We start from the raw sequence: 57,671 nt of genomic DNA, 5'->3' as shown, positions 1-57,671 counted from the left end.
GCGATACGACCCGTAGGGCCGCGGTGCTGGGCAAACCGATCGCGCACTCCCTCTCCCCGGTGATCCACACCGCCGGTTACGCCGCCGCCGGTCTGACCGGGTGGTCGTACACGCGGATCGAGTGCGCGGCGGCGGAGCTGCCGGATCTGGTCGCCGGCCTGGGCCCGGAGTGGGCCGGGTTGTCGGTGACCATGCCGGGAAAGGAGGCGGCGCTCGCCGTGGCCGCGCAGGCCTCGCCGGTCGCCGCCGCCGTCGGCGCGGCCAACACGTTGGTACGCCGTCCGGACGGCTCCTGGTATGCCGACAACACCGACGTCGCCGGCATGGTGCAGGTGCTCACCGCCGCTGGGGTGAGCGCGGGTGCCGCCGTCACGGTGCTCGGCGCCGGTGGCACGGCCCGCGCCGCGCTGGCCGCCGCCGCCCAGTTGGGCTGCCCGTCGGTGACGGTGGTCGCCCGCCGACCGGAGGCGATCGACGAGCTGCGGCCGGTGGCCGATGCCCTGGGCGTCGCGCTGACCCCCGCAGGCTGGGCTGACGCGCCCCGGTGCCTCTCCTCCGCTGACCTGGTCGTCTCCACAGTGCCGAAGGGGGTCGCCGACCCGTTGGCCGGCGAGGTGGCGTGGCGGCCGGGGAGGGTGCTCTTCGACGCGATCTACGACCCGTGGCCGACGCCGCTGGCCGCTGCCGCCGCCGCGGCCGGCCTTCGACTGGTGTCCGGTCTGGACCTTCTGTTGGCGCAGGCGGTCGGTCAGTTCGAGCAGTTCACCGGCGTGGTCGCCCCCGTCGGGGCGATGCGGAAAGCGCTGGGGGAGGCGACGTCAGCCGACTTTCTTAGCTGACGGTTAAGACGCGCTTACGGGAAACTGTCGTCCCGGCGACAAGTCCTGGTCATCGATACGCTGCTCACCGTTACGGACGCAGACACAGGGAGTTTCCTTGACCAGGCACGGACTGCACCGCATCACCCGGATCCGCTCCGGACCCCGGCGCAAGGCCATCGCCATCGGCGTGGTCGGCGGATCGGTGGTGGCAGGCATCGTGGCGACCATGATGCCGCTGCTGGCCAGCGACGACCTGTCGATCCGGGCGGTGGCGGACACCACCGCGACGGCGGTGACGCAGGACGGGGACAACGCCGCCAAGACGACGCTGGCCACCTGCCCGACGCGCTGCGACGGCAACCCGCGTGGTGGCCGGGAGGCGGTCATCGAGTTCGCGGTGACCACAGTGCCGGCCACCGCGGTCAACGTCCGGGCGACGCTGCGGGTGCACACCTGGCAGCAGTTCGCCGCCACGGTGACGGCGCATGCCTCGCCGCTGAGCGCCCGCGAGGCCCGGCCGGGTCTGGCAGCGACCGGTGACACGCTGGACAGCGTGACCGGTGTGTCCAAGGGCTTCAACGAGTGGGACGTCTCGAAGCTGGTCACCGGCAACGGTACCTGGACGGTCTCGCTGGCCCAGACGGGCCTGGAGAGCCGGATCTACTGGGCGTCGGTCGAGAACCGCAGTCCGGATCTGCGCCCGAGCCTGCTGATCAGCTACGACCTCGGATCCCGGCCGTCGCCGGTGACGACCACCCGGCCCGCGCCGCCGCCGGCACCGAGCGCCTCGCCGACCACCGCCTCGCCGAAGCCCTCGCCGACCGTCGCCCCGAGCCGGACGGCGACCCCGAGCGCGAGCGGCACCCTTCCCTCCGGCCAGTGCGGGTCCGTGTCGGCCAAGCTCGTTCCCTCCTGCGGCGCGTGGTGGGGCATGTACTCGCCCGCCGGATCCGCCGGAGGCTGGGACCACGGCAAGGCCGTCACCGACGTGGAGGCGCAGGTCGGCCGCAAGTTCGACATCGTGCACCGCTACCACGACTTCTCCAACGCCGGCAGCAACGGCGCCTTCCCGGACGCGTACGAGCAGCAGCAGATGCGCGAGGGTCGGCTGATGTTCTTCGCCTGGGAGTCCCGCAACTTCTCGGCTGGCACCACGCTGAAGTGGTCCGACGTCTACAACGGCAAGCAGGACGAGACCATCGACGCGGTCGCCGGCCGTATCCGCGCCGCCAAGGTGCCGGTCTTCATGGGCTTCGACCACGAGCCCGAGGACGAGCCGAACAAGGGCAGCGACGCCGACTTCGTCCGCGCCTGGCGCTACGTCCACGAGCGGTTCGCCCGGGCCGGCGCGACCAACGCGGTCTGGGTCTGGACGATGATGGGCTGGTCGGGCCACTACTCCCGGTACGCCGGCCTGTACCCCGGTGACCAGTACGTCGACTGGGTGGCCTACGACCCGTACAACTTCCACGTCTGCAACGGCAGCACCGTGTGGAAGAGCCCGAGCACGACGGTGAGCGGTTTCTACCGCTGGTTGGACGACAACGGTATCGGCGCTGGCAAGCCCCGGATGCTCGCCGAGTTCGGCACCAACTTCGACGCCGCCGACCCAGGCGCCAAGCAGCGCTGGTTCCAGGAGTTCCCGGCGGCGCTGAAGGCGCACCCCAAGATCAAGGCCGCCATCTACTTCAACTCGGCCGGCATGACCAGCCGGACGTCGACCTGCGACATGACGATGAACCACAATGCCGCGGCAGTGGCCGGCTTCGCGAAGGCCGGTCAGGACCCGTACCTGCGGCAGCCCACCGGGGGGAGCCGCTGACGACCATGACGCGCTGACGGGACGCCGTTCGCCGGGGTCGGGCATCCGACCTCCGGCGTTCTGTCGGCTTGCAGATTCATGCACCGCCCAATCGGCGGATTTTGTTTACCAGGCTGGACGAGGCACGCTACCTCGGGTTCTCATCCATCTTGGAGGCGAAGCGTGCCCAAACTCTCGCACTTGTGGCGTTCTGCAGGACGACGTCGTGCTCGGGCGGGGGTGGTCGCGTTGGCGATCGTCGCCGCAGTTCTGGGCGTGCCCACGCCCACGTCGGCTGCGGTGGTTCCGGTCCCGGAGACGGCAACCCTGGTGTCGGCGAACCCCGCCGACGTGACTCCGCACGCGCGAGACGGTGAGACCCGTGCCTTCGCGCAGGTGGGCAACACCGTCTTCGTCGGCGGCAGCTTCACCCAGCTCCGGCAGACCGCCGGCTCCGCGTGGGTCACCCAGCGCTACCTCTTCGCGTACGACCGGACCACCGGCACCATGTCCACCACGTTCCTTCCGGTGCTCGACGGCGCGGTCAACACGCTCGTCGCCGGCCCGGGCGGCACGCTGATCGTCGGCGGCACCTTCAAGAACGTCAACGGCGTCTCGCGCAAGAACCTGGTCGCGCTCAACCCGTCGACCGGCGCGATCATCGACAGCTGGGTCGGGCGCTCCGACGGCGGCACGGTCCGTGACCTGGTGCTGCACGGCAACTGGTTGTACGTGGCCGGCGCGTTCAACTGGCTCAACGGCACCGCGCACGCCGGTCTCGGCCGGCTCAACGCGACCACCGGCGCGATCGACCCGAGCTTCGTCATCGACGCCACCGTCGGGCGGCACAGCACCACGTCGTACGTCTGGACCATCGACGTCACCCCGGACGGCAACACGCTGGCCGTCGGCGGCAACTTCACGCTCGTCAACGGCCTGGCGCGCAACCAGATGGCGCTGGTGGACGTCTCCGCGACGCCCACGCTGATCGACTGGAGCACCGACAAGTTCATCGCGCCGTGCGCGGCGCCGGCGACCTTCGTGCACTACGTGCAGGACGTGAAGTTCGGCGCCGACGGCAGCTGGTTCGTGGTCGGCACCAACGGCGGCAGCGGCTGGCCGGCCGCGTACTGCGACGCCCTGGTCCGCTTCGAGACCGCCGCGCGGGGCAGCGGTCAGCTCGCCACCTGGGCCGACTACACCGGCAACGACACCATCACCTCGGTCGAGGTCGCGGACAACGTGATCTACCTGGGTGGGCACTTCCGCTGGCTCAACAACCCGAACGCCAGCGACAACGCGGGCGCGGGCGCTGTCGACCGGCTCGGCATCGCCGCCGTCACCCCGGCGACCGGTATGCCGGTGAACTGGAACCCTCGCCGCAGCGGCGGCGCCTCGATGCCCTCGGGCACCAGCACGTGGGGTTCGTCGGTGCCGGTGCTCTGGCGAGGCTCGGACGGCCTGTACTTCGGGCACAACTCCGATGGCATGGGCGAGGAATACCACGGCCGCCTCGGCATGTTCCCGCTCGCCGGAGGTCGTACCTTCACCCCGAAGAACCCGCCCGCCGCCACCACCGGCAACCTCTACCTGAACACCGCTCCGGGCACCGTGGCGAAGGTGCCGTTCGACGGTGTCGCCCTGGGCACCCCGGCCACGGTCAGCCAGCCCGCGTACACGGCGGCCGGCGCGACCTGGCGGGTGGACGACCGGATCTACTGGTCGCACACGGTGGCCGGCACGCCGACCGGCAGCCGGATCGACGTGTCGCTGTTCAACGGCGGGGCGATCGGCTCTCCGTGGGAGGCGTCCGGCTACAACGACTGGTACAACCCGGCGTTGCTGACCGGCGCCTTCTTCCTCGACGGTCGGCTCTACTACACCCGTACCGGTGCCAACGGTCTCTACTACCGCTACTTCGAGATCGACGGCAACTACCTCGGTGCCACCGAGTTCACCCTGCCGACCACTGGCGTGACCTGGTCGACGGTGCGTGGCATGGCCTGGGTGGGTGGCCGGATCGTCTACGGTGCCACTGACGGCGCTCTGCGCAGCGTGCCGTTCGACCCGACGGCCGGGCCGAGCGCGGCGGTCGATGGTGCCACGGCGACTGTGATCAGCACGGCGACGCCCGAGTTGTCCTGGTCTACCCCATCGACATTCTTCTCCGTACAGTAACGGTCAACCGTTCGTAACGGAGCATCGGTAGATTGTTCACGTTGGGCCGGTGGCGGTGGTTCATCCGCCGCCGGCCCCGCGATGTGGGGGAGGGTCGTTGCTCGGCGCCGCTGGCATCCGTACGAGACGCGCGGTGCGTCTGCTCTTCGCGGTCAAACGCGGCTGGTACCGGCTCCGCTATCGGCGACTGACACTCGGCCGGGACGTGGAGATCCGTGGTCGGATCCGGCTGCGCCGCGGCGTGCGGGTGACCATCGGTGACCGCACCCGGTTGAACAAACTCGTCCGCTTCGCGGGCCCCGGCGAGGTGCGCGTCGGCGCCGACTGTCTGCTCAACGCGACCTGGATCGGCACCTGGACGTCGGTGACAGTGGGGGACCGGTGCCTCCTGTCGGACTGCGAGCTGCTCGACAACGACTTCCACAACCTGCCGCCCGCGCAGCGGCACGCGCCGCCCGGCCCCGCCACCCGCGCCCCGATCGTCCTCGAGGACAACGTGTGGGTCGGCGCGCACGCCCTGGTCATGAAGGGCGTGCGCATCGGCCGGGACAGCGTCGTGGGCGCGGCCACTGTGGTCCGGACGGACGTCGCACCCGGCGTCGTGGTCGTCGGCAATCCTCAACAGACGGTGAAGAAGTTCCATGACTGATGCAGCTCCCGGCACCTGGTCCACCGACGCCCCGTCCTCCGGGACCTCCGGCGCGGTGACACTGACCGACCTGCTGCGGGTGCCGATGCACCGGCTGCGGTTGGTGGCGGCGGTGGCGATGGTCGGTCTGCTCGCCGCGCTCGGCTACGTGCTGCTGGTGCCTGCGGCGATGAGCGCGAGCGCCGTGGTGGCGGTCCGGCCGGTGGTGACCGACGCGTTCACCCCCAGCGGCGCGGGCGCCGACCGCGCGGTCAACATGAACGTGGAGAGCGGCATCGCCACCGGCACCGAGGTGGTGCAGCGGCTCGCCGACTCCGCCGGCGGCGACCCGCGCGACATCCGCAACGCGCTCGAGGTCGAGGTGCCCACCGGTGGGCAGATCCTGCGCTTCACCTACCAGACGGGCGAAGCGCAGCGGGCGGTGCAGAGCGCCAACATGGCCGCCCAGGCCTACCTGGACGTGCGACGCACGATGTACGAGCAGCAGCGCGCCGAGATGCTGCGTTCCTACGACGAGAGCATCACCAAGGTCGTCGCCCAGCAGACCGCGCTGCAGAAGCGGGCGAACACCGCCAAGGACACCGCCGCCGGGGATGCGCTGGTGGCCGAGCTGGCCGGGATCAACAACCAGCTCACGCAACTCAACGCCGCCCGTACCGAGATCGCCGCGGTGGACGTCAACCCCGGGTGGGTCACCCAGACCGCCGAGAAGGCGCTGGTCACCTCCGCCGGGCACCGACTGCTCTATCTGGTCGCCGGGCTGCTCGGTGGGGCGCTGATCGGCATCGTGCTGGCGTACGCCTGGGAGTCGACCGACCGGCGGGTCCGTTCGGTGGCCGACGGGCGGGACGCCACCGGCCTGCCGCTGCTCGGCACTGTGCGCCGCCCGGCGTTGCGGGGCAGCGCCCGGGCGGTCGACGCCGACATCCGGTACGTGGCGATGGCCGTCGCCGAGCGGGTCCGTCAGCCCGCCCGGGTGGCGCTGCTCACCGCCCGGGAGGACGCCACCGCGCTCACCGCGGGGCTCGCGGTGGCGCTCGCCGCCGACGGTCGTGAGGTCTTCGTCGCCGACGACAGCGGGCGCACCGAGCGGCTGCGCGCCACAGTGCTCGCCGACCGGGGGCGGCTGCCCATCGACCCGTCCCGGCCGCTGGTGCCCAAGCCCCGCCCGGCCGGCAGCACCACGGTCGCCGCTGGCGCCACGGACGGCACGGCCGCCCGCCGACCCTCGCCGCACCCGCCCGGCGCCCGCCCGTCCACCGACCCGGACGCCACGCTGACACTGCCCCGGGTGTCGTCCGGCCGCCCGGACAACGGCCGGGTCGTCGACCCGGAGGAGGTGGCCGTGGGCGTGGGCAGCGTCCGGTTCGGCACCTGGCGGCAGGGTGCGGACCACGGCCTGGTGCTGTTCAACGCCCCGCCTGCGGAGTCCGACGAGCGCGGCGTCGCGGTGGCCCGGCAGGGCAGCGCGGTGGTGGTCGTCGAGCGGGACCGCACCCGGCAGAGCGACCTGCGCCGCCTCGTGGAGCGACTGCGCGCGGCCGGCGTCACCCCGCTGGGCTTCGTGCTCACGCGCAACGGCCGGGCCTGACGGTGTCGGTCACCCGCGCCCCGGCGACCGAACCGCCGCCCGGAGGCGCTCCGGCCGCCGTCGCCCCGGTGCCACGGCCCGCGCCGCCCCGACTGCCGCTCTGGCCGCTGTCGCTGATGTTCGGCCTGGTGCCGCTCTGGTGGCTGCTCGGCGCGTTCTACCTCGGCTGGCCCCTGCTGGGTGCACTGTTGTTCGCGTTGCTGCTCACCCGGGGGCGGGTGCCGCTGCCGCCGGCGGTGGGCATCTGGCTGCTGTTCCTGGCCATCGTGGTGGTCAGTGCCACCCAGCTCACGTCGCCCGCCTCGCTGCTGACGTTCGCGCTTCGGCTGGCCTTCTACCTGACCGCGCTGGTGGTCGGGGTCTACGTCTACGCCGCCGCGCGGGAACGCGCCAGCCTGATGGCGGTGCTCACCCCGCTCTGCGCGTTCTGGTTCGGGCTGGTGGCGCTGGGCTGGCTCGGGGTGCTGGTGCCCCGGTTGGCGATGACCACCCCGATGGAGGTGCTGCTGCCTTCAGGGGTGGCCGGCACCCCGTTCATCCAGGACATGGTGCACCTGACCACTGCGGAATACAGCGCCCGGTCGCTGAACCCGATCTACCGACCGGCCGCGCCCTTCGCGTACACGAACAACTACGGCAGCGCGTACGCCATGACCCTGCCGTGCATGGTCGCGTACGCGATGCTGCGTCGGCGGGGGGTGCTGCGCTGGGCGTTGCTGGCGTCGCTGCCGTTGTCGCTCGCGCCGGCGTTTCTCACCCTCAACCGGGCGATGTTCCTGAGCCTCGGCGCCGGGCTGGCGGTGCTCGGGGTGCGGGCCAGCCTGCGCGGCAACATCCGGGTCGCCGCCTCCATCGTCGGGGTGGTGGTGATCGGCGCGTTGGCCACGCTGTTCATTCCGATCACCGACCTGATCAGCCAACGGGTCGACTCCAGCGACACCAACACCGACCGGCTCTCGCTCTACACCGAGGTGATCCGCCGGGTGCAGGAGTCGCCGTGGTTGGGCTACGGCGCGCCGGTGAACGTCGACACCGTCTCCGCGGCCGCGCCGATCGGCACCCAGGGTCAGCTGTGGATGGTGCTGTTCAGCCACGGCGTGCCCGCGCTCATCTGTTTCCTGGCCTGGTTCGTCGCCGCCGCGGTGATCTGCGCGCGGGCGACCTCGGCGGCCGGGCAGTGGTTGGCGGTGGTGCCGGTGGTCTGCCTGGTCCAAGTCCCGTTCTACGGCATGGCCAATCAGAACCTGGCGGTCGCGTTCTTCGCTGTCGCCTTCGCGATGGCGCTCAGCGAACGCGAACGGCTGACCGGGTTGGCCGTACCGCGACCGCCCGCCACGCGGGACCCGGTGGTGCTCGCATGACCGCCGCCACCCGACCTCCGGTCGGCCCGACGCAAGTCGGCCCGGACGAGCCGGTGGCTCCGGCCGCCGCCGTGGCGGCAGACGCGGGTTCGGCCGAGACCCGCCGCAGCGCCCGCAGCGGCGTGGCCGGGCTGCTCGGCGCGGCCACCAGCGGCCTGTTCGGCTTCGTGCTGGCCGTGGTGATCACCCGGGGGTACGGCACGGCCGGCGCGGGCGCGTTCTTCGCCGCGATCGGGGTGGTCACCGTGGCCACCGCAGTGTGCACGCTCGGCGCGGAGACTGGCCTGATGTGGGCGCTGCCCCGCCGTACGGCCGGGGTGCGCGGGGACGCGGCGCGGCTGCTCCCGGTGGCGCTGATCCCGCCGCTGCTGGCCGGGCTCCTGGTCGCCGGCGTCGGCGTGCTGGTCGCCGACGCGCTCGCTCCCCGGCTGCTGGGCGGTTCCGGTGCGAGCGGCGACGCGCTGCTCACCGTCACGTTCGCCGCGGTGCCGGTGGTGGTCGCCATGACCCTGTTGCTGGCGGCGCTGCGCTGCGTGCGACCCATCCGGGCGTACGTGGGAGTGCAGTTCCTCCTGCTGCCGGTGGCCCGCCCGGTGCTGGTCGGCGCCGCCGCGCTCGCCGGTGGCGGCCTGCTCGCCGGCATGACCGGCTGGTTGGTGCCGGCGGCGTTGGCGCTGCTGGCCTGCCTCACCCTGGTCGCCGGCCCGCTCGGGTTGGGCCGGGGCGCGACGCTGCGCCCGGTTCGCTCCGACTGGTCGACGTTCTGGCGCTTCGCGCTGCCCCGGGCCGCCTCGGCGGCCATCGACGCGGGCAGCATGTGGGTGGGTGTGCTGCTCACCTCGGTGCTGGCCGGCCCGGCGGACGCGGGCGTGTTCGGCGCGGTCGGCCGGTACGTGCTGGCCGGCCAACTGGCCATGCAGGGCCTGCGGGTGGCGGTGTCGCCGCAGTTGTCCCGGCTGCTCGGGCGTGGCGAGCGGGCGGCGGCGGCGGCCGTGCACCGGCAGTTGACCATCTGGGGTCTGGTGCTGTCCTGGCCGGTGTACCTGCTGCTGGCGGTGTTCGCGCTGGCCTTCCTCCAGCTGTTCGGGCCGGAGTTCACCGCTGGCGTGCCGGCGATGACGGTGCTCGCGCTGGCGATGCTGGTCAACACCGGGGTGGGCAACGTGCAGAGCCTGCTGCTGATGGGTGGGCGCAGCGGGCTGCACCTGGTGGCCACGGTCGCCGGGTTGACGGTGACCGTCTCGCTGGGCCTCTGGCTGATCCCCAGCCACGGCGCCACTGGCGCGGCGGTGGCCTGGGCCGCGGGCATCGCCACCGAGAACCTCACCGCCGCCGGGTTCGCCCGGTCGGTGGTTCGGGAACCGCTGTTCGACGCCGCGATGGTGCGCGCCGCGGCGGTCACGGTCGCCGGTGTGGGATTGGCGGCCGGCGCCGGCGTGCTGGCGGGCGGTCGCGGCCTGCCCGGCCTGTTGGTGGCGCTGGCGGTGCTGCTGGCCGGCTGCGTCGGCATGTTGACGTTGCCCCGGGTGCGCGCCGGCATCCGGGGGACCATGAGGCAGATCCGTGCAGGGGACAACGCGGCCACGGCCGCCGAGCCCACTCCGGCATCGACGAGAGGCAGGTGAGGTCCGTCGTGGCGTCCATCCGTGACCGGGTCAAGCAGTTGGTCCCGACCCAGGTGACCACCCGGGTGAAGGAGTCGCTGGTCGACTACGGGGTACGCACCAGTGATCGCCGGCCGCTGCCGGACTTCCTGATCATCGGCACCAAGCGGGGTGGCACCACCTCCCTGTGGAACTACCTCATCCAGCACCCACTGGTGCCGCGCCTCTTTCCCGCGTGGAACACCAAGTCGGCGCACTACTTCGAGGAGCACTGGGCTCGCGGCGAGTCCTGGTACCGCTCGCACTTCCCGACCGAGCGGCAGCGGGACGCGCTGGCCAAGCGGCACGGCGGGCCGGTCCGGGTCGGTGAGGCAGCCCCGCTGTACATGTTCCACCCCCTCGCCGCGCAGCGGGTCGCCGCGCTGATGCCGACGGTGAGGCTGATCGTCCTGCTGCGGGACCCGGTGGAGCGGGCGTACTCGCACTGGAAGGAACGCCGCACCCACGGCATCGAGCCGTTGGACTTCCCCGACGCGCTGGCCGCCGAGCCGGAGCGCACGGCGGGGGAGCGGGAGCGGCTGATCGCCGAGCCGGAGTCGTTCAGCGAGGCGTACGACTGGTACACGTACCGGGCCCGGGGGCGCTACCTGGAACACCTGGAGCCGTGGTTGGAACGCTTCGACAGGCAGCAGATCCTCTTCCTGCCCAGCGAGGACCTCTACCGCGACTCCCGCGCGACCTATCGGCGCACGCTCGACTTCCTCGGGCTGCCGGCGTACGACCTGCCCAACTTCAAGGTCTACAACGACCGGCGCTCGTCGCCGTTGGAGCCGGCGGTGCGCGCGGAGCTGACCGACTACTACCGGCCGTACAACGACGCGTTGCGTCAGCGGCTCGGGCTGGACCTCGACTGGTCGGACCGTCCAGCGTGACGACGAGGGTGGGCCCGACCACGGACCCGCGCTCGCGGGTGGACGGTCTGGGCTGGGTGAGCCGCGCGGTCTTCCCGGACGACCGGGTCGGCCTGACCGTGGGCGGTGCCCTGCCGGCCGGTCACCAGGCGGTGGCCCGGTACGCGGTCGTGCCGTCGGTCGCCCGGGCGAGGTTCCTGGTGCCGCTGGGCTCATCCCGGGCCGGAGCGGCGTCGCTGCTGGCGTACAACGCCCTCCGGCCACCGAAGGTGCGCGCACTACGGGCGGTGCTGGGCGGCCTGGCCCGGTTCGGTCAGGTGGGCCTCGCGCCCTTTCCGACGCTGACCGTCTCGGTGCCCGCCGGAGCGTCGGCGGCCGAGCTGCTGCTGACCGAGCGGCTCGCCGCGGATCTGGGCGGCGCGCCGCTGCTGGCCGCCTGCGGGGTGCGGCCACCCGACCCGAACGCCAAGCCGACCCTGCAACTCTTCACCGCCGATGGTCGTCCGCGCGGGTACGCGAAGATCGGTTGGAACGACGCGACGCGCGCGCTGGTCACCGCGGAGGCGGCGGCGCTGCGGGCGTTGCGCGCGGTGACCGGCGTGCCGGATCACCCGACGCCGCCGGGGCTGCTCACCGAGACGGCGTGGGCGGGTCAGGTGGTCGCGGTGATCGAGCCGCTGCCACCAGGCGTACGCGGTGTGCCGGTCGACGACCCGCCACGGATCGCGGCGCTGCTCGCGGTCGCCCGACGCGGCGGCCCGGCGGGTACGCCCCGACCACTGGCCGGCTCCACCTTCCTGACCCGGTTGGCCGGGCTGGCCGACCGGGCCGCCGCTGCCGAGCCGGCCGGTGCGCGGGCGGTAGCCGCGGTTTCCGCGCTGGGCCGCCGGCATGGCGACACCCGTGTCGAGTTCGGCCACTGGCATGGTGACTGGGTGCCATGGAACCTGGGCTGGCATGCCGGCCAGTTGGTCGCCTGGGACTGGGAGCACAGCGGTCCGGACGTGCCGGTCGGGTTCGACCTGGCGCACGACGCGTTCCAACGGGCGCTGGTGCTGCGGGGAGAGTCGGCCGACGCGGCGGCATCGGCCGTCGACGGGCACCTGGGCCGGCACGGCGACCGACTCGGCCTCGACGCGGCGCAGCGTCGGCTGGTCGCGGACGCGTACCTGGTGGAGATGTGGTTGCGCACCTGGCGGCTGGCCGACGCGGGCGCCGGCTGGAACGCCGCGCTGCATCCCGCACTGCTGGACGTCATAGAGAAAAGACATAGCGGCTGATCCGGGGAATCGCGGCGTCGAGGATGCGGCGCAGAGTGACGACAAAATCGCAGGTGGTGATGACGGTCGATGGGTCCTCGGGCGATCGGTGCGCCGGACAGCCCGATGTGGAGATCGACATCTCGTCCGGTCGCGCTATTCAAGGACCGGGGAACGTGTGATCTGCTTCTGCGTGGCGTGAACTGAAATTCCAAGCGAACTTGTGGGGAGTCGCGTGGACACGAAGAACGATGACGGTACGGCGCCGGTGCTGCTGCTGGTCGGATCCAGCGGCGGACACCTGGCCCAACTACTCGCCCTGCGGCCCTGGTACGAACAGTGGCAGCGCTGCTGGGTCACCTTTGACACCCCGGAGGCGCTGTCCCTGCTCAACGGTGAGGATCTGGTGCCCGCGCACCACCCGACCACCCGCAACGTGCCGAACCTGCTGCGCAACGCGCTGCTGGCCTGGCGGGTCCTGCGGGCCCGGCGGGTCGCCGCGGTGGTCACCACCGGTGCCGGCGTGGCGGTGCCGTTCGTGGTGCTGGCCCGGCTGCGGCGCATCCCGACCGTCTACATCGAGGTGTACGACCGGATCGACACCCCGACGCTGACCGCCCGGCTCTGCCGCCCGTTCCTGTCCGCGATGCTCGTGCAGTGGGACGAGCAGCGCCGGCAGTACCCCGAGGCGACCGTCGTCGGGACGCTGCTGTGACCGGGGAGACGGGCACCGCCCGGCGTCCGCAGCCGCAGCCGACAGTGGAGTCGTCCCGCCTGCCGCGTCAGCGCGACAGCGCGTCGACGGCCCAGCTCAAACTGCTGGTGGCGGTCGGCACCGACAAGCACCCCTTCGACCGGCTCGTCGACTGGCTGGCGCAGTGGCACGCGCAGGTCACCGCCCCGGTCGGGCTGACCGTGCAGCACGGGCACACGAACGCGCCGTCGCTGCCCGGCGCGGTGCCGTTCCTCGGCCACGACGAGCTGCAGCAGGCGATGGCCCACGCCGACCTGGTGGTCTGCCACGGCGGCCCGGCGACCATCCTGGAGGCCCGCCGGCACGGCCACCTGCCCATCGTGGTTCCCCGGGACCCGACGCGCGGTGAGCACGTCGACGACCACCAGCTCCTCTTCGCCCGCCGCCTCGGCGCGGCCGGCCTGGTGGCGCTCTGCGAGACCCGGGAGGCACTGCACGACGCGTTGACGACCGGGCTGGCCGACCCTTCCCGGTACGCGGTGGCCGCCGACCCCGACGCACACGAGGCGCGACGGGCGGCGGTGGCCCGGGTCGGGCGGATCGTCGACGACCTGGTTGCCGGTTCGACCCCGCGCCCATCCCGGTGGCGGGTCCGGTCCCGGCCACGTCCGGGCACGAAGGAGACCCGATGACCCAGCAGCCCAGCGTCAGCGTCGTGGTGCCCACCCGGGACCGTCCCGAGCTGCTGCGGGCAGCGGTGCGCGCGATCCTGGCCCAGGAATACCAGGGCCCGATCGAGGCCGTGGTGGTGTTCGACCAGTCCGCGTCGGACGAGTCGCTGACCGAGCTGGCGACCGGCCCGGACCGCGCGGTGCGGGTGATCCACAACTCCCGTACGCCCGGGTTGGCCGGTGCGCGCAACAGCGGGACCGTCGCGTCCAGCGGTGAGCTGGTCGCGTTCTGCGACGACGACGACGAGTGGCTGCCCGGCAAGCTGGCCGCCCAGGTCGACGCGCTGGCCGCCCACCCGGAATCCGAGTTCGTCTGCTGCGGCATCCGCGTCAGCTACGACGGGCACACCGTCGACCGGGTGCTCGACAAGGACCGGATCACCCTGGACGACCTGCTGCGCGACCGGATGACGGAGCTGCACCCGTCGACCTTCCTGATCCGCGCCAGCGCGCTGCGCGACGGTTTCGGTCTGGTCGACGAGGAGATCCCGGGCAGCTACGCGGAGGACTACGAGTTCCTGCTCCGGGCCGCGCGCAGCGCGCCGCTGATCAACCTGCGTACGCCGTCGGTGCTGGTCCGCTGGCACAAGCGCTCGTACTTCGCGCAGCGGTGGGACACCATCTCCGAGGCGTTGCAGTGGTTGCTGGAGCGCTACCCGGAGTTCGCCACCCAACCGGCCGGTGCGGCCCGCGTCGCCGGGCAGATCGCGTTCGCGCAGGCCGCCTCCGGTGACCGCCGGGGCGCGTTGCGCTGGGCGCGACGCACCCTGCGCAGCAATCCGCGCGAGCCGCGCGCCTACCTGGCCCTCGCCGTCGCCGGTCGGGTGGTCCGGGCCGACGCGGTGCTGCGCACCCTGCACAAGCGCGGTCGGGGGATCTGAGCCGCCGCCGGCACCCGCTCACCGACCGGGTGCCGGCGTCCGCAGGGCGGGACGCGCCGGGCAGCACGGCGGGGCGGCCACCGGCCGTGACAGACTGACCGACGTGTTGCGCTGGCTGACTGCAGGTGAATCGCACGGTCCCGCCCTCGTCGCGATGATGGAGGGGGTGCCGGCCGGCATCGAGGTGACCACAACCGTGATCGCCGACGAGCTGGCCCGCCGGCGGCTGGGCTACGGCCGTGGCGCCCGGATGTCGTTCGAACGCGACGAGGTCGAGCTGCTCGGCGGCCTGCGGCACGGCGTCACCCTGGGCAGCCCGGTGGCCATCCGGGTCGGCAACTCCGAGTGGCCGAAGTGGCAGACCGTGATGGCCGCCGACCCGGTCGACCCCGACGAGCTGGCCCGGCAGGCCCGCAACGCCCCGCTGACCCGCCCCCGGCCGGGCCACGCCGACCTGGCCGGCATGCAGAAGTACGGCCACACCGACGCCCGGCCGATCCTGGAACGCGCCAGCGCCCGGGAGACCGCCGCCCGGGTCGCCGTCGGCGCGGTCGCGAAGGCCCTGATCCGTCAGGCGCTCGGCATCGAGATCGTCTCGCACGTCGTCGAGCTGGGTCCGGTGGCCGCGAAGCCCGGTCTGCGCCCCACTCCGTCCGACGCCGCCCGCATCGACGCCGACCCGCTGCGCTGCCTCGACGCGGAGGCCAGCGCCCTGATGGTCGCCGAGGTCGATGCCGCGAAGAAGGCCGCCGACACCCTCGGTGGCGTGGTCGAGGTCCTGGCGTACGGGGTGCCACCGGGGTTGGGCAGCCACGTGCAGTGGGACCGCAAGCTCGACGCCCGACTGGCCACCGCGCTGATGTCCATCCAGGCGATCAAGGGCGTGGAGATCGGTGACGGCTGGCAGCAGGCCCGGTCCCGTGGCTCGCAGGCGCACGACGAGATCATTCCGTCGGCCACCGGCGTCCGCCGGGTAACCGACCGGGCCGGCGGGCTGGAGGGCGGCATCACCACCGGTGAGCCGCTGCGGGTCCGCGCCGCGATGAAGCCGATCTCGTCGCTCAACAGGGCGCTGGCCACCGTGGACGTCACGACCGGCGAGCCGGCCACCGCGATCAACCAGCGGTCCGACGTGTGCGCGGTGCCCGCCGCGGCGGTCGTCGCCGAGGCGATGGTGGCGCTGGTGCTTGCCGAGGCGGCCACCGAGAAGTTCGGTGGCGACTCGATCGCCGAGATCCGCCGCAACCTGGCCGGATACCTCGACGCGTTGGTCATCCGCTGATGGCCCCGCTCGTCGTGCTGGTCGGCGCGCCCGGCTGCGGCAAGACCACCGTCGGGCGGGCGCTCGCCGACGCCCTCGGGGTGGAGTTCCGCGACACCGACACCGACATCGAGCAGATGGCCGGTAAGCCGATCCCGGAGATCTTCATCGACGAGGGTGAGGCGCACTTCCGTACCCTGGAGCGGGCCGCGGTGGCCGCGGCGCTGGCTGCCGGCACGGGCGTGCTCGCCCTCGGCGGCGGCGCGGTGCTGGCCGAGGAGACCCGGGCCGCCCTGGTGGGGCACCGGGTGGTGCACCTCTCGGTCGAGTTGCCCGACGCGGTGAAGCGGGTCGGGCTCGGCACCGGCCGGCCGCTGTTGGCGCTCAATCCGCGGGCCACGCTCAAGCACCTGATGGACCAGCGCCGGCCGCTCTACGCCGAGGTCGCCACCGCGACGGTGACCACCGACGGGCGGGCCCCGGCGGCGATCGTCGACGAGATCACCGCCCTGCTGCCCCGCTGACGTCGGCCCGGCCGGTGAGCTACCGGCCGGGCGACGGGTGCCCTTCCCGAGGCAGCGCTCAGCCTCGGGCCGCGGCGTCGAGCACGTCGGCCAGGGCCTTCGGCTCGCTGAGCATCGGCCAGTGCCCGGTGGGCAGCGCGAACAGCTTGCCACCGGCCAACCCGGTGAAGTACGGGTGCCCCTCGCTGATCATCTGCTCCACCACCGCCAGCGGAAACGTGCAGGCGACCAGTGCGGTCGGCACCGGACGCCCGCCGGTGCGCCGCACCGGGTCGGTGGCGGCCCGTAGCGGCTGCGGGGTGGCCCGGGCGCGGAGCAGGGCCAGCGTCGGCTCGTCCAGGCCGGCCAGGTTGGTCGGGTCGGCGGCCGGATCCCAGGCCGGCGGCGGCAGCAGGTGCCCGTCGCCGATCGCGGCCCGCAGGTGCTGCTGCTCCTCCGGGGGCACTGTGTCGAACTGCGCGGTGCCGTCGGGCAGCGGACCACTCTCCACGTAGACCACCCGGGCGATGCGGTCCGGGATGCGGTCCGCCGCCTGGGCGACCGGCATGCCGCCGCCGGAGTGCCCGACCAGCAGCACGTCGCGCAGATCCTCGACCTCGATCAGCCGGACGATGTCGCGGGTGTGCGTCTCCAGACTCACCTCCGGCCCGGCCAGGTGGTCGCGCTCGGCCAACCCGGTCAGCGTCATCGGGTGCACGTCGTGACCCTGCGCGCGCAGGGTCGCGGTCACCTCCCGCCACGCCCAGGCCCCCAACCAGAAGCCCGGCACCAGTACGAACGTCGCCATCTGTCGCTCCTTCTCTCGGTTACCGACAGACCGTACGATCGAATCCGGACAGGATCCGCCCGGTTTGGAGGAGTGGCCCGTGTCACATCCCGCCGGTCGGGTGCTGGCTCTGCTGGAGTTGCTCCAGGCCCGGCACCGCGCGACCGCCACCGAGTTGGCCGCACGGCTCGGCGTCGACGAGCGGACCGTGCGCCGGTACGCGGCCACCCTGGTCGAGTTGGGCATCCCGGTCACCGCCGACCGGGGCCGCCACGGCGGCTACCGGCTGCACCCGGGCTACAAGCTGCCACCGCTGATGCTCACCGACGACGAGGCGGTGGCGGTGCTGCTCGGCCTGGTCGTCGCCGAGCGGGTCGGGCTGGCCACCGAGCAGCCCGCCACGGCCACGGCACTCGCGAAGATCCGCCGGGTGCTGCCGGCGGCCCTCGCCGACCGACTCGCGGCCGTGCAGGAGCACCTCGGTTTCACCCTGCGACGCCCCGAACCGGAGCTGCGGCCGGCGTCGGGCACCCTGCTCGCCCTGGCCTCGGCCGCCCGGCACCGGCAGCGGGTGGCACTGGACTACCGCTCCTGGCGCGGTGAGCAGTCGCACCGGGAGCTCGACCCGTACGGTCTGGTCTTCCACTCCGGCCGGTGGTACGTCACCGGCCACGACCACCGGCGCGGCGAGGTCCGCACGTTCCGGTTGGACCGCATCGGCACCGTGACGCCGGGCGGGGCGACGTTCACCGTCCCGGAGGGCTTCGACCCGGTGGCGCGGGTGACCCGGTCACTGGCCGGTGTGCCGTACACACACGAGGTCGAGGTGCTGCTGGAGACCGACCTGGTCACCGCCCGTCGCCGCATCCCGCCCAGCGTGGCCGAGCTGACCGCCGCCACCGACGGGGTGCTGCTGCGGGCCCGCGCGGAGAGCCTGCCGGGTATGGCCGCGCTGCTCGCCGGCCTGGGCTGCCCGTTCACGGTGCGACACCCGGACGCGCTGCGCGCCGAGGTGGCCGAGCACGCCCGACTGCTCGCCGATTGGGCGGCCCGGCCAGCAGGTGGGCAGCCGCCCGCACCACGTCGTCCGCTCGACTAGGCTGCCGGCGATGGACGAGGTGACCCGGATTCCGGTCGGCGGCGAGCGGCCGTACGACGTGTTGGTGGGGCGTGACCTGCTGGGCGCGCTGCCCGGCCTGCTGCCCGGCGCGAGCCGTGCGGCGGTGCTGCACGCGCCCCCGCTCAAGGCCCTGGCGGACGCGCTCGGCGAGCGGCTGCGCGCCGCCGGCATCGAGCCGCTGCCGATCGAGGTGCCCGACGCCGAGTCGGGCAAGCAGATCGACGTGGCCGCCGGCTGCTGGGACCGGCTCGGGGCCGCCGGCTTCACCCGTACCGACGCTGTCGTCGGGGTGGGCGGCGGCGCGGTGACCGACCTGGCCGGGTTCGTCGCGGCCTGCTGGTTGCGCGGGGTGCGCTGGGTTCCGGTGGCGACCTCGCTGCTGGGCATGGTCGACGCCGCCGTCGGCGGCAAGACGGGCATCAACACGGCCGCCGGCAAGAACCTGGTGGGCGCGTTCCACCCGCCGGTCGGTGTGCTGGCCGACCTGGCCACCCTGGACAGTCTGCCCGCTGTCGACCTGGCCGCCGGGCTCGCCGAGGTGGTCAAGTGCGGGTTCATCGCCGACCCGGCGATCCTGGACCTCGTCGAGCGCGACCCGGAGGCGGCCACCGACGCACGCGGCCCGGTGACGCGGGAGCTGATCGAGCGGGCGATCCGGGTCAAGGCCGACGTGGTCGCCGGTGACCTGCGCGAGTCGGGCGTGCGGGAGGTGCTCAACTACGGTCACACCCTCGCCCACGCGATCGAGCAGAACGAGGGCTACCGCTGGCGGCACGGTCACGCCGTCGCCGTCGGTCTGGTATACGCCGCCGCGCTGGCCCGGCTCGCCGGCCGGCTCGACGCCCCGACCGCCGACCGGCACCGGGTCACCCTGACCGCGCTCGGTCTGCCGGTTAGCTACCCGGCCGACGCCTGGCCGCAGCTGCTGGCCGCGATGCGGGTCGACAAGAAGGCCCGGGGCAGTCGGCTGCGCTTCGTGGTGCTGGACGGGCTGGCCCGCCCGGCGATGCTGGAGGGCCCGGACGACGCGCTGCTGGAGGCCGCCTACCGGGAGGTGGCAACGCCGTGAAGGTCTACGTCCTGAACGGGCCGAACCTGGGCCGGTTGGGCACCCGCGAGCCCGAGGTGTACGGCGCGACCACCTACGCCGACCTGGTGGCGCTCTGCGAGCGCACCGGTGAGCAACTGGGGTTGGACGTGACGGTCCGGCAGACCGACGCCGAGCACGAACTGCTCGGCTGGCTGCACGCCGCCGCCGACCTGGCTGCCGCGGTGGTGCTCAACCCGGCCGCCTGGTCGCACTACTCGTACGCGGTGCGCGACGCGTGCGCGATGCTGCGGGGGCCGTTGGTGGAGGTGCACCTGTCCAACATCCACGCCCGTGAGGGGTTCCGGCACCATTCGGTGGTGTCCGCGGTGGCGACCGGGGTGATCTGCGGTCTCGGTATCGACGGTTATCGTCTCGCACTGCACCACCTGGCCACCCGAGCCGCCTGACCGGCGGCTTCCCGCCCGCCGCACCCGACCTTTCACCGTCTTTCTCGCCGGTCTGTGGCAAATCACCGATTGTGATCGCCAACTCTCGTCGGCGAGCGTCACTCCGCGTCCCCCGCCCGGCGCTAGGGCACCTGCCTGCTCGCTCCCTTTGCTCTGCACCTGCGGATGCGACAGGGCGGTGAGCTGCGAATATGTGAGCTGCGTTGCCGTAGGGGCGACAGCCTGCCGGTACGGTGCGTGACTGTCGCATATAGGCATGCAAAGCAAAGGGGGTCGACCAGGGGAGGGGCGCCTTCTTTGGAAAGTCACTATGCGTTATCTCCGTGGGTGTCGATGCCCAAGGGGTGGCCCGCGCCGAAGTAGGGCGGTCAGCGAGTCTCGGCGCAGCTAGTAGACTCGTAAGGTCTGTCCGCCAATTGATGATCAAGGCAGGAAATGGCCTCCACCAACGACCTCAAAAACGGCCTGGTTCTCAACCTGGACGGCGAGCTCTGGGCCGTCGTCGAGTTCCAGCACGTCAAGCCCGGTAAGGGTGGTGCCTTCGTGCGCACCACGCTGAAGAACGTGCTGTCCGGGAAGGTGGTCGACAAGACCTTCAACGCGGGCACCAAGGTCGAAACCGCGACCGTTGACAAGCGCACGATGCAATATCTCTACGCCGACGGCGAAGACTTCGTCTTCATGGATCTGGAGACCTTCGACCAGATCACCGTGCCCGGTGGCACCGTCGGTGAGGCAGCCAACTACCTGCTGCCCGAGGCGGAGGCGACCGTCGCCCAGCACGAGGGGGTGCCGCTCTACATCGAGCTGCCCACCAGTGTCGTGCTGGAGGTCACCTACACCGAGCCGGGCCTGCAGGGCGACCGTTCGACCGGTGGCACCAAGCCGGCGACCGTGGAGACCGGTGCCACAGTGCCGGTTCCGCTGTTCATCACCACCGGTGAGAAGATCAAGGTCGACACCCGCGACGGCCGTTACCTCGGCCGCGCCTGATGGCTGAGGGTTCCAAGCAGCAGATGCCGGCGCGCCGCAAGGCGCGCAAGCGGGCGCTGGATGTCCTCTACGAGTCCGACCTACGAGACAAGCCTCCGGTGGAGGTGCTCGCCGGCTACGTGCAGCGGATCGAGCAGCCCCGACCGGAGCACCTGGGCTACGCGGTGGGCCTGGTCGAGGGTGTCGCCGAGCACCTTGACCGGATCGACGAGCTCATCGCCAGTTACGCCGAGGGATGGACGCTGGAGCGGATGCCGGTCGTCGACCGGAATCTGGCCCGGATCGCCGTCTACGAGCTGCTCTACGTCGACGAGATCGACGACGCGGTGGCGATCAGCGAGGCCGTTGAGCTGGCCCGCCAGATGTCCACCGACGATTCGCCGCGCTTTCTCAACGGGGTGCTCGGCCGGATCGCCGAGTACGCCACCCGCTGAGCGTCGGACCGACGAACGCCGCAACGCGAAAGGGCCCGTGCCATCCGGCACGGGCCCTTTCGGTGGAGCCGCAGATCAGGTGAAGCGACAGCTCAGGAGGCGAAGAACGCCCGGGGGTCGGCCACCAGCACACCGTGCTCGGTGAGCCGCTCGATCAGGCCCGACGGTGAGGCGTCGTACACGATCGCGAGTGCCCGCAGGTCGTCGGCTCGGATGGAGAGCACCCGGCCGTTGTAGTCGCCGCGCTGCTGCTGGATGGCGCGGGCGTAGCGCGCGACGTAGGCCAGGTCCTCGGAGGCCTCGTCGTAGAGCCGCTCCAGGTCCAGGACGATCTTGCTGGTGGGCTCGTGACGGACACCACTGCCGTCAGGCAGCAGCTCCGAGACGGGGACACGGTAGAACTCGGCCAGCTCGGCCAGACGGGACACCGTCACGGCCCGGTCGCCACGCTCGTACGAGCCGACCACCACGGCCTTCCACCGCCCGTTCGACTTCTCCTCCACACCCTGCAGGGAAAGACCCTGCTGCTGGCGGATGGAGCGCAGGCGGGCGCCCAGAGACTTGGCGTATTCAGAGGGCATTCGGACACTCCCAGTGCTGCTCGGGGTTCTCCCGTCGATCGCTACGGAGCGTGACGGTACGGGGAATGGGACACGTGGTCAAGTGGTCGTGACCCTACCGTTGGGGAGCGTCTGGGAAGTTATCCCCTTTTCATGGTCCTGATCCGGTGGTCAGTGGCCGCCGTCCATCGGCCCGGTGACCACTGGTAACGTGGCGTGAAGCCCCGGCTCAGGAGTGCTCTGCGGTCCGGCCGGAGGTGCCCGACATCCTTTAACGACCCGTCCAGTGAGGCGGGGAAGGAGGTCCGCCGTGGCATACCCACCGGCTGCCCGCTCGTCACCACCGCGACAACCCTCGGTGAAGGTGATCCTCGCCAGCGCCGACGTGCAACGCGTGGTCGACCGCATCGCCCACCAGATCCTGGAGAAGACCCAGGGCGCCGCCAACACGGTGCTTCTTGGGATTCCCACCAGAGGAACCCCCCTCGCTCGGCGGCTCGCCGACCGGATCAGCACCTTCGAGGACGTCGCCGTTCCGGTCGGTGTGCTCGACATCACCCTCTACCGCGACGACCTGCGCCGGCACGCCACCCGCGCGATCGGCCCGACCGAGCTGCCGCCCGGCGGTATCGACGGCAAGCGGGTCATCCTCGTCGACGACGTGTTGTTCTCCGGCCGTACCGTCCGGGCCGCGCTCGACGCGCTCAACGACGTGGGCCGACCAGCGTCCGTGCAGCTCGCCGTCCTGGTCGATCGCGGCCACCGGGAGCTGCCGATCCGCGCCGACTACGTCGGCAAGAACATCCCGACCTCGCTCGCCGAGAGCGTGAAGGTGACGCTCGCCGAGACCGACGGGACGGACGAGGTCAAGCTCTACGGGGGACCCACCTCATGATCAAGCATCTGCTCTCCGGCGCCGACCTGGACGCCGCGACCGCCACCGAGATCCTGGACACCGCCGCCGAGATGGCCACCGTCGCCGGCCGGGAGATCAAGAAACTGCCCGCGCTGCGCGGCCGGACCGTGGTGAACCTCTTCTACGAGGACTCCACCCGCACCCGGATCTCCTTCGAGGCGGCGGCGAAGCGGCTCAGCGCCGACGTGATCAACTTTTCCGCGAAGGGGTCCAGCGTCACCAAGGGTGAGAGCCTGAAGGACACCGCGCTGACCCTGCAGGCCATGGGCGCCGACGCCGTGGTCGTCCGGCACCCGGCCTCCGGCGCGCCGCACCGACTGGCCAACTGGGTCGACGGGTCGGTCGTCAACGCCGGCGACGGCACCCACGAGCACCCCACCCAGGCACTGCTGGACGCATACACCATGCGGTCCCGGCTGGGCCGGTTGGCCGGCCTGTCGGTCGCGGTCGTCGGGGACGTCCTGCACTCCCGGGTCGCCCGCTCCAACGTGCTGCTGCTCTCCACCCTCGGCGCCAAGGTCACCCTGGTCGGCCCGCCCACCCTCATCCCGGTCGACATCGCCGGAGCGTTGGCGCCGGCCACCGACGTCTCCTACGACCTGGACTCGGTGCTGCCGAATGTCGACGTGGTGATGATGCTGCGGGTGCAGCGGGAACGGATGAACGACTCCTACTTCCCCTCCGCGCGCGAGTACGCCCGCCGCTACGGGCTGGACGGCCCGCGGATGCGCCGGCTGCCGGAGCACGCGATCGTCATGCACCCCGGCCCGATGAACCGGGGGATGGAGATCACCCCCGAGGTCGCCGACTCACCCCGCTCCACCATCGTCGAACAGGTCACCAACGGGGTCTCCGTGCGGATGGCTGTCCTTTACCTGCTGCTCGGAGGGAACAACCGGTGAGCGCGTACCTGATCACCAGCGTGAGCGTCGTCGGCGGCCCGCCGACCGATCTGCTGATCCGCGACGGCGTGGTGGCCGAGGTCGGCGCCGGCCTGTCCGCGCCGGACGCCACCGTCATCGACGGCACCGGGCTGGTCGCCCTGCCCGGCCTCGTCGACCTGCACACCCACCTGCGCGAGCCCGGCCGGGAGGACGCCGAGACCGTCGAGTCCGGGTCCCGCGCGGCGGCGATGGGGGGCTACACGGCGGTCTGCGCGATGGCCAACACCTCCCCGGTCGCGGACACCGCCGGCGTGGTCGAGCAGGTCTGGCGGCTGGGCCGCGAGGCCGGGCTGGTCGACGTGCAGCCGATCGGCGCGGTCACCGTCGGGCTCGCCGGCGAGCGGCTGGCCGAGCTGGGCGCGATGGCCGACTCCGCGGCCCGGGTGCGGATCTTCTCCGACGACGGGCACTGCGTCGCCGACCCGTTGCTGATGCGCCGGGCCCTGGAGTACGTCAAGGCGTTCGACGGGATCATCGCCCAGCACGCCGAGGAGCCCCGGCTCACCGAGGGCGCCCAGATGCACGAGGGTGAGGTCTCCACCCGGCTCGGGCTGATCGGCTGGCCGGCGGTCGCCGAGGAGGCGATCATCGCCCGCGACGTGCTGCTCACCGAACACGTCGGCAGCCGACTGCACGTCTGCCACGTCTCCACCGCCGGCAGCGTCGAGGTGCTGCGCCAGGCAAAGGCACGCGGCGTACGCGTCACCGCCGAGGTCACCCCGCACCACCTGCTGCTCACCGACCAGCGTGCGGAGAGCTACGACCCGGTCTTCAAGGTCAACCCGCCGCTGCGGACGGCCGCGGACATCGCCGCGCTGCGCGCCGCGCTCGCCGACGGTGTGATCGACGTGATCGCCACCGACCACGCCCCGCACGCCGTGGAGGACAAGGAGTGCGAGTGGGCGTACGCCCGGCCGGGGATGCTCGGCCTGGAGACCGCCCTGTCCATCGCGCTCGACGTGCTCGGTCCCGAGTGGGACCTGATCGCCGAGCGGATGTCGCGCTCCCCAGCCCGGATCGCGGGGCTGACCGGGCACGGCATCGACCCGGCACCCGGCGTGCCGGCCAACCTGACCCTGATCGACCCGGCCGCCCACCGCACCATCGAGCCGGCGGAGCTGGCCAGTCGCAGTCGCAACACCCCGTACGCCCGCATGACGCTGCCGGGTCGCATCGTGGCGACCTTCCTGCGTGGCGAGCCGACGGTCCTGGACGGAAAGGCTGTCAAGTAATGGTCAAGCGCAGACCCGCAACCCTGGTCCTGGAGGACGGGCGCACGTTCCCCGGTGAGGCGTACGGCAGCGTCGGGGAGACCTTCGGCGAGGCGGTCTTCAACACCGGCATGACCGGCTACCAGGAGACACTCACCGACCCGTCGTACCACCGGCAGGTGGTGGTGCAGACCGCACCGCACATCGGCAACACCGGAGTCAACGGCGAGGACGACGAGTCCGGCCGGATCTGGGTGGCCGGTTACGTCGTACGCGACCCGGCCCGGATCGGCTCGAACTGGCGCGCCACCGGCGGCCTGGAGGACCGGCTCGCCACCGAGGGTGTGGTGGGCATCAGCGGGGTGGACACCCGGGCGCTGACCCGGCACCTGCGCGAGCGTGGCGCCATGCGGGTGGGCATCTCCAGCGTCGACAACGACCCGCAGAGCCTCCTGACCCGCGTCCGCCAGGCACCGCAGATGGTCGGCGCGGACCTGTCCGCCGAGGTGACCACCGCCCAGCCGTACGTCGTCGAGGCTATCGGCGAGCACCGGTTCACCGTGGCGGCCCTCGACCTGGGCATCAAGCGCAACGTGCCGCGCCGGCTCGCCACCCGTGGGGTGACCACCCACGTGCTGCCGGCCTCGTCGAGCATCGACGACCTGCTCGCCACCGGCGCCGACGCGATCTTCCTGTCGCCCGGTCCGGGCGACCCGGCCACCGCCGACGCCCCGGTGGCGCTGGCCCGGGAGGCGCTGCGGCGGGAGGTGCCGCTGTTCGGCATCTGCTTCGGCAGCCAGATCCTCGGCCGGGCGCTCGGCTTCGGCACCTACAAGCTGGGCTACGGCCACCGGGGGATCAACCAGCCGGTGCTCGACCGGGTCACCGGCAAGGTCGAGGTGACCAGCCACAACCATGGCTTCGCGGTCAAGGTGCCGGGCGCGGGTGCTGGCGCGGTGGTCCCCGACCAGGTGATCGACACCGACTTCGGCGGCGTCCAGGTGTCGCACGTCTGCCTCAATGACAACGTGGTCGAGGGGCTGCGGGCCGTGGACGTGCCCGCGTTCACGGTGCAGTACCACCCGGAGGCGGCGGCCGGCCCGCACGACGCGGACTACCTCTTCGACCGATTCGCCGACTTGATCGAGGGTCGGAACCACAGCAGGGGGCGCAGCAATGCCTAAGCGGACCGATCTCAAGCACATCCTCGTGATCGGCTCCGGGCCGATCGTCATCGGGCAGGCCTGCGAGTTCGACTACTCCGGCACCCAGGCGTGCCGGGTGCTGCGCAGTGAGGGGATCCGGGTCAGCCTGGTCAACTCCAACCCGGCGACGATCATGACGGACCCGGAGTTCGCCGACGCCACCTACGTCGAGCCGATCACCCCGGAGTTCGTGGAGCTGGTCATCGCCAAGGAGCGCCCCGACGCGATCCTGGCGACCCTCGGCGGGCAGACCGCGCTGAACACGGCCGTCGCGCTGCACGAGGGCGGCGTCCTGGAGAAGTACGGCGTGGAGTTGATCGGCGCGAACATCGACGCCATCAACCGGGGCGAGGACCGGCAGCTGTTCAAGGAGATCGTGGCGAAGGCCGGGGTCCGCCTGGGCGTCGACGACCCGACCGGGCTGGTGCCCCGCTCCCGGGTCTGCCACTCGATGGACGAGGTCGAGGCGACCGTCGCCGAGCTGGGTCTGCCGGTGGTGATCCGGCCGTCGTTCACCATGGGTGGCCTGGGCTCCGGCATGGCGCACACCCCGGAGGACCTGGCCCGCATCGCCGGCGACGGCCTGTCCGCCAGCCCGGTGCATGAGGTGCTCATCGAGGAGAGCGTGCTCGGTTGGAAGGAGTACGAGCTTGAGCTGATGCGCGACCGGCGGGACAACGTCGTGGTGGTCTGCTCGATCGAGAACATCGACCCGATGGGCGTGCACACCGGCGACAGCGTCACAGTGGCCCCGGCCATGACGCTCACCGACCGGGAGTACCAGCGCCTGCGTGACCTGGGCATCGCCGTGCTGCGCGAGGTCGGGGTGGACACCGGCGGCTGCAACATCCAGTTTGCGGTCAACCCGGTCGACGGCCGGATCGTCGTGATCGAGATGAACCCCCGGGTGTCGCGCTCCTCGGCGCTGGCCTCCAAGGCGACCGGCTTCCCGATCGCGAAGATCGCCGCGAAGCTGGCCATCGGCTACACCCTCGACGAGATCCCCAACGACATCACCCTGAAGACCCCGGCGGCGTTCGAGCCGACCCTGGACTACGTGGTGGTGAAGATCCCCCGGTTCGCGTTCGAGAAGTTCCCCGGTGCGGACCCGGAGCTGACCACCACGATGAAGTCGGTGGGTGAGGCGATGAGCCTCGGGCGCAACTTCACCGAGGCGCTGAACAAGGCGATGCGCTCGATGGAGACCAAGGCCGCCGGTTTCTGGACCGTGCCGGACCCGGCCGACGTCACGCTCGCGGACACTCTCGCCGCGTTGCGGATCCCGCACGACGGCCGGCTGTACACCGTCGAGCGGGCGCTGCGCCTCGGCGCGTCGATCGCCGAGGTCGCCGAGGCCTCCGGCGGGATCGACCCGTGGTTCCTCGACCAGATCGCCGCCCTGATCGAGCTGCGTACGGAGATCGTGGACGCGCCGGTGCTCGACGCCGACCTGTTGCGGGTGGCGAAGCGGGCCGGGCTGTCCGACCGGCAGCTCGCCGCGCTGCGCCCGGAGCTGGCCGCCGAGGACGGCGTACGGACCCTGCGGCATCGCCTCGACGTGCGTCCGGTCTACAAGACGGTGGACACCTGCGCGGCCGAGTTCGAGGCCACCACGCCGTACCACTACTCGACGTACGACCTGGAGACCGAGGTCGTGCCGTCGGACCGGCCGAAGGTGCTGATCCTGGGCTCCGGCCCGAACCGGATCGGGCAGGGCATCGAGTTCGACTACTCCTGCGTGCACGCGGTGCAGGCGCTGCGGGCGGCCGGCTACGAGACGGTCATGGTCAACTGCAACCCGGAGACGGTGTCGACCGACTACGACACCGCCGACCGGCTCTACTTCGAGCCGCTGACCTTCGAGGACGTCCTGGAGGTCTGGCACGCGGAGGACTCGTCCGGCCGGGCGGCCGGCGGGCCGGGCGTGGTCGGGGTGGTCGTACAGCTCGGCGGGCAGACGCCGCTGGGCCTGGCGCAGCGGCTCAAGAACGCCGGCGTGCCGATCGTCGGCACCTCCCCGGAGTCGATCCACCTGGCCGAGGAGCGCGGCGCGTTCGGCACGGTGCTGGCCCGGGCCGGGCTGCGCGCGCCGGCGCACGGCATGGCCACGTCCTATGACGAGGCCAAGACGATCGCCGACGAGATCGGTTACCCGGTGCTGGTCCGGCCGTCGTACGTGCTGGGCGGTCGGGGCATGGAGATCGTCTACGACGACCCGACGCTGCGCGACTACATCGGACGCGCCACCGACATCTCTCCGGATCACCCGGTGCTGGTGGACCGGTTCCTCGACGACGCCATCGAGATCGACGTGGACGCGCTCTGCGACGCGGACGGCGAGGTCTACATCGGCGGCGTGATGGAGCACATCGAGGAGGCCGGCATCCACTCCGGCGACTCGTCCTGCGCGTTGCCGCCGATCACCCTCGCCGGCTCGCACCTGGCCGAGGTGCGCCGCTACACCGAGGCCATCGCGCGTGGTGTCGGCGTCCGCGGCCTGCTCAACGTGCAGTACGCGCTCAAGGACGACGTGCTCTACGTCCTGGAGGCCAACCCGCGGGCGTCGCGGACCGTTCCGTTCGTCTCCAAGGCGACGGCGGTGCCGCTGGCCAAGGCGGCGGCCCGGATCGCGCTCGGCGCGAGCATCGCCGAGTTGCGCGCCGAGGGCCTGCTGCCGGCGACCGGGGACGGGGGCACGATGCCCGCCGACGCGCCGATCGCGGTCAAGGAGGCGGTGCTGCCGTTCAAGCGTTTCCGGACGCGCGCCGGCAAGGGAATCGACTCGCTGCTCGGGCCGGAGATGAAGTCGACCGGCGAGGTGATGGGCATCGACACCAACTTCGGGCACGCGTTCGCCAAGAGCCAGTCGGCGGCGTACGGCTCGCTGCCGACCGCGGGGAAGATCTTCGTGTCGGTGGCCAACCGGGACAAGCGCGGCATGATCTTCCCGATCAAGCGGCTGGCCGATCTGGGCTTCGAGATCGTCGCGACGGCCGGCACGGCCGAGGTGCTGCGCCGGCACGGCATCGCCTGCGAGCAGATCCGTAAGCACTACCAGGCCGGTGAGGGCGACGACGCGGTGTCGCTGATCGGTGGCGGCCACGTGGCGCTGGTGATCAACACGCCGCAGGGCTCGGGTGCCAGTGCCCGCTCGGACGGCTACGAGATCCGCAGCGCGGCCGTCACCGCCGACATCCCCTGCATCACCACGGTTCCCGGCGCCGCCGCGGCCGTGATGGGCATCGAGGCGCGGATCCGCGGCGACATGCAGGTACGCCCCCTGCAGGACCTTCACGCCACCCTGCGGGCGGCCCAGTGACCCTGTTCGAGCGGGTGGTACGCCCCCAGTTGTTCCGGCTCGGCGGTGGGGACGCCGAGGTGGCGCACGAGTGGACACTGCGGCGGTTGAGCGCGCTGTCGCGGCGTCCGGTGGCCCTCGCCGCGCTGCGGGCCCGGTACGCGGTCAACGCGCCGCGCACCGTTTTCGGCGTGCGGTTCCCCAACCCGGTCGGGCTGGCCGCCGGCATGGACAAGGACGGCGCGGCGCTGCCGGCCTGGCCGGCGCTCGGCTTCGGTTTCGTCGAGGTCGGCACTGTCACCGCGCACGCCCAGCCGGGCAACCCACGGCCGCGGCTGTTCCGCCTGCCGGCCAGTGAGGCCGTGGTCAACCGGATGGGCTTCAACAACGCCGGGGCCGCCGCGCTGGCCACCCGGCTGGCGGCGCTGCCGCGCCCGCTCGGGGTGCCGTTGGGCATCTCGCTGGGCAAGTCCAAGGTGACCCCGCTCGACGAGGCGGTCGAGGACTACCTCGCCTCGTACCGGGCGCTGCGCGGGCACGGCGACTACTTCGCCGTGAACGTGTCCTCACCGAACACGCCGGGGCTGCGCTCGTTGCAGGACCGCGCCCACCTGGACGCGCTGCTCGGCGCCCTGGTGGGGGAGAAGCCGGTGCTGGTCAAGATCGCGCCGGACCTGACCGAGGCGGCGATCGCCGAGCTGTTGGAGGTGTGCCTGGCCCGGGGCGCCGCCGGGGTGATCGCCACCAACACCACCCTGGCCCGTACCGGTCTGGCCACTGTGGACGCCGAGCGCGGCGCCCAGGCGGGTGGTCTGTCCGGTCGGCCCCTGACCACGCGGGCCCGCGACGTCGTCGCCTTCGTGCACTCCGAAACCGGTGGCCGGCTACCGATCGTCGGCGTCGGCGGGGTGCTCGACCCGGACGACGCGGCACGGATGTTCGACGCCGGCGCGTCCCTGGTGCAGCTCTACACGGGCTTCATCTACCGGGGCCCGGCCCTGGTGCGCGCCGCCGCCCGCGCGACGGCCGCAACCGTGGCACCGGAACCGGTCGCCGGTCGGTGACCGCCCCCGGTCCGGTGCTGGCCCGGCGCAACCGGGCGCCGAGCCCGCTGCGCGCCGAGGAGCCCACCCCCGCTGTTGCCCCTTTGCTCTGCACCCGTGGATGCACCACCCGGAGCGCGACACCCGGCCACCGGGTGTCGCGTCACCGGGTGAGGCGTCCACGGGTGTCGCGTCCGTGGGTGTCGCGTCCCCGGGTGACGCGTCCGTGGGTGCAGAGCAAAGGCAGCGGACATGGGAGCGGCGGCGGCGCGGGAGGCGGCGACGGCGAGGTTCGACCCGGCCGCAGGACGTCCGCCGTCCGGGCCGCCTGAGGCACGAAGGAGTACGCGTGACACCCGAGGAGATCCTGGCCGCCGACCGGGCGCACGTCTGGCACCCGTACGCCGCGCTGCCGCCGACGAACCCGCCCTACGTGGTGCGGAGCGCCGAGGGGGTACGGCTGCGGCTGGCCGACGGGCGGGAGCTGGTGGACGGGATGTCGTCCTGGTGGGCGGCGATCCACGGGTACCGGCACCCGGTGCTGGACGCGGCGGTGACCGACCAGCTCGGCCGGATGAGTCACGTGATGTTCGGCGGGCTCACCCACGAGCCCGCCGTGCAGCTCGCCCGGACCCTGGTCGAGCTGACCCCGGAGGGCCTGGAGCACGTGTTCCTGGCCGACTCCGGCTCCGTCAGCGTGGAGGTGGCGGTGAAGATGTGCCTGCAGTACCAGCGGGCCGTCGGGCAGCCGCAGCGACGCCGGCTGGCGACCTGGCGGGGCGGCTACCACGGCGACACGTTCCACCCGATGAGCGTCTGCGACCCGGAGGGCGGCATGCACCACCTCTGGGGCGACGTGCTGCCCCGGCAGGTGTTCGCGCCGGTTCCGCCGGGCGGCTTCGACGACCCGCCCGACGACGCGTACGTGGCGGCGTTGGTGGAGACCGTCGAGCGGTACGCCGACGAGCTGGCCGCGGTGATCGTCGAACCTGTCGTCCAGGGCGCCGGCGGGATGCGTTTCCACCACCCGGGTTACCTGCGGGTGCTGCGCGAGGTGACCCGCGCCCACGGGGTGCTGCTGATCTTCGACGAGATCGCCACCGGGTTCGGCCGTACCGGTGCGATGTTCGCGGCCGAGCACGCCGAGGTGACCCCGGACGTGCTGTGCGTGGGCAAGGCACTCACCGGGGGCTACCTGACGCTCGCGGCGACGCTCTGCACCCCTGAGGTCGCCCGTGGCATCTCCGCCGCTGGCGTGCTGGCGCACGGGCCCACGTTCATGGGCAACCCGTTGGCCTGCGCGGTGGCCAACGCCTCCATCGGGCTGCTGCGGGCCGGGGACTGGGCGGGGCAGGTCGCCAGGGTCGGCGCCGGTCTGCGTGCCGGTCTGGAGCCCCTGCGCGGCACGCCGGGCGTCGCCGACGTGCGGGTGCTCGGCGCGATCGGGGTGGTGCAGCTCGATCACGAGGTCGACCTCGGCGCGGCCACCAGGGCCGCGGTCGAGCAGGGGGTGTGGTTGCGCCCGTTCCGCGACCTGGTCTACACGATGCCGCCGTACGTCACCGATGACGTCGACCTGGCTCGGATCGCGGCTGGCGTCGCGGCGGCGGTGGCGGCCGGCTGAACCGGTCGTGATCGACGGGTACCCGGGAGGCGGTCCGCCGCCCGGCAGGAGGAGAGAGGGAGTACCGGATGGAGAGCTTCGGAAGCCGGCTGCACCGGGCGGTCGACGAGCGGGGGCCGCTCTGTGTGGGCATCGACCCGCATCCCGGTCTGCTGGCCCGTTGGGGTCTCGCCGACGACCTTCAGGGTCTTGACCGCTTCACCCAAACCGTCGTGGAAGCCCTCGGTGACCGGGTTGCGGTGGTCAAGCCCCAGTCGGCCTTTTTCGAGCGATTCGGGTCCCACGGCGTGGCGATTCTTGAGTCAACTATCCGACAGTTACGGGAGGCCGGCTCGCTCGTTCTCCTTGACGTCAAGCGCGGCGACATCGGCTCGACGGTGAGCGCGTACGCCTCCGCGTACCTTGATCCATCCAGCCCCCTGTATGTCGACGCGGTCACCGCGAGCCCCTACCTCGGGGTCGGTTCGCTGGCGCCGATGTTCGAGCTGGCCGCCCAGCACGGCGGCGGGGTGTTCGTGCTCGCCCTCACCTCCAACCCCGAGGGCGCGGCCGTGCAGCGGGCCCGTACGGCCGACGGCCGCACCGTCGCGCAGACCGTCATCGACGAGATTTCCCAGCTCAACAGGGGTGCGACACCACTCGGGAGCTTCGGTCTGGTGGTCGGGGCGACCATCGGCGACACCGGTCACGACCTATCCGGCGTGGGGGGTCCACTGCTCGCCCCGGGCCTCGGCGCGCAGGGTGCCGGGGCAGCCGATCTGCGTGCCGTCTTCGGTTCGAGCCTGGGCTCGGTGCTCCCGTCGTACTCCCGGGAGGTGCTCTCGGCGGGCCCCGACGTCGCTGCCCTGCGGGCCGCCGCGGACCGGGTTCTGGCCGACTGTCGGGCCGTATTGCCTGCCCGGTGACTGACTGACGGGTCGGTCACTGTGCGTTGATCATGGGCCCCCCACGTTGCCGAAAGCTCCGTTGACCGCTAGTTTTCCCCGCGCTGGGAACCATGGACCCCTTGGTTCACAGCGACACCACGTTTCACAGATGCGGCGGTGCGCCCCGCCCGCCGCGATAGGGACCTGAGGAGAACTGGTGCCGCTCCCGTCACTGACCCCCGAACAACGCGCTGCCGCGCTCGAGAAGGCCGCGGAGATCCGCAAGGCCCGTGCTCAGCTGAAGGAGCAGCTCAAGCAGGGCAAGACCACCCTCGGTGCTGTCCTCGAGCGCGCCGAGGGCGACGACGTCGTCGGCAAGCTCAAGGTTTCGGCCGTCCTGCAGGCCATGCCGGGTATCGGCAAGATCCGGGCGACCCAGATCATGGAGAAGCTCAAGATCGCCGACAGCCGTCGCCTGCGTGGCCTCGGCGAGCAGCAGCGCAAGGCACTGCTTGGAGAGTTCGCCGCCAACTGAACCTGGCAGCGTGTAGAAACAAGCAGTGAGCACGGATGACGAGGCGCGCCCGGCGGCTCGGCTCACTGTCCTGGCTGGACCTTCGGGTTCCGGCAGGGAGAGTGTCGTCGAGCTCGTCCGGGCGCGTTCTCCGTCCGTGTGGTTGCCGGTGCCGGCGACCACACGGCCGCGCCGGGAGTCGGAAATCGACGGCGTTGATCGCGTCTTCCTCGCCCCCGCCGAGTTCGATCGCCGACTCGTCGACGGCGAGCTGCTGGAGTGGTCCCGGATCGGCTCGTACCGCCGGGGCACCCCGTACCAACCGCTGCGCGCCCGGCTCGACGCCGGGCAGCCGGTGCTTCTTTCGCTCGACCTGCCTGGCGCCCCGCTGGTGCGCGCGCGCCTGCCCGATTCGCGGCTGGTGCTGCTGAGCCCACCCGGGTATCACCCCGACGCCGTGGTGGCGGCCGCCTTCGAGCACACGCTGACCCACGACCTCACCGAGCGGGTGGCCGACGAGCTGGTAGGCTTACTCGGTTCTTCTTATCCGGATCCGACCTGGTCGCGAGTGCGCGGCTGACGGTCGGCCGCTGTTGAGACTCAGCACCGCGTCCGCGCGGCTCGAAAGACGCAGAGGTTAATTCGTGGGATCCATCGCCAACCCCGAAGGCATCACCAACCCGCCGATCGACGAGCTCCTCGAGAAGACGACGTCGAAGTACGCGCTGGTCATCTTCGCCGCCAAGCGCGCGCGCCAGGTCAACGCCTACTACAGCCAGCTCGGTGAGGGTCTGCTGGAGTACGTCGGCCCGCTCGTCGAGACCACCCCGCAGGAGAAGCCCCTCTCCATCGCCATGCGCGAGATCAACTCGGGCCTGCTCACCGCCGAGCCGACCGACCAGCCGTAAGCACTCGCCGGCCGATGTCCGCCTCGATCGTCCTCGGGGTTGGCGGCGGCATCGCCGCCTACAAGGCGTGTGAGCTGCTGCGACTCTTCACCGAATCAGGTCACCGGGTCCGTGTCGTGCCGACCGCGTCGGCGCTCCGGTTCGTCGGGGCGCCGACCTGGGCGGCACTCTCCGGCCAGCCGGTCGCCGACGACGTCTGGACCGACGTCCACGAGGTGCCGCACGTCCGACTCGGTAAGCAGGCCGATCTGGTGGTGGTCGCGCCGACCACCACCGACCTGCTCGCCAAGGCCGCGCACGGGCTCGCCGACGATCTGCTGACCAACACCCTGCTGACCGCCCGCTGCCCGGTGCTGCTGGCCCCCGCCATGCACACCGAGATGTGGGAGCACCCAGCCACCGTCGCCAACGTCGCCACGCTGCGCTCCCGGGGCGTCCGGGTCATCGAGCCCGCCGTCGGCCGGCTCACCGGCGTCGACACCGGCAAGGGGCGACTGCCCGACCCGGCGGAGATCTTCGCCATCGCCCGTCAGGTGCTGGCCCGGGGCGACGTCGCCCTCGCCGACCTGGCCGGCCGTCGGGTGGTCGTCACCGCGGGTGGCACCCGGGAGCCACTGGACCCGGTCCGTTTCCTGGGCAACCGCTCCTCGGGCAAGCAGGGTTACGCGTTCGCCCGCGCCGCCGTGGCCCGGGGCGCCCGGGTCACCCTGATCGCGGCGAACGTCTCCCTGCCCGACCCCGCCGGCGTCGACCTGATCCGGGTGGGCACCACCGCCGAGCTGCGGGAGGCGACGGTGAAGGCCGCCGTCGACGCGGACGCGGTGGTGATGGCGGCGGCTCCGGCCGATTTCCGCCCGGCGACGTACGCGGCTGGCAAAATCAAGAAGTCGGACGATGGTGTCGCGCCCACCATCGAGCTCGTCACGAACCCCGACATCGCAGCGGAGCTCGGCCAGCGCAAGCGACCGGAGCAGCTGCTGGTGGTGTTCGCCGCCGAGACCGGCGACGCCGAGGCCAACGGCAGAGCAAAACTCGCCCGGAAGCGGGCCGACCTGATCGTGATCAACGAGGTTGGCCACGACAAGGTCTTCGGCGCCGACACCAACACGGTGACGGTCATCGGGGCGGACGGCTCGGTCAGCCGGCTTCCCGAGCAGGCCAAGGAGGCCGTGGCCGACACCGTCTGGGATCTCGTCGTGGCGCGGCTGCCCGGCAGTTCCTGACGAGTGGTAAACGGCGCGACCGATCCCGACACCGGCCGCAGTGGTGATTAGACTGCCGCGGAACGACCTCACACGCTTAGGAGTGCCGTGACACGCCGTCTCTTCACGTCCGAATCGGTCACGGAAGGCCACCCGGACAAGATCGCTGACCAGATCAGCGATGGCATCCTCGACGCGCTGCTGGCCGAGGACCCGCACAGCCGGGTCGCGGTGGAGACCATGATCACCACCGGCCAGGTGCACATCGCCGGTGAGGTGACCACCAAGGCGTACGCCGACATCCCGACGATCGTCCGCCGGACCATCCTCGACATCGGCTACGACTCGTCGAAGAAGGGCTTCGACGGCGCCTCCTGCGGGGTCAGCGTCTCCATCGGAGCGCAGTCCGAGGACATCGCGCAGGGCGTGGACAACGCCTTCGAGCTGCGTACCGGGGCGTCGGAGAGCGCGCTGGACGCGCAGGGCGCCGGCGACCAGGGCATGATGTTCGGCTTCGCCTGCTCGGAGACGCCCGAGCTGATGCCGCTGCCGATCGCCCTCGCCCACCGGCTGGCCCGCCGGCTCGCCGCGGTCCGCAAGGACGGCACGATCCCCTACCTGCGCCCGGACGGCAAGACCCAGGTCACCATCGAGTACGAGGGGCTGCGCCCGGTCCGGCTGAACACCGTTGTCGTGTCCAGCCAGCACGCTGCCGACATCTCGCTGGACTCGCTGCTCACCCCGGACGTGCGTGACCACGTCATCGCGCCGGAGCTGGAGAGCCTCGGGTTGGACACCGAGGGCTACCGGCTGCTAGTCAACCCGACCGGCCGCTTCGAGATCGGCGGCCCGATGGGTGACGCCGGCCTGACCGGCCGCAAGATCATCGTCGACACCTACGGCGGGTACGCCCGGCACGGCGGTGGCGCGTTCTCCGGCAAGGACCCGTCCAAGGTGGACCGCTCGGCCGCGTACGCGATGCGCTGGGTCGCCAAGAACGTGGTCGCCGCCGGCCTGGCCGAGCGGTGCGAGGCGCAGGTTGCCTACGCCATCGGCAAGGCGCACCCGGTGAGCCTGTTCATCGAGACGTTCGGCACCGAGACCGTGCCGGTCTCCTCGATCGAGAAGGCCGTCACCGAGGTGTTCGACCTGCGCCCGGCCGCGATCATCCGGGACCTCAACCTGCTCCGCCCGATCTACCAGCAGACCGCCGCGTACGGCCACTTCGGCCGGGAGCTGCCGGACCTGACCTGGGAGAGCACCGACCGGGCCGCCGACCTCAAGTCGGCTGCGGGAGCCTGACCGCCACCAGGCACAGCGACCGGCGACCCGCGGATGGGTCGCCGGTCGCGCGCGTCTGCGTGGATGTCCCGCTGGCACACCTGGACCGCCCGTTCGACTACCTGGTGCCCGCCGAGCTGGACGAGGTGGCGATTCCCGGTACGCGGGTGAAGGTGCGCTTCGCCGGGCAGCTCGTCGACGGGTGGTTGCTGTCCCGTGCCGACGACTCCGGGCACACCGGCCGCCTCGCGTACCTGGAGAAGGTGGTCTCGCCGGAACCGGTGCTGGCGCCCGAGGTCGCCCGGCTGGCCCGGGCGGTCGCCGACCGGTACGCGGGCAACCTCGCCGACGTGCTTCGGCTCGCCGTGCCGCCCCGGCACGCGCGGGTGGAGAAGGAGGCCCGCGACGACGAACCCGGCCCGACGGCCGTCGCCGAGGCCGCAGCGGTCGACCCTCGTGGCTGGCGGGACTACCCGACCGGCCCCGCGCTGCTGCGCGCGCTCACCGACGGCCGCGCACCGCGTGCGGTCTGGTCGGCGCTGCCCGGCGAGGACTGGGCGGCCCGCTACGCCGACGCGGTGGCCGCCACCGTCGCCGGGGGGCGCGGGGCGGTCGTCGTGGTGCCCGATGCCCGTGACCTCGACCGGCTGGACGCCGCGCTCACCAGCGTGCTCGGTCCGGGACGGCACGTCAGCCTCTCCGCCGCGCTCGGGCCGGCCCGGCGCTACCGGGCGTTCCTCGCCGCCCGCCGCGGCCAGGTGCCAGTGGTGATCGGCACCCGGGCGGCGATGTTCGCCCCGGTGGACCGGCTCGGCCTGGTCGCCATCTGGGACGACGGCGACGACCTGCACTCCGAACCCCGGGCCCCCTACCCGCACGCCCGTGACGTGCTGCTCACCCGCGTCCAGCTCGCCGAGGCTGGGGCGCTGGTCGGTGGGTACGCCCGGACCTCCGAGGCGCAACTGCTGCTGGAGACCGGCTGGGCGCGGGAGGTGGTCGCTGACCGGGCGACCGTGCGGGCCCGGATCCCGGCCATCGCGCCGACCGGCGACGACCCCCAACTGGCCCGCGACCCCGGGGCCGCCACCGCCCGGCTGCCCAGCCTGGCCTGGACGGCCGCCCGCGACGCCCTCCGGCAGGACCATCCGGTGCTGGTGCAGGTGCCCCGGCGCGGCTACCTGCCGTCGATCTCCTGCGCCGACTGCCGCACCCCGGCGCGCTGCGCGCACTGCGCCGGCCCGCTCGCGCTGCCCTCGGCCGGCGGCACCCCGGCCTGCCGGTGGTGTGCCCGGGTGGCCGCCGCGTACGCCTGCCCGGAGTGCGGTGGGCGGCGGCTGCGGGCCGCGGTGACCGGTGCCCGGCGGACCGCCGAGGAGCTGGGGCGGGCGTTCCCGGACGTCCCGGTGCGCACCTCGGGGCGCGAGGAGGTGCTGACCGACGTGCCCGGCGGCGCGGCCCTGGTGGTGGCCACGCCGGGTGCGGAGCCGGTCGCCGAGGGCGGCTACGGCGCGGTGCTGCTGCTCGACTCGTGGGCCCTGCTGACCCGGGCCGACCTGCGGGCCGGGGAGGAGGCGCTGCGGCGCTGGCTGGCCGCGGCGGCCCTGGCCCGCCCGGCGCCGGCCGGCCGGGTGGTGGTGGTCGCCGACGGCGCGCTCGCCCCTGTGCAGGCGTTGCTGCGCTGGGACGCGGCCTGGTTCGCCGGCCGGGAGTTGGCCGAGCGCCGGGAGCTGGGCTTCCCGCCGGCGGTACGGATGGCGAGCGTCACCGGCCCGGCCGAGGCGGTGGCGGACCTGCTCACCGCTGCCCGGCTGCCCGCGGACGCCGAGGTGCTCGGGCCGGTGCCGGCCGAGGAGGGCCGGGAGCGGATGCTGGTCCGGGTGCCCCGAGCCCGAGCTGCCGCGCTCGCCGAGGCGCTGCACTCGGCTGCCGGTGTCCGTGCCGCCCGCAAGGCCGCCGACCCGGTCCGTCTCCAGGTTGATCCGTTGAGCCTCTTCTGAGAAGTTTCCGCCGGTGCCGGCGGTGCCGCAGCCCGTCCGTCGGGTGGTCGCCCGCACACCGCGTCCGGCAGGGCGGTGGCGTCAGAGTGGTAGCATCGCCCGTCATGCCGAGGCGTACGGCGGCTCCAGGTCGCGACGGAGCGTCGGACGCGCCGAGTCGGGGCCGCCGCAGGATGGCGCGACAATGGCGGTAACGCGTTGCTCGGGCGCGATGTCGATGATGTCAATGATCCGGTGATCAGGGGTGGACCAGTCGTGACCGTTGGACAATCGATCGTCTTCAACGGCGACCTCGGCAGCGGCAAGAGCACCGTGTCGGTCGAGATCGCCAAGCGGCTCGGCATGCGCCGGGTCAGTGTGGGGGACCTCTACCGGGAGATGGCGCAGCAGCGGCAGATGACCGCGTTGCAGCTCAACCTGCACGCCGAGCTCGACCAGGCTGTCGACGGCTACGTCGACCAGCTCCAGCGGGACATTGCCGCCTCCGGTGAGCGCCTGGTCATGGACTCCCGGCTGGCCTGGCACTTCTTCACCGACGCGCTCAAGGTCCACATGATCACCGAGCCGGGTGAGGCGGCCCGTCGGGTGCTCGCCCGACCGTCCGGCCCGGCGGAGAGCTACGCCTCCCTGGAGGAGGCCAAGGCCAAGCTTCGTGAGCGCAGCGTGAGCGAGCGCAGCCGGTTCATCATCCGATACGGCGTGGACAAGGCCCGGCTGCGCAACTACGACCTGATCTGCGACACCACCCGGGCGTCCGCCACCGAGGTGATCGAGCACATCGTCGCCGCGTACGAGGGGAAGCTCGGCGCCGAGGTGCTGCGTGACGGCCCGCCGCTGCTGCTGCTGGACCCGGCCCGCGTCTACCCGACCGAGGACATCGCCACGCTGCGCGGTCTGTGGGACACCGACTTCGTCGGCGAGGTGGCCGAGGCCGGCGACGAGGCCCTCGAACCCCTGAAGATCGGGTTCACCGGCGAGTACTTCTTCGTCGTCGACGGTCACCGCCGCCTCAGCGCCGCCCTCCAGAACGGGTTCTCCATGGTCCCCGCCCAGCTGGTCGCCGAGGTCGACGAGCCGGTCGTGGGTGGGATGACGGCGATCGACTACTTCGCCGCCCAGGTCCGCCCCGGCCTGATCTACGACTGGGAGGCGGCTCACAAGATCCAGCTGCCGCTGCCTGAGCCCGCGCTGCTCCGCGGTGACGCGGTGCTCGCCGGGGACCCGGCCGCCAGCGCCTGAGCTCTGGGCGCCGGCGCCTGAGTCGCCGGCGCCTGTGCTCGACGTCGACTGCACGGCGCCGAGGGCTGCCGGATGGCGGCCGCACCGGGATGATGGAACCTCCGACGCATCGACGGGGGAGGCCAGCCATGGAGGCTGCCGAAGCGCTCACACTGCTCATGTCGCCGCAGGGACGCGTCGACCCGTACCCGACGTACGAGCGGCTGCGCGCCCATGGGCCGGTGGTGCAGGCGATGCCGGGCATGTACGTGGTGACCGGCTACCCGGAGGCCGACGAGCTGCTGCGCGACTCCCGGCTCGGTGTGCTCGACGACCCGCTGCGCGACGAGGTCTGGCCGAACTGGCGGGACAGCCCCGCCGTGTCGTCGATCGCCCGGTCCATGCTGCGGACCAACCCGCCTGACCACAGCCGGATGCGTCGGCTGGCCGCCGGGGCGTTCAGCCCTCGCCGGATCGCCGGGATGCGCGACGTGGTGCGGGCGCAGGCCGAGGAACTGCTCGACGCGATCGTCTCCCGGGCCGAGGACGGCGCTCCGGTCGACGTGCTGGCCGACTTCGCGTACCCGCTGCCGGTCGGGGTGATCTGCGAGCTGCTCGGCGTACCCGCCGCCGACCGGCCGCTGTTCCGCCGTTGGGCCGGTGACCTGACCGGGGTGCTGGAGCCGGAGATAACCCCCGAGGAGTTGACGGTCGCCGACGCGGGCGCCTCCGAGCTGCGCGACTACTTCGTCGAGCTGATCGTCGCCCGGCGGCGGGCACCGGCCGACGACCTGACCACCGCGCTGGTCCAGGTGCACGACGCCGACGGCGACCGTCTCACCGGCGACGAACTGCTGGCCAACCTGGTCGTGCTGCTGGTGGCCGGCTTCGAGACCACCACCAACCTGCTCGGCAACGGTCTCGTCGTGCTGCTGGACCACCCGGCCGCCGCCGCCGGGCTGCGCGCCGATCCCGCGCTCGCCCCGGCGTACGTCGAGGAGCTGCTGCGCTACGACTCGCCGGTGCAGCTGACGACCCGCACCAGCACGGCGCCGGTGCGCTGCGGCGGGCTCGACCTGCCGTCCGGCAGCACGACGCTGCTGCTGCTCGGCGCGGCCAACCGGGACCCGCGCCGGTTTCCCGACCCACAGCGCTTCGACCCGACCCGTGACCAGGCGCACCCGCTGTCCTTCGGCGCCGGCCCGCACTACTGCCTCGGCGCCGGCCTGGCCCGGCTGGAGGCGCAACTGGCCTTCCCGATGCTGCTGCGCCGCCTCCCCGAGCTGGCGCTGGCCGAGCAGCCCCGGCACCGGACCCGGCTCACCCTGCGTGGCTACGAGAGCCTGCTGGTGACGCTGGGCACACCGGCCGTCGCCGATCGAGGTACGCCGGCCAGCGTGCGGCGGGGCACTCCGTAGACTGGTACGGCATCCCCGTCCGACCCATGAAGGAGCCACCCCGCGTGACCGTCCAGCCCATCCGTCTGTTTGGGGATCCGGTGCTGCGCACGCCGGCCGATCCGGTGGTCGACTTCGACGCCGAGCTGCGTCGGCTCGTCGCTGACCTCACCGACACGATGCGTGAGCAGAACGGCGCCGGCCTGGCCGCCCCGCAGCTCGGTGTGAGCCTGCGGGTGTTCGCCTTCGACGTCGACGACGTGCTCGGGCACCTGGTCAACCCCGTGCTCGAGTTCCCCGACGAGGAAGAGCAGGACGGCCCGGAGGGCTGCCTGTCCATCCCCGGGCTCTACTTCGACACCAAGCGCCGCCAGAACGTCATCGCCAAGGGCTTCAGCTCGTTCGGCGACCCGATGCAGATCGTCGGCAGCGGCCTGATGGCCCGCTGTGTGCAGCACGAGACCGACCACCTCGACGGTGTGCTCTTCCTCGACCGGCTGGACGCCGCCGGGCGCAAGGAGGCCATGAAGGCGATCCGCCAGGCCGACTGGTACGACGCGGCGGCCCCGCCCACGGTGAAGCTCAGCCCGCACCTCAGCGACCCGTTCGGTCTGGGTCGGTGACCGGATGCGCGTGATCTTCGCCGGCACGCCGGCCGTCGCCGTTCCCGCCCTGGCCGCCGTCGCCGCCTCCCGGCACGAGCTGGTCGCCGTGGTCACCCGGCCGGACGCGCCCGCCGGACGCGGGCGTGGCCTGTCCCGGTCCCCGGTCGGCGAGTGGGCCGACGAGCACGGCGTCGAGGTGCTCACGCCGGCCCGTCCCCGCGACCCCGAGTTCCTCGACCGGCTCCGCGCGCTCGCGCCGGACTGCGTGCCGGTGGTGGCCTACGGCGCGTTGGTGCCGCCGGCCGCCCTGGAGATCCCCCGGCACGGCTGGATCAACCTGCACTTCTCGCTGCTGCCCGCCTGGCGGGGTGCCGCACCGGTGCAGCACGCCGTGCTGCACGGCGACGAGCTGACCGGTGCCAGCGTCTTCCAGTTGGAGGAGGGCCTGGACACCGGCCCGGTCTACGGCACCCTGACCGACGAGATCCGGGCCGCCGACACCTCTGGTGACCTGCTGGAGCGGCTCGCCGACTCCGGTGCCGGTCTGCTGGTGGCGGTGCTCGACGCGATCGCCGACGGCACCGCCCGGGCCGAGCCGCAGCCCGCCGACGGGGTGTCGTTGGCGCCGAAGCTGACTGTGGACGACGCCCGGGTGCGCTGGAGCGATCCGGCCTTCGCCGTGGACCGTCGGATCCGGGCCTGCACCCCGGCACCGGGCAGCTGGACCACCTTCCGTGGCGAGCGGGTGAAGCTCGGCCCGGTCGTGCCGGTGCCCGACGGCCCAGAGTTGAAGCCGGGGGAGTTGCTGGTGGAGAAGTCCCGGGTGCTGAGCGGCACGGCGACAGTGCCGGTGCGCCTCGGCGAGGTCCGCGCCGCGGGCAAGCGGGCAATGGGCGCGACCGACTGGGCGCGCGGCGTCCGGGTCGGCACTGGAGAGGACTTCGCGTGACAGCCCCCGAGGGCACCCGCCCCACCCGCTCCGGCCCGCCCGCGGGTCGTGGCGGGGACCGCCGGCCGGTCCGGCCACCATTGGACCGACCGCGTCGTGCGGCGTACGAGGCGGTTGCCGCGGTGCACCGCGACGACGCGTTCGCCAACCTGGTGCTGCCCATGATCCTGCGGGAGGAGGGGCTGTTCGGTCGGGACGCGGCTTTCGCCACCGAACTGACCTACGGCACCCTGCGCCACATCGGCACGTTGGACGCGATCCTGACCGACGCGGCCGGCCGGGACGTGGCCCGGATCGACCCGCCGGTGCGTGACGCGCTGCGGCTCGGGGCGTACCAGCTCCTGCACACCCGGGTGCCGGCGCACGCCGCCGTCTCGTCGACAGTGGACCTGGTCCGCTCGGTCGCACCGGGTGCCACCGGCTTCGCCAACGCGGTGCTGCGCGAGGTGTCCACCCGGGACGCGGACGCCTGGGTGGCGAAGCTCGCCCCGCCGATGGAGACCGACCCGGTCGGGCACCTCGCACTGGCGTACAGCCACCCGCAGTGGATCGTGCGGGCGTTCTCCGAGGCGCTCGACGGTGATCTGGGTGAGACCGAGCGCCTGCTGATCGAGGACAATGAGCGCCCGCCGGTGCACCTGTGCGCGCGGCCGGGGCTGATCGACCCGGTCGAGTTGGCCGACCAGGTCGGCGGAGCGCCCGGTGCCTTCTCGCCGTACGCCGTCTATCTGCCCGGCGGAGCGCCGGGCGACATCCCGGCGGTGGTCGACGGTCGGGCCCACGTCCAGGACGAGGGCTCCCAGCTGGTGGCCGCCGCACTCGCCGACGCGCCGCTGGACGGCCCGGACGGGCGTTGGCTGGACCTGTGCGCCGGCCCGGGTGGCAAGGCCGGGCTGCTCGGCGCGATGGCCGCGCAACGTGGTGCCCGGGTGACAGCGGTGGAGGTGGCCGAGCATCGTGCCCGGCTGGTCTCCCTGGCGACCCGGGACCTGCCGGTGGCCGTGCTGACCATGGACGGCCGCGAGGTCGGCGGCGACCCGAAGCTGCCGGAGCAGCACTTCGACCGGGTCCTGGTCGACGCCCCGTGCACCGGGCTGGGGTCGCTGCGCCGCCGGCCGGAGTCGCGTTGGCGTCGCCAGCCGTCCGACCTGCCGCCGCTGACCCGGCTGCAACGGGAGTTGCTCGGCGCGGCGCTGCGGGCGGTCCGCCCCGGTGGGCTGGTCGCCTACGTCACCTGCTCGCCGCACACTGTCGAGACACACGTGACGGTGACCGAGGCGGCCCGCCGTAGCGGGGTCGCTGTGGACTTCGTGGACGCCCGGCCGCTGCTGCCGGCCGGCATGCCCGGTCTGGGCGACGGGCCGACCGTGCAGCTCTGGCCGCACCGCCACGGCACCGACGCGATGTTCCTCGCCGTCCTGCGCCGAGGCTGAGTCGCACCGACACCCGACGCGCGAAGGAAGGGCCCCTCGGGGCCCTTCCTTCAGCTCAGGGGCGCTCAGGTGACCGGGAGGCCCTTGTTGCCGGCGTTCTTCATCGAGCGGGTGAGGTTGCGGTCGGAGATCCAGAGGAAGCACTGCACGCCACGGTTGCCGTTCTTCCACTCCTCCTCGTACGGCTGGTAGTAGATCGTCCCGGCGCGGAAGTCGAGCTGGGAGTTGTCCGGTACCTTCGCGTACTTGGCGATCACCGACTGGCAGGCACGGTGGGTGCGCTTGATGGTGCGGGAGAACTCGGCGTAGGTGACGTCCGGCGCCTGCCAGACCCCGACGAACTCGGCGTGGTGCTTGGCGGTGCAGGACACCGGCACCATCTCGTCGACGTCGTCCTTGACCAGCTTCGGGTTGAAGCAGCGGTACGCCAGTGGCGCCGCGCCGGACAGTGCGCCCCGGAGGCTGCCGGTGCGCAGGTCGACAGCGGTGTCGTCGATGCTGGCGATCTCGGTGACGTCGCAGCGGTACCAGCGGGCCCCGCCCGACCACGCCTGCGGCGAGGGCAGCACGACTGTCACGCCGAGTCGCCCGGACCGCCAGTCGGCGCCCAGCGCCTTGTTGACCTCGGTGTCGCAGGCGCTCTGCGCGGCCCGCATGCCCACCGACCCGGCCTGCGGCGGTGCGTCGCGCTCGGCGCCCGGGCCGGTGAGGGTGCCGACGTGCATGGTCTCCACCCGGTGGGCCTCGGTGCACGGCATCGGGTTGTAACCGCTCAGGAAGCCGACCTGCTGGGAGGAGTGGTGGCAGACGTCGGCGGCGGGAACGAACTGCTGCGCCGCGACGGGCGCCGGCCAGTCGTCGATGAGGTCAGTGTCGACTCCGGCGGGTGCGCCGCACCCGGCCAGTGCCAGGGCCAGGGCCGCACCCCCGGCGAACGCCGCCAACCACCGTCGCATCCCCGACCTCCCGCCGCTGGTGGCCTCCGGCCGGACCTCGCCGGTCGGTAGCGCCACGGCGCAGCAGCATACGGCACCGATGTTCAGATCGCCGGTAGTCCCTCCGGGCCGGCACCCCGCATCGAGCGGGTGAGTTTGCGGTCGTCGCTCCACAGGAAACACCGAACGCCCCGGTCACCCTCCTCCCACTCGCGTTGCGACGGTGGGTAGTAGATGGACCCGGCCCGGTACGGCAGGTCGCTGTTGTTCGGCACGGACGCGAACTCGGCGATCAACTGCATGCAACGTTGGTGCGCCTGCGCGGGCGACTTCTTGAAGTCGGCCCAGCTCATGTCCCGCTCCTCGTAGACGCCCACGAACTCGGCGCGGTGCGGTTCGGTGCAGAGCACCGGCGCCATGTAGTTGAGGTTGTCGCCGATCAGCTTCGGGTCGAAGCAGCGGTGCGTCAGCGGGTTGTCGCCGATCAACGCGCCGCGCAGGCTGCCGGTGCGGTTGACCGGACGGGTGTTGTCGATGCTGCCGGTCTCGCTGAGGTCGCAGCGGAACCAGCGCGCGCCGCCGGACCAGGCGGGTGCGGACGGCAACGCGAGCGACAGCGCCAGCCGGGCGGTGTGCCAGTCGCCGCCGAGCACCTCCCGGGCCCGCTGGTCGCACTCGGCGCGGGCGGTGCGCAGCGCCGGCGACCCGGACTCGGGTCGGGTCTCGGTCAGCGCGTCGGGCCCGACGAACGTGCCGACGTGGATGGTCTCGGCCAGGTGACTGCGCGCGCAGTCCACCGTCTCGTAGGTGCTGGCCTGCACGACCGGGATGATCCGGGGCAGGCAGGTGTCGGCGGCGGGAGCGAACGGCTTCGGGACCCGCAGCGCCGGCCAGTCGTCGGTGAGGTCACCGTCCGCGCCTCGCGCCGGCGCGCAGCCGGCCAGCAGCATCGTGGTGACGCCGGCCAGCGCCAGCGCTGGAAGCCACCGTCGCATCGTCCGCCCTTCCGGGAGCTGGCGGCCGGTCACCGCGCCCCGCGGCGAGACCCCGGCGGGCGTGCAGCCTACGGCACAGTCCCGGTTGGAGTGTCGTCGCCTTTCCGTCGATCGGCCAGCCACTGACGTCTGTTCGTCCGGAATCGGCGGTCCGGAGCGACCAATTCTGCACCACTGGTCACTGCTGGGTCACAGCGCGTCCCTGTTGGTGCCGCGATGCGGGTTGCGGGCCGCAACGTTCGTACACTGACCACGTGACCGTACCGCCGCCGATCGTCGCGCCGAGCATTCTGGCCGCCGATTTCGCCCGCCTCGCCGAAGAAGTCCGTGCCGTCGAGGACGCCGCGGACTGGTTGCACGTCGATGTGATGGACAACCACTTCGTGCCGAACCTGACCATCGGGCTGCCCGTCGTGCAGAGCCTGCGGGCTGTCACCGCGATGCCGTTCGACGTGCACCTGATGATCGAGGATCCGCGCCGCTGGGCCCCCGGTTACGCGGACGCCGGGGCGTACAACGTCACCTTCCACGCCGAGGCGTCCGACGACCCGGTGGCGCTGGCCAAGGACCTGCGCTCGGCCGGTGCGAAGGCTGGCCTGGCCATCGACCGGGACACCCCGATCGAGCCGTACCTCGACCTGCTGCCCAGCTTCGACACCCTGCTGATCATGACGATCAAGGCCGGCTTCGGCGGGCAGCGGTTCATCCCGCAACTGCTGGACAAGGTTCGTACCGCCCGCCGCCACATCTCCGCCGGGCACCTGGAACTGCGCATCGAGGTGGACGGCGGCATCGCCGCCGACACCATCGAGCAGGCCGCCGCCGCGGGCGCCGACGCGTTCGTGGCCGGCACCGCCGTGTACGGCGCCACCGACCCGGCGGAGGCCGTACGGCACCTGCGGGCACTGGCGGCACGCGCGGCTCCAGGCGCCTGAGGTGGACTCCGACGACGACCGTAAGGACATCATCCTCGTCGTCGACGACGACGAGGACATCGCTCGTTTCGTCGAGTTCAACCTGCGGCTGCACGGCTTCGAGGTGATCCACGCCAGCGACGGTCAGGAGGCGCTCGAGGTCATCGAACGCCAGCGTCCGGACCTGGCGGTGATCGACCTGATGATGCCCCGGATCGACGGGTTGGAGCTGACCCGGCGGCTGCGCGCCGACCCGATGACCTCCGCCATTCCGGTGATCATGTTGACCGCCAAGGGTATGACGGTGGACAAGGTGCACGGTCTCAGCGCCGGCGCCGACGACTACCTGGTCAAGCCGTTCGACACCGCCGAGCTGGTGGCCCGGGTCTCCTCCACGTTGCGCCGCAACAAGGAGTTCCGGGAGGTCTCCCCGCTGACCGGGCTGCCCGGCAACAGCCGGATCCGTCGGGAGATCAGCGACCGGGTCCGCCACGGTGTCGACTACGCGGTCGGCTACATCGACATCGACCGGTTCAAGAGCGTCAACGACCGCTACGGTTTCGTCCGCGGCGACGACTTCATTTCCGCGCTGGCCCGCAGCCTGCACCGGGCGGTGGTGGCGGTGGGGCTGCCACCGGCCTTCCTAGGTCACGTCGGTGGCGACGACTTCGTCATCGTCTGCGCCCCGGACCAGGTCCGCCCGCTGACGTCCCGGGCGGTGGTCGACTTCGAGAAGTCGGCCGACACGCTCTACGACGCGACCGATCGTGAGCGCGGCTTCGTCGAGCTGAAGGACCGGCGCGGCAACATCCGGCGCGCCGCACTGGTCACGCTCTCCATCGGGGTGTCCCTCTCCGACGCCGGCAAGCGGTTCACCGACCCCCTCGAAGCGATCGCGGTGGCCTCGGAGATGAAGACGGTCGCCAAGAGCCAGCCGGGCTCGTACGTGGCAGTGGACCGGCGTCGCGGCGTCACCTGACGCGTGATCCCGCTGTGAAGTACCTCGCCTAGGTGGCGGCGCACCCGCATCGGCGTGTAAGACTGCCCGTATAACCCACCACGCGCTGGCGGGACTCGGTGAAATTCCGAACCGGCGGTGATCCACGGTCCAACCGTGGTCAGCCCGCGACCCGGACGGCTCTGGCCGCCCGGTGGACCTGGTGAAAATCCGGGGCCGACGGTTGGGGGCGGTTCGTCCGCGCCCAGACAGTCCGGATGGGAGACAGCGCGCGGGACGGACGGGTCCGAGCCGGCCGCTGGCTTCAGCGTGCCGTGCCGAGCCCCCGGGGCGGCTGTGCCGTTCCCGGACTCCGCCTCCGCCTGCCCGCGGCCCCATGGCCGCAGCCTCCCTGACCGCCAGCGCGCGGACCGGCGAGTGAGAGGGCAGGGGCAGCGCGATGGCCAGCGTCTCCGTCGATGAGGCGATGCGGCGTGCGATCGAGTTGGCGGCGCGCGGGCTCGGCACGACCAGCCCCAATCCGGTGGTCGGTTGCGTGCTGCTCGACGACGACGGCCAGGTCGTGGGTGAGGGCTTCCACGCGTACGCCGGCGGGCCGCACGCCGAGATCGTCGCTCTCGCGCAGGCCGGTCAGCGGGCCAAGGGCGGCACCGCCGTCGTCACTCTGGAACCCTGCGATCACACCGGCCGCACCGGCCCCTGCAGTTCCGCGCTCGTCCAGGCCGGGGTCGCCCGGGTGGTCATCGCCGTGCCCGACCCCAACCCGGTCGCGTCCGGCGGCGCCGCCACCCTGCGCGCCGCCGGGGTCCGTGTCGACCTGGGCGTACGCGGCGAGGAGGCCGAGGCCGGCAACGTCGCCTGGCTGACCTCGATGCGCCGGGGCTGGCCGTACGTCATCTGGAAGTACGCCGCCACCGTCGACGGGCGCTCCGCCGCGCTCGACGGCACCAGCATGTGGATCACCTCGGAGGCGGCCCGGATCGACGTGCACGCCCTGCGTGGCACTGTCGACGCGGTGCTCGCCGGGGTGGGCACCGTTCTCGCCGACGACCCCCGGTTGACCGCTCGCAACCTTCGCGACGGCAGCCTGGCCATCCGGCAGCCGCTGCGGGTGGTGGTGGACAGCTCGGGGCGTACCCCGGCTGACGCCCGGGTCCGCGACGGCGCCGCGCGGACGTGGATCGCGACCGCCGCCGAGGTGGGCGCCGACCCGGACGGCCGGGTCGACCTGACGGCGCTGCTCGCGGCGCTGCACCAGCGCGGGGTCCGCGCGGTGCTGCTGGAGGGCGGCCCCCGGCTGGCCGGCGCGTTCCTCCGGGCCGGCCTGGTCGACAAGATCGTCGGGTACGTCGCGCCCCGGTTGCTCGGCGCCGGCCCGACCGCACTGGTCGACGCCGGAGTGAGCACCATCGCTGAGGCCATCGATCTGGAGTTCGTCGACGTTACGCAGATCGGTCCGGATCTCCGGATCACCGCTTTGCCCCGCAAAAGGGAGGGCTGAGATGTTCACCGGCATTATCGAGGAGTTGGGCGAGATCGTCCGGGTCACGCCGACGGCGGGCGATTCGGCGCTGATCGGCGTACGCGGTCCGCTGGTCACCTCCGACGCCCGGCACGGCGACTCCATCGCGGTCAACGGCGTGTGCCTGACCGTGGTGGACGTGGCCGACGGGGTCTTCACCGCCGACGTGATGGGGGAGACGCTGCGCCGCTCCGCGCTGGGCGCGCTGAACGTCGGCGACCCGGTCAACCTGGAGCGGGCCGCCGCACTCGGCAGTCGACTCGGCGGGCACCTGGTGCAGGGCCACGTGGACGGCGTCGGCGCGGTGCTCTCCCGGGAGCCGGCCGAGCAGTGGGAGACGGTCCGGTTCCGGCTGCCCGCCGCCCTGTCCCGGTACGTGGTGGAGAAGGGCTCGATCACCATCGACGGTGTCTCGCTGACCGTGGCCGAGGTGGGCGCGGACGAGTTCGCCGTCGGGTTGATCCCGACCACGCTCAAGCTGACCACGCTCGGCGCGAAGAGCGTCGGCGACCCGGTCAACCTGGAGGTCGACGTGCTGGCCAAGTACGTCGAGCGGCTGCTCGGCGACCGGCTCACCGGCACCGACGGCACCGGGGTGGCCCCGATCACCGGCGGGGTGGCCTGATGGGCCCGCTGAGCTGGCTGCTGGACGCACAGGTGCAGGTGGGCGGCTCGACGGTGCTGGCCCGGGAGATCGTCGGCAACGCGTTCGGGCTGGTCTCCGCGCTGCTCGGGCTGCGCCGGCTGGTCTGGGCGTGGCCGGTCGGCATGGTCGGCAACGCGCTGCTGCTCACCGTCTTCCTCGGCGGGGTGTTCGCCACCCCGCAGGAGCACGACCTGTACGGGCAGGCCGGCCGACAGGTGTTCTTCTTCGCGGTCAGCGTCTACGGCTGGTGGCGCTGGCAGTCGAACCGCCGCGCCGACGCCGGTCAGGCAGCGGTCGTCCCGCGCTGGGCCACCGGGCGGGAGCGGCTGATGCTGCTGCTGGCTGCCGTGGTCGGCACCGCCGCCGCGTACCCGGTGCTCAAGGCGCTGGGCTCGTGGGGTCCGCTGCCCGACGCCTGGATCCTCACCGGCAGCCTGCTGGCCACCTACGGCATGGCGCGCGGCTGGGTGGAGTTCTGGCTGCTCTGGATCGCGGTAGACGCGGTCGGCGTGCCGCTGCTGCTGCGCGGCGGGTTCTACCCGTCGGCGGTCATGTACCTGATCTACGGCGCCCTCTGCGCCTGGGGCTTCGCCGCCTGGTGGCGCACCTCGCGCGCCGCGGCCCTCGCCCGTACGCCCATCTACCGGGAGGCCGTCGCGTGACGAGCTTTGGCAGCATCGAGCAGGCGGTCGCCGAGATCGCGGCCGGTCGGCCGGTGGTCGTCGTCGACGACGCCGACCGCGAGAACGAGGGCGACCTCATCTTCGCGGCCGAACTGGCCACACCGGAGCTGATGGCGTTCATGGTGCGCTACACCTCCGGGTACGTCTGCGTGGCGTTGACCGAGAGCGAGGCCGACCGCCTCGACCTCCCGCCGATGCACCACACCAACCAGGACCGGCGCGGCACCGCGTACACGGTGACAGTGGACGCCCGGGAGGGTGTCAGCACCGGCATCTCGGCGGCCGACCGCGCGCACACCAGCCGGCTGCTCGCGGCAGCGGCGACCGACCCGACCGACCTGGCGCGGCCCGGGCACGTCGTGCCGTTGCGCGCCCGCGAGGGCGGGGTGCTGCGCCGCCCCGGGCACACCGAGGCGGGGATCGACCTGACCCGGCTGGCCGGGTTGCGCCCGGCCGGCGTGCTCTGCGAGCTGGTCAACGACGACGGCACCATGATGCGGTTGCCGGACCTGGAGAAGTTCTCCGCCGAGCACGGCCTCACGCTGATCACGATCGCCGACCTGATCGCCTACCGGCGGCGCACCGAGAAGCAGGTCGAGCTTGTCGCCGACGCCCGGATGCCCACCCGGCACGGGGTCTTCCGGGCCCTCGGCTACCGCGCGGAGCACGACCCGGCCGAACACATCGCGATGGTGCTGGGCGACCTCGGCGACGGCCAGGACGTGCTGGTGCGGGTGCACTCCGAGTGCCTCACCGGGGATGTGTTCGGCTCACTGCGCTGCGACTGCGGGCCGCAGCTGGACGCCGCGCTGGCCCGGGTCGGGCGGGAGGGCCGGGGCGTGGTGCTCTACGTCCGCGGGCACGAGGGGCGCGGCATCGGGCTGCTGCACAAGCTGCAGGCGTACCAGTTGCAGGACTCCGGCCGTGACACCGTCGACGCCAACCTCGACCTGGGCCTGCCGGCCGACGCCCGCGACTACGGCACCGGCGCGCAGATCCTCTACGACCTGGGCGTGCGCTCGATGCGACTGCTGACCAACAACCCGGCCAAGCGGGCCGGGTTGGAGGGCTACGGGTTGACCATCACCGGCCGGGAGGGGTTGCCGGCCGGTGCGCACCCGGAGAACCTGCGCTACCTGCGCACCAAGCGGGACCGGATGGGTCACCTGCTGGACGAGTTGGACGAGCTGTCTGAGGCGCCGCTGGGGCGCCCGGTCGCCAACGACGAGATCGGAGCATGACGATGGCGGGTTTCGGTGAGCCGGGAGTCGACGCGGTGGATGCCGCGGGGCTGACCGTCGGGGTCGTTGCCGCCCGCTGGCACGGCGACCTCACCGACCACATGCTGGAGCGGGCATTGGCGGCCGCCGAGGCGTGCGGGGCCCGGTCCGTGGTCGCCCGGGTCGCCGGCTCGGTCGAGCTGCCGGTGGTCGCCCAGGCCCTCGCGCGCCGCTGCGACGTGGTGGTCGCGCTCGGCGTGGTGGTCCGCGGTTCCACCGCGCACTTCGACTACGTCTGCCGCTCGGTCACCGACGGGCTGACCCGGGTGGCGCTGGACGAGGGCAAGCCGGTGGCGCACGGGGTGCTGACCGTGGAGACCATCGAGCAGGCCCGGGACCGCGCCGGTCTGCCCGGCTCGGCGGAGGACAAGGGCTGGGCCGCGACCGTCGCCGCGCTCGACGCTGCGCTGGCCGTCCGGACCGTCGCCGCCGGCAGCGCCCAGCGGGTCGGCTTCGGCGGCTGAGGCATCCTCGCCGCCGGCTGCCCCGCCCTTGCCGGAGGCCGGCTTGAGATGCCGCCTGCGTGCGGGGCGGCCGGCTTCAGAGCCGGCCGGCCTCGATGATCCGGTGCAGGAACTGCCGGGTGCGCGGCTGGGTCGGCTCGCCCAGCACCTGCTCGGGCGGGCCGCTTTCGACGACCCGACCCTCGTCGAGGAAGCACACCTCATCGGCGACGTCCCGGGCGAAGCTCATCTCGTGGGTGGCCAGCACCATGGTCATCCCGTCGGCCTTCAGGTCCCGGATCATCGCCAGCACCTCACCGACGAGTTCCGGGTCCAGCGCGGAGGTCACCTCGTCGAGCAGCATCAGCCGAGGTGAGTTCGCCAGCGCCCGGACGATCGCCACCCGCTGCTGCTGCCCGCCGGAGAGCCGGTCCGGGTAGGCGTCCGCCCTGGCGCCGAGCCCCACCCGGTCGAGCAGCTCCCGGGCCTGGGCCTCCGCCTCCGCCCGGGCCCGCCGGTGTACGCGGCGCGGGGCGAGGGTGACGTTTTCCAACACGCTCAGGTGCGGAAAGAGGTTGTACGCCTGGAACACCATGCCGATGCGCCGACGGACCCGGTCCGGGTCAACCCGGGGATCGGAGATGTCCTCCCCGTCCAGCTCGATGGTGCCGTCGTCCAGCTCCTCCAGCAGGTTCACGCAGCGCAGCAGCGTCGACTTGCCCGACCCGGAGGCGCCGATCAGCGCCACCACCTGATGCTCGGAGACGGTCAGGTCGAGCTGGTCGAGCACCACCTGGCCGGCGAACTCCTTGCGCAGACCCCGGCACCGAAGCAGTGCCATCCTCAGCCTCCCGACTGTCGGCGCGCCGCCCGCAGCGTCACCCAGTCGGTGACCGCGATCAGTGGGATCGCGAGCAGGACGAAGAGCACCCCCGCCACGACGTACGGCGTGTAGTTGAACGACTGGGCGGTGGCGATCTGAGCCGCGCGGACCGCGTCGATGGGCCCGGCGAGCGAGACCAGCCCGACGTCCTTCTGCAACGCCACCACGTCGTTGAGCAGGGGCGGCGCCACCCGACGGACGGCCTGCGGCAGCACCACGTGGCGCATCGTCTGCCGGTAGGTCAGGCCCAGCGAGCGCGCCGCGGCGAGCTGGCTGGGGTGCACCGACTCGATGCCGGCCCGGAACACCTCGGCGAGATAACCGCTGTAGGTGAGGACCAACGCGGCCCCACCGAGCACCAGCACCGGCGGCATCCCCTGCAGTCGCAGGCCGGGCACGCCGAGAGTGAGCAGGTACAGCACGATGATCAGCGGCAGGCCGCGGAAGGTGTAGGTGTAGCCGGCGGCCAGCGCCCGGACCGGGAAGAAGACCGGGCCGCGCAACGTCCGCAGCACAGCGATCACCAGCCCGAGCAGCAGCGCGCCGACCGCACAGCAGACCAGCAACCGGACGTTGAGCCAGAGCCCGCTCAGCACCGCCGGCAACGCGTCCCGGGCGATCTCCGGGTCCAGGAACGACTGCCGCACCCGATCCCAGCCGGGCGCACCGGTCACCGCGGCGACCAGCAGCGTGCCGAGCGCCGCCGTGGAACAGGCCGCGACCACCACGCTGTAGACGGTCTGCCGATGCCGGTACGCCGACCGCCGCCGCTGCGCCTCGGAGGGCACGTGATCCAGGAGCGTCACCGCAGCTCGGCCGCCCCCGCCGCCTGCGCGAGCCACGTCTGCTCCAACTGCTTCAGCGTGCCGGCCGCGGTGAGCTGACCGACCGCGCCGGTCACGCAGGAGGTCAGCGGGGAGTTCTTGTCCAGCAGCAACCCGAATGCCTCGGGCGTACCGACCTGCGGCACCTGCCCCACGATCGTCGCGTCGGTGATCTCCGCCCCGGTGATGTAGAAGGCGGTCGGCAGGTCCACCACGAGACCGTCCAGCTGCCCGTTCTGCAGGGCCTTCTTGGCGTCGTCGTTGCTGTTGTAGACCTGCGGCTTGGCCGACGGCTTGATCACGTCGGTGATCGCCTGGTAGCTGGTGGTGCCGACCTGGGCGCCGAGCCGCGCGTCGCGAAGATCTGCCAGCGACGTCTTGCCGGCGATCTTCGAGGACTTCAACGCGACGACGGTCTGCCGCACCAGGTAGTACGGCGCGGAGAAGTCCACCGCCTGCTTGCGCTCCTCGGTGATGGAGAACTGGTTGATGTCGAAGTCGAAGTCCTTCGGCCCGGGCGCGATCGCGGTGTCGAACTTCACCCGCGTCCAGGTGACGTCCGCGCGGGCGTAGCCGAGCTTCTCCGCCACCGCGTACGCGACGGCCGACTCGAAGCCCTCGCCGCTCTCCGGCTTGTCCTTCGAGAACCACGGCTCGTACGCGGGCTGGTCGGTGGCGATGGTGAGCTTGCCCGGCGTACGGGTGGGCAGGCTGTCCTTGGCGCAGGACGGACCCGTGGTGACAGTGGGGTTTGGTAGTTCCTTCTGTGGCGCGCATCCGGCGGTTGCTACGACGGCGGCACCGGCGAGGGTGAGCGCGAGGAGACGTGAGCTGCTGGCCATGGCCGACAGCGTAGAGCTCCATGAGCATCGATCGAAGGTTGTCCCACCATGCCGATAGGGAATTGCCGCCTCGAAGTCCCGCTGACCGGGTGTTGGCGGACCCGGACGTACGGTGCGAGTCGACCGGCTGGAAGAATCCTCTCCCGTGAAGACGTTCGAGGAGTTGTTCGCCGAGCTGCAGGCCAAGGCCGCCGCCGGCACCCCGGGCTCGGGCACCGTCGCCGCCCTGGAAAAGGGGGTGCACTTCATCGGCAAGAAGGTCGTCGAGGAGGCGGCCGAGTCGTGGATGGCCGCCGAGCACGAGGGGCCGGAGCGCACCGCCGAGGAGATCTCCCAACTGCTCTACCAGGTCCAGGTGCTCATGCTCGCCAGTGGTCTCGACCTCAAGGACGTCTACCGACATCTGTGAGTGCCCCCACCCGTTGATCGCCATCCGGATCGAAGGAGCACTCCGTCATGTTGCGTGTCGCCATCCCCAACAAGGGCACCCTGGCCGAGCCGGCCGCCCAGATGCTGCGCGAGGCGGGCTACCGCCAGCGCACCGACCCCAAGGACCTCGTCTGCCGGGACGAGGCCAACGACGTCGAATTCTTCTACCTGCGCCCCAAGGACATCGCCACCTACGTCGGCTCCGGTGACCTCGACCTCGGGATCACCGGCCGGGACCTGCTGATCGACTCGGCCGCGCCGGCGGAAGAGGTCGTCGACCTCGCCTTCGGCCGGGCCACCTTCCGCTTCGCCGCCCGCCCCGACGACATCGCCTCCGTCCAGGATCTGGGCGGCCACCGGATCGCCACCGCGTACCCCGGGCTGGTCGAGCGGCACCTCGGCGAGGTGGGAGTCAAGGCCGACGTGATCCGCCTCGACGGTGCGGTGGAGAACGCCGTACGCCTCGGTGTCGCCGACGTGATCGCGGACGTCGTGGAGACCGGCGCCACCCTGCGCCAGGCGGGCCTCGTCGTGTTCGGCGAGCCGCTGCTGCGTTCCTCGGCGGTGCTGGTCCGGCGTGCCGGCGCGCCCGCGAACGCCCAGGCCGAGCAGTTGCTGCGCCGTCTGCACGGTGTGCTGGTGGCCCGCCGCTATGTGATGCTCGCCTACGACGTGCCGGCCGGCCTGCTGGACCGCGCCAGCGGGCTCACCCCGGGCATCGAGTCGCCCACCGTCTCGCCGCTGCACCGCGAGGGCTGGGTGGCGGTGCAGGCGATGGTGCTCCGCGACGACGTCCACCGGATCATGGACGAGCTGTACGAGTTGGGCGCTCGCGCCATCCTCGTCACCAACATCCACGCCTGTCGCCTCTGACCGTTCGTCCGGCGGGCGGCCCGGCGCTTGATCAACTCGTGTTCGCTGAAACGGGGGTGTCCGCGCGCCAGGGACACCCCCGTTTCACGAAACCCGAGTGGATCTGTCGCGCCGGCGCGGGTGTGCGGCGCGGGTGTGCGGCGCGGGTGTGCGGCGCGGGTGTGCGGCGCGGGTGTGCGGCGCGGAACCTCCCGGCGGCCGTGCCCCGACCGGGAAGATCGCGCTCGATCATTGAAGTAGTGGTGTCGATCTCGACGGAGGCCACTGGATCCTGGATCGAGCACGATCTTCGCGGTGCGGTGCGGTGTTGCCCGGTGGCGCGATGTGGTCGTGCCCGTGTGGGTGCCCGCATGGCTGGGCTGAGTGGTCGCTCGGCGGGTGGTGCGGCCCACGGGCGGGTGCGGATGGCAGACTGGTGGGGTGAGTGAAACCGAACTGGTCCGCCTGAAGCCCCGCCGCATCCGCGTGGTCTGCTGGTCGGCGGCGGTTGCGCTGGTGGTGGTGTTCGGTCTGGTCGCCACCTCGCTGAGCGGGCCGACCGGCGACGGTTACGGCAGCTTCCAGCGCGGCGACCAGATCGCCATGGTCGGCTTGGGCATCTTCGGGGCGCTGGGCTTCCTGCTGTTCACCCGTCCGCGGGTGGAGGCGGACGCGCGTGGCGTCCGGGTGCGCAACATCATCAGCTCCTACGAGCTGCCCTGGGAGGTTGTCCGGGGAGTCCGGTTCGACCGGGGCGCGCCATGGGCCAGCCTGGACCTGCATGACGACGACCTCCTGCCGATGATCGCCCTCCAGGCGGCCGACAAGGAGCTTGCCGTCGACGGGGTCCGTGCGTTGCGGCGACTGCACGAGGCGCACCAGGCCCACCTCGCCGAACGCGCCGCCGGCCGCTGACCCGCACCTGTCTGCCCGGCCCCTGCGTCGGGCTCTGCTCGGCGTCGGCGTCTGCTCCCGCGTCGGGCGCTGTCCCGCCTCGAACGCGCCGTTGGCCACTGACCCGCACCTGACTGCCCGGCCCCGAGTCGGCGTTTGCGCTGCGCCGCAGCGTCTGCCCCGCCTCGGCGCCTGGCCAGCGCCCGCCGCGCACCGTCCGGTCGGACCGCCGCCCAAACGTGCCCGCCCGCCATCGGCAAGATCTGGACAACTTCCCTGAAACTGCTGTCTCAGCGTCGCCGGAGGCAGCACTTTCAGGGAAAC

55 protein-coding genes (1 of these 55 running past the window's edge) are annotated in these 57,671 nt (G+C 72.3%); 48 read left to right on the top strand and 7 right to left on the bottom strand.

Annotated features, from left to right (window positions below):
• The 14 genes from KBX34_RS19500 to KBX34_RS19435 all read left to right on the top strand — a co-directional run.
• On the top strand, positions 1-839 hold the 3' portion of the coding sequence (locus KBX34_RS19500; RefSeq protein WP_210926166.1) for a shikimate dehydrogenase. The gene continues 25 nt to the left of window position 1, outside the view; 839 of the gene's 864 nt are visible here — the last part of the coding sequence; its start codon lies beyond the left edge, outside the window; its stop codon occupies positions 837-839.
• Positions 840-936: 97 nt separating this feature from the next.
• On the top strand, positions 937-2,643 hold the full coding sequence (locus KBX34_RS19495; RefSeq protein ID WP_210926164.1) for a glycoside hydrolase: 1,707 nt from the start codon (positions 937-939) through the stop codon (positions 2,641-2,643).
• Between the two features lie 219 nt (positions 2,644-2,862).
• On the top strand, positions 2,863-4,800 hold the full coding sequence (locus tag KBX34_RS19490) for a hypothetical protein (RefSeq protein WP_307871440.1): 1,938 nt from the start codon (positions 2,863-2,865) through the stop codon (positions 4,798-4,800).
• A 133-nt stretch (positions 4,801-4,933) separates the two neighbouring features.
• The gene (locus tag KBX34_RS19485) at positions 4,934-5,449 is read left to right on the top strand and encodes a DapH/DapD/GlmU-related protein (protein ID WP_231927317.1); all 516 of its coding nucleotides are present in this window, start codon (positions 4,934-4,936) and stop codon (positions 5,447-5,449) included.
• Complete coding sequence (locus KBX34_RS19480) at positions 5,442-7,040, top strand: lipopolysaccharide biosynthesis protein (RefSeq protein ID WP_210926162.1); 1,599 nt, start codon at positions 5,442-5,444, stop codon at positions 7,038-7,040. Before KBX34_RS19485 ends, KBX34_RS19480 begins: the two co-directional genes overlap by 8 nt.
• 68 nt (positions 7,041-7,108) lie before the next feature.
• The gene (locus tag KBX34_RS19475; protein WP_307871438.1) at positions 7,109-8,401 is read left to right on the top strand and encodes an O-antigen ligase family protein; all 1,293 of its coding nucleotides are present in this window, start codon (positions 7,109-7,111) and stop codon (positions 8,399-8,401) included.
• A complete protein-coding gene (locus KBX34_RS19470) occupies positions 8,398-10,026 on the top strand; it encodes a lipopolysaccharide biosynthesis protein (protein ID WP_247671993.1) in 1,629 nt (542 codons plus the stop codon). Before KBX34_RS19475 ends, KBX34_RS19470 begins: the two co-directional genes overlap by 4 nt.
• An 8-nt stretch (positions 10,027-10,034) precedes the next feature.
• Positions 10,035-10,937, top strand: a complete 903-nt coding sequence (locus KBX34_RS19465; RefSeq protein WP_210926191.1) for a sulfotransferase domain-containing protein — start codon at positions 10,035-10,037, stop codon at positions 10,935-10,937.
• On the top strand, positions 10,934-12,196 hold the full coding sequence (locus KBX34_RS19460) for a hypothetical protein (RefSeq protein WP_210926160.1): 1,263 nt from the start codon (positions 10,934-10,936) through the stop codon (positions 12,194-12,196). The genes KBX34_RS19465 and KBX34_RS19460 overlap by 4 nt, the downstream gene beginning before the upstream one ends.
• A 214-nt stretch (positions 12,197-12,410) precedes the next feature.
• Positions 12,411-12,890, top strand: coding sequence for a UDP-N-acetylglucosamine--LPS N-acetylglucosamine transferase (locus KBX34_RS19455; protein ID WP_088947445.1), 480 nt, complete (start codon positions 12,411-12,413; stop codon positions 12,888-12,890).
• Positions 12,887-13,561, top strand: a complete 675-nt coding sequence (locus KBX34_RS19450) for a glycosyltransferase (RefSeq protein ID WP_210926159.1) — start codon at positions 12,887-12,889, stop codon at positions 13,559-13,561. The genes KBX34_RS19455 and KBX34_RS19450 overlap by 4 nt, the downstream gene beginning before the upstream one ends.
• Positions 13,558-14,481 carry a glycosyltransferase family 2 protein gene (locus KBX34_RS19445; protein WP_210926158.1) on the top strand — a complete coding sequence of 308 codons (924 nt, stop codon included), beginning with the start codon at positions 13,558-13,560 and terminating at the stop codon, positions 14,479-14,481. The genes KBX34_RS19450 and KBX34_RS19445 overlap by 4 nt, the downstream gene beginning before the upstream one ends.
• A 103-nt stretch (positions 14,482-14,584) precedes the next feature.
• A complete protein-coding gene (gene aroC / locus KBX34_RS19440; protein ID WP_099852256.1) occupies positions 14,585-15,763 on the top strand; it encodes a chorismate synthase in 1,179 nt (392 codons plus the stop codon).
• Positions 15,763-16,266, top strand: a complete 504-nt coding sequence (locus KBX34_RS19435; RefSeq protein ID WP_099852257.1) for a shikimate kinase — start codon at positions 15,763-15,765, stop codon at positions 16,264-16,266. The genes aroC and KBX34_RS19435 overlap by 1 nt, the downstream gene beginning before the upstream one ends.
• Before the next feature lie 58 nt (positions 16,267-16,324).
• On the opposite strand, the gene KBX34_RS19430 is transcribed toward KBX34_RS19435, so the two are convergent.
• Entirely contained in the window at positions 16,325-17,053 is a 729-nt protein-coding gene (locus KBX34_RS19430) for an alpha/beta fold hydrolase (RefSeq protein WP_210926157.1), read from the bottom strand.
• Between the two features lie 79 nt (positions 17,054-17,132).
• On the opposite strand from KBX34_RS19430, the gene KBX34_RS19425 reads away from it, so the two are divergent.
• From KBX34_RS19425 to nusB, 5 genes are all read left to right on the top strand, one after another.
• Entirely contained in the window at positions 17,133-18,131 is a 999-nt protein-coding gene (locus tag KBX34_RS19425) for a YafY family protein (protein ID WP_210926156.1), read from the top strand.
• Between the two features lie 10 nt (positions 18,132-18,141).
• Positions 18,142-19,221: a 3-dehydroquinate synthase gene (aroB, locus tag KBX34_RS19420; RefSeq protein WP_210926155.1), complete on the top strand. Its 1,080-nt coding sequence runs from the start codon at positions 18,142-18,144 to the stop codon at positions 19,219-19,221.
• A complete protein-coding gene (aroQ, locus tag KBX34_RS19415) occupies positions 19,218-19,649 on the top strand; it encodes a type II 3-dehydroquinate dehydratase (protein WP_210793019.1) in 432 nt (143 codons plus the stop codon). The genes aroB and aroQ overlap by 4 nt, the downstream gene beginning before the upstream one ends.
• A gap of 435 nt (positions 19,650-20,084) precedes the next feature.
• A complete protein-coding gene (efp, locus tag KBX34_RS19410; RefSeq protein WP_007458344.1) occupies positions 20,085-20,642 on the top strand; it encodes an elongation factor P in 558 nt (185 codons plus the stop codon).
• A 23-nt stretch (positions 20,643-20,665) separates the two neighbouring features.
• Entirely contained in the window at positions 20,666-21,076 is a 411-nt protein-coding gene (gene nusB / locus KBX34_RS19405; protein WP_172862180.1) for a transcription antitermination factor NusB, read from the top strand.
• 92 nt (positions 21,077-21,168) lie between these two features.
• Here the strand turns inward: nusB and KBX34_RS19400 are convergent, their stop codons facing one another.
• Positions 21,169-21,657, bottom strand: coding sequence for a transcriptional regulator (locus KBX34_RS19400; protein ID WP_007458348.1), 489 nt, complete (start codon positions 21,655-21,657; stop codon positions 21,169-21,171).
• A gap of 289 nt (positions 21,658-21,946) precedes the next feature.
• Between KBX34_RS19400 and pyrR the strand changes: the two genes are divergently transcribed.
• The 19 genes from pyrR (at position 21,947) to KBX34_RS19305 (ending at position 44,247) form a co-directional block, all read left to right on the top strand.
• Positions 21,947-22,531, top strand: coding sequence for a bifunctional pyr operon transcriptional regulator/uracil phosphoribosyltransferase PyrR (pyrR, locus tag KBX34_RS19395; protein ID WP_088947454.1), 585 nt, complete (start codon positions 21,947-21,949; stop codon positions 22,529-22,531).
• Positions 22,528-23,454 (top strand): aspartate carbamoyltransferase catalytic subunit, encoded by a 927-nt coding sequence (locus KBX34_RS19390; protein ID WP_088947455.1) that lies wholly within the window; start codon positions 22,528-22,530, stop codon positions 23,452-23,454. Before pyrR ends, KBX34_RS19390 begins: the two co-directional genes overlap by 4 nt.
• Complete coding sequence (locus KBX34_RS19385) at positions 23,451-24,728, top strand: dihydroorotase (RefSeq protein ID WP_210926154.1); 1,278 nt, start codon at positions 23,451-23,453, stop codon at positions 24,726-24,728. Before KBX34_RS19390 ends, KBX34_RS19385 begins: the two co-directional genes overlap by 4 nt.
• Positions 24,728-25,891: a glutamine-hydrolyzing carbamoyl-phosphate synthase small subunit gene (gene carA / locus KBX34_RS19380; RefSeq protein ID WP_210926152.1), complete on the top strand. Its 1,164-nt coding sequence runs from the start codon at positions 24,728-24,730 to the stop codon at positions 25,889-25,891. Before KBX34_RS19385 ends, carA begins: the two co-directional genes overlap by 1 nt.
• Entirely contained in the window at positions 25,884-29,231 is a 3,348-nt protein-coding gene (carB, locus tag KBX34_RS19375) for a carbamoyl-phosphate synthase large subunit (RefSeq protein ID WP_088947458.1), read from the top strand. The genes carA and carB overlap by 8 nt, the downstream gene beginning before the upstream one ends.
• The gene (locus tag KBX34_RS19370) at positions 29,228-30,274 is read left to right on the top strand and encodes a quinone-dependent dihydroorotate dehydrogenase (RefSeq protein ID WP_185755264.1); all 1,047 of its coding nucleotides are present in this window, start codon (positions 29,228-29,230) and stop codon (positions 30,272-30,274) included. The genes carB and KBX34_RS19370 overlap by 4 nt, the downstream gene beginning before the upstream one ends.
• 328 nt (positions 30,275-30,602) lie before the next feature.
• Positions 30,603-31,877, top strand: coding sequence for an adenosylmethionine--8-amino-7-oxononanoate transaminase (locus KBX34_RS19365; protein WP_210926151.1), 1,275 nt, complete (start codon positions 30,603-30,605; stop codon positions 31,875-31,877).
• A 68-nt stretch (positions 31,878-31,945) separates the two neighbouring features.
• Positions 31,946-32,782 carry an orotidine-5'-phosphate decarboxylase gene (gene pyrF / locus KBX34_RS19360; protein WP_210926149.1) on the top strand — a complete coding sequence of 279 codons (837 nt, stop codon included), beginning with the start codon at positions 31,946-31,948 and terminating at the stop codon, positions 32,780-32,782.
• A 178-nt stretch (positions 32,783-32,960) separates the two neighbouring features.
• On the top strand, positions 32,961-33,278 hold the full coding sequence (gene mihF / locus KBX34_RS19355; RefSeq protein ID WP_124821254.1) for an integration host factor, actinobacterial type: 318 nt from the start codon (positions 32,961-32,963) through the stop codon (positions 33,276-33,278).
• A 25-nt stretch (positions 33,279-33,303) separates the two neighbouring features.
• Positions 33,304-33,837, top strand: coding sequence for a guanylate kinase (locus tag KBX34_RS19350; RefSeq protein ID WP_210793012.1), 534 nt, complete (start codon positions 33,304-33,306; stop codon positions 33,835-33,837).
• 64 nt (positions 33,838-33,901) lie between these two features.
• Positions 33,902-34,165: a DNA-directed RNA polymerase subunit omega gene (gene rpoZ, locus KBX34_RS19345; RefSeq protein WP_030335666.1), complete on the top strand. Its 264-nt coding sequence runs from the start codon at positions 33,902-33,904 to the stop codon at positions 34,163-34,165.
• A 14-nt stretch (positions 34,166-34,179) separates the two neighbouring features.
• Complete coding sequence (gene coaBC / locus KBX34_RS19340; RefSeq protein WP_210926147.1) at positions 34,180-35,388, top strand: bifunctional phosphopantothenoylcysteine decarboxylase/phosphopantothenate--cysteine ligase CoaBC; 1,209 nt, start codon at positions 34,180-34,182, stop codon at positions 35,386-35,388.
• A gap of 87 nt (positions 35,389-35,475) precedes the next feature.
• Positions 35,476-36,669: a methionine adenosyltransferase gene (gene metK / locus KBX34_RS19335; RefSeq protein ID WP_088947464.1), complete on the top strand. Its 1,194-nt coding sequence runs from the start codon at positions 35,476-35,478 to the stop codon at positions 36,667-36,669.
• 59 nt (positions 36,670-36,728) lie between these two features.
• Positions 36,729-38,645 carry a primosomal protein N' gene (locus tag KBX34_RS19330; protein WP_307871437.1) on the top strand — a complete coding sequence of 639 codons (1,917 nt, stop codon included), beginning with the start codon at positions 36,729-36,731 and terminating at the stop codon, positions 38,643-38,645.
• A 255-nt stretch (positions 38,646-38,900) separates the two neighbouring features.
• Complete coding sequence (locus tag KBX34_RS19325) at positions 38,901-39,884, top strand: AAA family ATPase (RefSeq protein ID WP_210926145.1); 984 nt, start codon at positions 38,901-38,903, stop codon at positions 39,882-39,884.
• Positions 39,885-40,012: 128 nt separating this feature from the next.
• Positions 40,013-41,281, top strand: a complete 1,269-nt coding sequence (locus tag KBX34_RS19320) for a cytochrome P450 (RefSeq protein WP_210793010.1) — start codon at positions 40,013-40,015, stop codon at positions 41,279-41,281.
• A 44-nt stretch (positions 41,282-41,325) separates the two neighbouring features.
• Complete coding sequence (gene def, locus KBX34_RS19315; RefSeq protein WP_210926143.1) at positions 41,326-41,883, top strand: peptide deformylase; 558 nt, start codon at positions 41,326-41,328, stop codon at positions 41,881-41,883.
• Between the two features lie 4 nt (positions 41,884-41,887).
• On the top strand, positions 41,888-42,814 hold the full coding sequence (gene fmt / locus KBX34_RS19310) for a methionyl-tRNA formyltransferase (protein ID WP_088947468.1): 927 nt from the start codon (positions 41,888-41,890) through the stop codon (positions 42,812-42,814).
• Positions 42,769-44,247 carry a transcription antitermination factor NusB gene (locus tag KBX34_RS19305; RefSeq protein ID WP_247671997.1) on the top strand — a complete coding sequence of 493 codons (1,479 nt, stop codon included), beginning with the start codon at positions 42,769-42,771 and terminating at the stop codon, positions 44,245-44,247. The genes fmt and KBX34_RS19305 overlap by 46 nt, the downstream gene beginning before the upstream one ends.
• A gap of 65 nt (positions 44,248-44,312) precedes the next feature.
• On the opposite strand, the gene KBX34_RS19300 is transcribed toward KBX34_RS19305, so the two are convergent.
• Complete coding sequence (locus KBX34_RS19300; protein ID WP_210926187.1) at positions 44,313-45,203, bottom strand: septum formation family protein; 891 nt, start codon at positions 45,201-45,203, stop codon at positions 44,313-44,315.
• An 83-nt stretch (positions 45,204-45,286) separates the two neighbouring features.
• Entirely contained in the window at positions 45,287-46,177 is an 891-nt protein-coding gene (locus KBX34_RS19295) for a septum formation family protein (protein WP_141908853.1), read from the bottom strand.
• Between the two features lie 254 nt (positions 46,178-46,431).
• On the opposite strand from KBX34_RS19295, the gene rpe reads away from it, so the two are divergent.
• The 7 genes from rpe to ribH all read left to right on the top strand — a co-directional run bounded on the left by rpe (position 46,432) and on the right by ribH (position 52,644).
• Entirely contained in the window at positions 46,432-47,112 is a 681-nt protein-coding gene (gene rpe, locus KBX34_RS19290; RefSeq protein ID WP_210926139.1) for a ribulose-phosphate 3-epimerase, read from the top strand.
• 1 nt (position 47,113) lies between these two features.
• Positions 47,114-48,070, top strand: a complete 957-nt coding sequence (locus KBX34_RS19285; protein ID WP_088947473.1) for a response regulator — start codon at positions 47,114-47,116, stop codon at positions 48,068-48,070.
• Between the two features lie 418 nt (positions 48,071-48,488).
• Entirely contained in the window at positions 48,489-49,550 is a 1,062-nt protein-coding gene (gene ribD / locus KBX34_RS19280; protein ID WP_088947474.1) for a bifunctional diaminohydroxyphosphoribosylaminopyrimidine deaminase/5-amino-6-(5-phosphoribosylamino)uracil reductase RibD, read from the top strand.
• Between the two features lies 1 nt (position 49,551).
• The gene (locus KBX34_RS19275) at positions 49,552-50,196 is read left to right on the top strand and encodes a riboflavin synthase (RefSeq protein WP_210793005.1); all 645 of its coding nucleotides are present in this window, start codon (positions 49,552-49,554) and stop codon (positions 50,194-50,196) included.
• On the top strand, positions 50,196-50,879 hold the full coding sequence (pnuC, locus tag KBX34_RS19270) for a nicotinamide riboside transporter PnuC (protein ID WP_210926137.1): 684 nt from the start codon (positions 50,196-50,198) through the stop codon (positions 50,877-50,879). Before KBX34_RS19275 ends, pnuC begins: the two co-directional genes overlap by 1 nt.
• Positions 50,876-52,141 (top strand): bifunctional 3,4-dihydroxy-2-butanone-4-phosphate synthase/GTP cyclohydrolase II, encoded by a 1,266-nt coding sequence (locus KBX34_RS19265; RefSeq protein ID WP_210793003.1) that lies wholly within the window; start codon positions 50,876-50,878, stop codon positions 52,139-52,141. Before pnuC ends, KBX34_RS19265 begins: the two co-directional genes overlap by 4 nt.
• Before the next feature lie 2 nt (positions 52,142-52,143).
• Positions 52,144-52,644, top strand: a complete 501-nt coding sequence (gene ribH / locus KBX34_RS19260; RefSeq protein WP_088947478.1) for a 6,7-dimethyl-8-ribityllumazine synthase — start codon at positions 52,144-52,146, stop codon at positions 52,642-52,644.
• Between the two features lie 76 nt (positions 52,645-52,720).
• On the opposite strand, the gene KBX34_RS19255 is transcribed toward ribH, so the two are convergent.
• Genes KBX34_RS19255 through KBX34_RS19245 form a run of 3 tightly spaced genes read right to left on the bottom strand, consistent with a single transcriptional unit; the run spans position 52,721 to position 55,172 of the window.
• Complete coding sequence (locus tag KBX34_RS19255; protein WP_210926135.1) at positions 52,721-53,464, bottom strand: amino acid ABC transporter ATP-binding protein; 744 nt, start codon at positions 53,462-53,464, stop codon at positions 52,721-52,723.
• A 2-nt stretch (positions 53,465-53,466) separates the two neighbouring features.
• On the bottom strand, positions 53,467-54,312 hold the full coding sequence (locus KBX34_RS19250) for an amino acid ABC transporter permease (RefSeq protein ID WP_210926132.1): 846 nt from the start codon (positions 54,310-54,312) through the stop codon (positions 53,467-53,469).
• Positions 54,309-55,172 (bottom strand): ABC transporter substrate-binding protein, encoded by an 864-nt coding sequence (locus KBX34_RS19245; protein WP_210926130.1) that lies wholly within the window; start codon positions 55,170-55,172, stop codon positions 54,309-54,311. The genes KBX34_RS19250 and KBX34_RS19245 overlap by 4 nt, the downstream gene beginning before the upstream one ends.
• A gap of 145 nt (positions 55,173-55,317) precedes the next feature.
• Between KBX34_RS19245 and KBX34_RS19240 the strand changes: the two genes are divergently transcribed.
• The 3 genes from KBX34_RS19240 to KBX34_RS19230 all read left to right on the top strand — a co-directional run bounded on the left by KBX34_RS19240 (position 55,318) and on the right by KBX34_RS19230 (position 57,368).
• Positions 55,318-55,581, top strand: a complete 264-nt coding sequence (locus KBX34_RS19240; RefSeq protein ID WP_088947482.1) for a phosphoribosyl-ATP diphosphatase — start codon at positions 55,318-55,320, stop codon at positions 55,579-55,581.
• Positions 55,582-55,628: 47 nt separating this feature from the next.
• On the top strand, positions 55,629-56,474 hold the full coding sequence (gene hisG / locus KBX34_RS19235; RefSeq protein ID WP_088947483.1) for an ATP phosphoribosyltransferase: 846 nt from the start codon (positions 55,629-55,631) through the stop codon (positions 56,472-56,474).
• 420 nt (positions 56,475-56,894) lie between these two features.
• Positions 56,895-57,368 (top strand): PH domain-containing protein, encoded by a 474-nt coding sequence (locus KBX34_RS19230; protein ID WP_172862001.1) that lies wholly within the window; start codon positions 56,895-56,897, stop codon positions 57,366-57,368.
• Positions 57,369-57,671 lie beyond the last annotated feature (303 nt).

This window comes from Micromonospora sp. M61 (genome assembly GCF_018070245.1).
Lineage (GTDB): Bacteria > Actinomycetota > Actinomycetes > Mycobacteriales > Micromonosporaceae > Micromonospora > Micromonospora zamorensis.
Note: the sequence above shows the minus strand (reverse complement) of the source record. Positions and strands in the feature narration are given on the sequence as shown.

What these genes read in the sequence shown, in the direction of transcription:
- KBX34_RS19480 (WP_210926162.1), top strand. Translation starts at nt 5,442, where the DNA reads ATGACTGATGCAGCTCCCGGCACCTGGTCCACCGACGCCCCGTCCTCC.
- KBX34_RS19470 (WP_247671993.1), top strand. Translation starts at nt 8,398, where the DNA reads ATGACCGCCGCCACCCGACCTCCGGTCGGCCCGACGCAAGTCGGCCCG.
- KBX34_RS19445 (WP_210926158.1), top strand. Translation starts at nt 13,558, where the DNA reads ATGACCCAGCAGCCCAGCGTCAGCGTCGTGGTGCCCACCCGGGACCGT.
- KBX34_RS19435 (WP_099852257.1), top strand. Translation starts at nt 15,763, where the DNA reads ATGGCCCCGCTCGTCGTGCTGGTCGGCGCGCCCGGCTGCGGCAAGACC.
- KBX34_RS19430 (WP_210926157.1), bottom strand. Translation starts at nt 17,053, where the DNA reads ATGGCGACGTTCGTACTGGTGCCGGGCTTCTGGTTGGGGGCCTGGGCG.
- aroB (WP_210926155.1), top strand. Translation starts at nt 18,142, where the DNA reads ATGGACGAGGTGACCCGGATTCCGGTCGGCGGCGAGCGGCCGTACGAC.
- efp (WP_007458344.1), top strand. Translation starts at nt 20,085, where the DNA reads ATGGCCTCCACCAACGACCTCAAAAACGGCCTGGTTCTCAACCTGGAC.
- nusB (WP_172862180.1), top strand. Translation starts at nt 20,666, where the DNA reads ATGCCGGCGCGCCGCAAGGCGCGCAAGCGGGCGCTGGATGTCCTCTAC.
- KBX34_RS19400 (WP_007458348.1), bottom strand. Translation starts at nt 21,657, where the DNA reads ATGCCCTCTGAATACGCCAAGTCTCTGGGCGCCCGCCTGCGCTCCATC.
- KBX34_RS19390 (WP_088947455.1), top strand. Translation starts at nt 22,528, where the DNA reads ATGATCAAGCATCTGCTCTCCGGCGCCGACCTGGACGCCGCGACCGCC.
- carA (WP_210926152.1), top strand. Translation starts at nt 24,728, where the DNA reads ATGGTCAAGCGCAGACCCGCAACCCTGGTCCTGGAGGACGGGCGCACG.
- carB (WP_088947458.1), top strand. Translation starts at nt 25,884, where the DNA reads ATGCCTAAGCGGACCGATCTCAAGCACATCCTCGTGATCGGCTCCGGG.
- pyrF (WP_210926149.1), top strand. Translation starts at nt 31,946, where the DNA reads ATGGAGAGCTTCGGAAGCCGGCTGCACCGGGCGGTCGACGAGCGGGGG.
- coaBC (WP_210926147.1), top strand. Translation starts at nt 34,180, where the DNA reads ATGTCCGCCTCGATCGTCCTCGGGGTTGGCGGCGGCATCGCCGCCTAC.
- KBX34_RS19320 (WP_210793010.1), top strand. Translation starts at nt 40,013, where the DNA reads ATGGAGGCTGCCGAAGCGCTCACACTGCTCATGTCGCCGCAGGGACGC.
- fmt (WP_088947468.1), top strand. Translation starts at nt 41,888, where the DNA reads ATGCGCGTGATCTTCGCCGGCACGCCGGCCGTCGCCGTTCCCGCCCTG.
- KBX34_RS19300 (WP_210926187.1), bottom strand. Translation starts at nt 45,203, where the DNA reads ATGCGACGGTGGTTGGCGGCGTTCGCCGGGGGTGCGGCCCTGGCCCTG.
- KBX34_RS19295 (WP_141908853.1), bottom strand. Translation starts at nt 46,177, where the DNA reads ATGCGACGGTGGCTTCCAGCGCTGGCGCTGGCCGGCGTCACCACGATG.
- ribD (WP_088947474.1), top strand. Translation starts at nt 48,489, where the DNA reads ATGGCCAGCGTCTCCGTCGATGAGGCGATGCGGCGTGCGATCGAGTTG.
- KBX34_RS19275 (WP_210793005.1), top strand. Translation starts at nt 49,552, where the DNA reads ATGTTCACCGGCATTATCGAGGAGTTGGGCGAGATCGTCCGGGTCACG.
- pnuC (WP_210926137.1), top strand. Translation starts at nt 50,196, where the DNA reads ATGGGCCCGCTGAGCTGGCTGCTGGACGCACAGGTGCAGGTGGGCGGC.
- ribH (WP_088947478.1), top strand. Translation starts at nt 52,144, where the DNA reads ATGGCGGGTTTCGGTGAGCCGGGAGTCGACGCGGTGGATGCCGCGGGG.
- KBX34_RS19255 (WP_210926135.1), bottom strand. Translation starts at nt 53,464, where the DNA reads ATGGCACTGCTTCGGTGCCGGGGTCTGCGCAAGGAGTTCGCCGGCCAG.
- KBX34_RS19245 (WP_210926130.1), bottom strand. Translation starts at nt 55,172, where the DNA reads ATGGCCAGCAGCTCACGTCTCCTCGCGCTCACCCTCGCCGGTGCCGCC.
- hisG (WP_088947483.1), top strand. Translation starts at nt 55,629, where the DNA reads ATGTTGCGTGTCGCCATCCCCAACAAGGGCACCCTGGCCGAGCCGGCC.